The organism is Citrobacter sp. MGH100 (assembly GCF_001034465.1).
Lineage (GTDB): Bacteria > Pseudomonadota > Gammaproteobacteria > Enterobacterales > Enterobacteriaceae > Citrobacter > Citrobacter youngae.
Genome location: NZ_KQ089801.1, coordinates 1198686 through 1255419 on the forward strand (window position 1 = coordinate 1198686; position 56734 = coordinate 1255419).

A 56734-nucleotide genomic window follows, 5' to 3' on the forward strand; every position below is an offset into this window, starting at 1 on the left:
ACTGCTTGTCGCGCATTTTAGCGGGATGACCACGCTCAGTAACCTGGTAAAAAAGAGCACCGGATTTGGCCCCTTTGACGCCTTTGAGTTTATTCGCGACACCCTGAGCGTGCGTCTCGGCGGTCTCGGGCTACAAATCATGCTGATAGGTGGCTTTGCCACCTATATGTCGGCCATTGGCGCAAGTCAGGTGCTGGTGCGCGTCACATCCCGCCCCTTGCAACGTCTGAACTCCCCTTACCTGCTGCTAGGGCTGGCCTTGCTGCTGGGCCAATTTCTGTCGCTATTTATCAGTAGCGCCACCGGACTGGGTCTGCTATTGATGGCAACGCTTTACCCCCTGCTGACCCGTCTTGGCTGCAGCCGCGCCGCCGTTGCTGCAGTTATCGCCAGTACCTGTGCCGTTGAATTTGGCCCGGGTTCCGGGAACTCAGTTCTCGCCGCTAAAACGGCGGGTATCGAGGTAGTTAACTATTTTGTTCAGGATCAGTTACCGATCGTTGTCCCCGTTATTCTGTTCATCGCCCTGCTGCATATTGTTGTACAACGCTTTTTCGATCGCCGGGAGAGCGATGACAATACCGCGCAGCAAATGCAGACATTAACCTCAACCGAAGAAGCTGAAGCGCCGGTTGCCTGGCTATTCCTGCCGATGTTACCGCTGGTGTTGATGCTGGTGTGCAGTGATTTAGTATTCAGCTCACTCAAAATTACGCTCGATACCGCCGTACTGATAAGCCTGGCCATTACCCTGATTTGCGAATATTGCCGCCATCGTAAAGCTCGCGACGTGATGGCTGGCGTACAAAAAGTCTTCGACAGCATGGGCAGTGTGTTTGCCACGGTAGTCACGCTGATTATCGCCGGTGAAGTCTTCTCCGCCGGTCTGAAAGCGATTGGTGCGGTTGATGCGCTGCTGTCACTCTCAGGAGAATTTGGCCTCAGCGCAGCTTCCATAATCTTGCTGATGACGCTAATCACCTTTGCGATTTCAGCGTTGATGGGCTCCGGAAATGCAGCATTTTTCTCCTTCGCCCCGATGGTGCCGGATATCAGCCGCCATATCGGCAGCGACGTGGCGGTTATGATGCTACCGATTCAGATCTCAGCGGGCATTGGACGGACATTGTCGCCTATTGCCGGCGTGATTATCGCCATCGCCGGGATCGCAGGTGTATCACCGGTGGATATCGTTAAACGCACCGCAATTCCGATGCTGGGAGGATGGCTGCTGATGATTGCGCTGACATTCGCCCGATCCGGACACTTGTTGGCGGTTCTCCCGTGGCTGAGCGTCCTCGTGCTATTGATGGTCGGTGGCTACTTCTGGCAGCGCCGACGTAAACAGCCGCTTGCCGTACAGTAAAAAAAAGCCGGAGTCTCAGACTCCGGCTCTCACTTTCTTCGGGATTACGCCGCTTTCACAGCATCGGCAATACGGTGGGCGAATTCAGTCACCTGCGCTTCGTCTTCACCTTCAACCATCACACGGATTAATGGCTCAGTGCCCGACTTACGCAGCAGTACGCGTCCACGGTTACCCAGTGCCGCTTCAACCTCTGCCATCACCGCTTTCACGCTTTCGTGTTCCAGCGGATCGCCGCTGCCTGCGGTGTAACGTACGTTAACCAGCAGTTGCGGGAACATTTTCATGCCGCTGCACAGATCGTGCAGACTCATATGGTTACGCACCATCGCTGCCAGTACCTGCAGACCCGCCACAATACCGTCACCGGTAGTGGTTTTGTCCAGCAGGATCACATGACCTGAGTTTTCCGCGCCGATACGCCAGCCTTTTTCCTGCATTTTTTCCAGCACATAGCGGTCGCCAACTTTCGCACGGGCAAACGGAATACCCAGTTGTTTCAGCGCCAGCTCGAGGCCCATGTTGCTCATCAGAGTACCCACCGCGCCGCCGCGCAGTTGCCCCTGGCGCAGCGCTTCACGAGCGATGATGTACATGATCTGGTCGCCGTCGACTTTATTACCTTCGTGATCAACCATAATGACGCGGTCGCCATCGCCGTCCAGCGCAATACCCAGATCGGCTTTTTCCGCGATTACGCGAGCCTGCAGCGCACGAACATCGGTCGCGCCGACTTCTTCATTGATGTTCACGCCGTTCGGTTCACAGCCAATCGCAATGACGTTAGCACCCAGCTCGCGCAGTACATTTGGCGCAATGTGGTACGTTGCGCCGTTAGCGCAGTCCACCACAATTTTAAGCTCGTTCAGGCTCAGTTCATTCGGGAATGTGCCTTTGCAGAACTCAATATAACGACCGGCAGCATCGACAATACGACTGGCTTTACCCAGTTCGGCCGAATCCACGCAGGTGATTGCTTTTTCCATCTCCGCTTCAATTGCTTCTTCAACTGCATCCGGCAGTTTGGTCCCGTCGATGGAGAAGAATTTAATCCCGTTGTCATAAAATGGGTTGTGAGAAGCGGAGATAACAATCCCGGCTTCAGCACGGAAAGCACGCGTCAGATAAGCAACGGCAGGTGTTGGCATGGGGCCGGTGAAAGAAGCTGACAACCCCGCGGCAGCCAGGCCCGCTTCCAGCGCAGATTCCAGCATATAGCCGGAAATACGCGTATCTTTACCGATAATGATTTTTCGTGAACCATGACGTGCCAGCACTTTTCCTGCCGCCCAGCCCAGCTTGAGCACAAAGTCAGGAGTGATTGGAGCGTCGCCTACACGACCACGAATCCCATCGGTGCCAAAATATTTACGATTACTCATAGCGTTTGTTTTCCTTTGCAGACAATGTGGCTTCCACCACACGCATCGCTTCTACGGTTTCTTTGACGTCATGGACACGAATAATCTGCGCTCCCTGCATTGCGGCAATGACCGCGCATGCAAGGCTGCCGCTCAAACGCTCAGATGGACCCACATTGAGCAATTGGCCAACCATTGATTTTCGTGACATCCCTACCAGCAGCGGCAGATTAAAATGATGAAATTCCGCCAGACGAGCCAGCAATGTGTAGTTGTGAGTAAGATTTTTACCGAATCCGAATCCTGGGTCGAGTAGCAATTTATCTTTTGTGATTCCGGCCCGTTCACAACGTGCTATTTGCTCAACAAAGTAACGATTTACCTCAGCAAATACATCCTCATACTTCGGTGCTTCCTGCATAGTTTTCGGCTGCCCCTGCATATGCATCAGGCAAACCGGCAATCCAGTTTCTGCCGCAGCTTCCAGCGCGCCCGGCTCCGAGAGTGAGCGAATGTCATTAATGATATGTGCGCCCACTCTGGCGCACTCACGAATGACCTCTGGTTTTGAGGTATCTACCGAAATCCACACTTCAAAACGTTGAGCAATTGCCTCCACCACCGGGATCACTCGCTGCAGTTCTTCTTCCACGCTAACATCCGCCGCTCCCGGTCGCGTAGACTCACCACCCACATCAATGATAGTCGCCCCTGCGTTAATCATCAGATTTGCGTGTTTTACCGCCTCAACCAGAGAGTTGTGCGCCCCGCCATCAGAAAAAGAGTCTGGTGTGACGTTTAAAATCCCCATGACGTGGGGATGGCTGAGATCCAGCGAAGATCCCTGAGCAAAGAGTTTCATAGTGTTATCCCTGGTATATACCCATCGTCTTTCAAGCTGCACCTGCGTTAGCTTTCCTCGCTCACCCCAGTCACGTACTGATGTACGCTCCAGGGGATTCCCTGCGTCGCCGCCTTGATGCAACTCGAAATTCATTGGGTATAAGTTGATAAATAAAAAAACCCCGGAGCAAGCCCCAGGGTTTTCAATTAAAACATGGTCATCAGATGACGATAACTTATTTGTCGCCTAACTGCTCTGACATGTTGCCCGGGTTCGGCGTACGCGGCTCTTCAGCCGGACGCGGTGCACTCGGGGTGCCATTGTTGCCAGAGTTGTTAGATGAACCAGACTCTTCCCAACCCGCTGGCGGGCGCACATCGCGGCGAGCCATCAGATCATCAATCTGCGGTGCATCGATGGTCTCATATTTCATGAGCGCATCTTTCATCGAGTGCAGAATGTCCAGGTTATCGTTCAGCAGACGGCGAGCACGGTCATAGTTGCGCTCAATCAGTGATTTCACTTCCTGATCGATAATACGCGCGGTTTCATCGGACATATGTTTTGCTTTCGCAACAGAACGACCGAGGAACACTTCGCCTTCTTCTTCCGCGTACAGCAACGGCCCCAGTTTGTCAGAGAAGCCCCACTGAGTGACCATGTTACGCGCCAGGTTCGTCGCGACTTTAATGTCGTTGGACGCACCGGTAGAAACATGTTCAGCACCGTAGATGATCTCTTCCGCCAGGCGACCGCCGTACAGCGTGGAGATCTGACTTTCCAGTTTCTGACGGCTGGCGCTAATTGCGTCGCCTTCAGGCAGGAAGAAGGTGACACCCAGCGCACGACCGCGCGGAATAATCGTCACTTTGTGCACCGGATCGTGCTCCGGCACCAGGCGACCGATGATTGCATGGCCAGCTTCGTGATACGCGGTAGATTCTTTCTGCGCTTCCGTCATCACCATGGAGCGACGTTCCGCACCCATCATGATTTTGTCTTTCGCTTTCTCGAACTCAACCATCGATACAACACGCTTGTTACCACGCGCTGCAAACAGTGCCGCTTCGTTCACCAGGTTCGCAAGGTCCGCACCGGAGAAACCAGGCGTACCACGAGCAATGATTGCCGCATCGATATCCGGAGACAGCGGTACGCGACGCATATGCACTTTCAGAATCTGTTCACGACCGCGAACGTCTGGCAGCCCCACCACAACCTGACGGTCAAAACGGCCTGGGCGCAGCAGCGCAGGGTCAAGAACATCCGGACGGTTAGTTGCCGCGATAACGATAATACCTTCGTTACCTTCGAAGCCGTCCATCTCAACCAGCATCTGGTTCAGCGTCTGTTCACGTTCATCGTGACCGCCACCCAGACCAGCGCCACGCTGGCGACCTACGGCGTCGATTTCATCGATGAAGATGATACACGGTGCCGCTTTCTTGGCTTGTTCGAACATGTCACGCACACGAGATGCGCCCACACCAACGAACATTTCCACGAAATCAGAACCGGAAATTGTGAAGAATGGAACCTTCGCTTCACCCGCGATGGCTTTTGCCAGCAGGGTTTTACCTGTACCCGGAGGACCAACCATCAGGACGCCTTTCGGGATCTTACCGCCCAGCTTCTGGAAACGGCTCGGTTCGCGCAGGTATTCAACCAGTTCAGCGACCTCTTCTTTCGCTTCGTCACAACCCGCGACATCAGCAAAAGTGGTTTTGATCTGATCTTCGGTCAACATGCGCGCTTTGCTCTTACCGAACGACATGGCACCTTTGCCACCACCGCCCTGCATTTGACGCATAAAGAAGATCCAGACACCAATCAGCAGCAGCATTGGGAACCAGGAAATGAAGATAGAAGCCAGCAGGCTCGGCTCTTCAGGCGGCTCACCAACAACCTTGACGTTTTTGGTCAGCAGGTTATCAAGCAGCTTCGGATCGTTAACCGGAATGTAGGTCGTGTAACGGTTACTATCTTTCTTGGTAACGTTAATCTCACGTCCGTTGATACGCGCTTCACGAACCTGGTCCTGATTGACCTCTTGCAGGAAGGTAGAGTAATCAACCTTACGGCCATTAGACTCGCTGGGCCCAAAGCTCTGGAATACTGACATCAGCACAACGGCAATGACCAGCCAGAGTATTAGGTTTTTCGCCATGTCACTCAAGGGATTAACCTCATATTACAACTGTGTTAAAAACAGCGTCAGGATACTCTATATCCAGTGTCTTTCAAACTTTCGTTTGAAATCTACCGGTTATGGTTTACGCCCGGTCGCTACAATGTACACTTCACGCGAACGGGCGCGAGAAGAGTCCGGCTTACGAACTTTGACCTTCGTAAACAGGGAGCGAATCTCTCTTAGATACTCATCGAAGCCTTCGCCCTGGAACACCTTCACTACAAAACTACCACCTGGCGCTAATACATCACGAGCCATTCCAAGTGCCAGTTCAACCAGATACATGGCCCGGGGAATATCCACCGCCGGTGTTCCACACATATTTGGCGCCATATCAGACATGACAACTTGTACTTTACTGTCACCTACACGCTCAAGTAACGCTTTCAGGACTAATTCATCACGAAAGTCGCCCTGAAGGAAGTCCACACCAACGATTGGATCCATAGGTAAAAGATCGCAAGCGATAATGCGGCCGCTGTTTCCGATCTGCGTAACCGCATATTGCGACCAGCCACCGGGTGCAGCGCCGAGGTCAACAATCGTCATCCCCGGTTTAAAAATTTTGTCACTTTGCTGTATTTCATCAAGTTTAAACCAGGCACGGGAACGTAACCCCTTTTTCTGTGCCTGTTGAACATATTTATCGCTAAAGTGTTCCTGAAGCCAGCGACTCGAGCTGGCAGAACGCTTTTTACCTGTCATTTCACTTTCCCATCGGGCAGTTCATCGTAACCAATGGTGTAAATATCTACACAGCTATTTGGCGATATATGGGAGATGGCGGTAGAATGACCCGTTTTCAATCCCAACGTAAGCAAAAATATACGATGAATCTGAGTACTAAACAAAAACAGCACCTGAAAGGTCTGGCACATCCGCTCAAGCCTGTAGTTATGCTTGGCAATAATGGTTTGACCGAAGGGGTACTGGCCGAGATTGAACAAGCGTTAGAGCACCATGAGCTTATCAAGGTGAAAATCGCCTCGGAAGATCGCGATACTAAAACCTTGATCGTGGAAGCTATCGTACGCGAAACCGGCGCCTGCAATGTACAGGTCATCGGCAAAACGCTGGTACTGTATCGCCCGACTAAAGAACGTAAAATCTCGCTGCCACGCTAAGAATATCCCAAAGTTGAACACGAAGTTTGTGTAAAACGCGGGAATTTCCGCTAGCAGGAGAGCAAAATGCCACGCTCTCTTCGTTGATAAAAGGCCGCTATGCGGCCTTTTTCCTTTCTTTACAATACATCAACATCTTGAGTATTGGGAAATTCTTACAGGTATTCGACCTTCGTCACTTCATACTCAACTTCGCCGCCCGGCGTTTTGATAACCACCACGTCATCCTGCTCTTTACCAATCAGGCCACGAGCAATAGGTGAGTTCACCGAAATCAGGTTTTGTTTAAAATCGGCCTCATCATCGCCCACAATGCGCCAGGTCTGCTCTTCATCGTTATCAAGATTCAGAACGGTAACCGTCGCACCGAACACAACGCGGCCGTTATTTGGCATTTTAGTGACGTCAATAACCTGCGCGTTAGACAGTTTGGCTTCGATATCTTTAATGCGACCCTCGCAGAATCCCTGCTGTTCACGCGCCGCGTGATACTCTGCGTTCTCTTTCAGGTCACCGTGTTCACGCGCTTCCGCGATCGCGGCAATAATTTCAGGGCGACGCACAGATTTAAGAAAATCCAGTTCTTCGCGCAGTTTTTCAGCACCACGTAAGGTCATCGGGATAGCTTGCATTTGTTATACCTCTTGAACATTCCTGTAGGGGGTGGTTGTCCTCACCCCGGCTGCTAAGCCCACCCTGGCATACGCCATGCCAGAGTCAGAAGCAAAAAAATACCGACCCGGGGCACGAGGTCCCAGGTCAGCTACAATTCTCCATTTGATGTTCATTTTACCCTGGAGTTCCCTATGGGTCATCGTTTACTTTTTGGGGCGTTGCGCCGTAGTATGACGGCCTGTTTCCAGGTTGTTAGCGCGAGATTATGCGATTTTCCAGATTTACTATTGGATTGACTGCCAGTATAGCGTTCAGCGTTCAGGCTGCGAACGTCGACGAGTATATCAATCAGCTCCCTGCCGGGGCCAACCTCGCCCTTATGGTACAGAAGGTTGGCGCTCCTGCTCCTGCTATTGATTTTCATAGCCAGCAGATGGCTCTCCCCGCCAGTACCCAGAAAGTGATCACCGCGCTGGCGGCATTGATTCAGCTCGGGCCGGACTTTCGTTTTACCACCACGCTTGAGACGAAAGGCAACGTGGAAGGCGGAGTATTAAAAGGTGACTTAGTAGCGCGATTTGGTGCCGATCCGACGTTAAAACGTCAGGATATCCGCAATATGGTGGCAACCCTGAAAAAATCAGGCGTGACGCAAATTGCCGGAAATGTCCTGATCGACACCTCTATTTTCGCCAGTCATGATAAAGCCCCTGGCTGGCCCTGGAACGACATGACGCAGTGTTTTAGCGCACCGCCCGCAGCAGCCATTGTCGATCGTAACTGTTTCTCTGTTTCACTCTACAGCGCGCAAAAACCTAACGATCTCGCGTTTATCCGCGTGGCATCTTATTACCCGGTCACCATGTTCAGCCAGGTGCGTACTCTCGCCCGAGGTTCTGCGGAAGCGCAATATTGTGAACTGGATGTGGTTCCCGGCGATCTCAACCGCTTTACATTGACCGGATGCCTGCCCCAACGAGCCGATCCGCTGCCGCTGGCGTTCGCCATTCAGGACGGCGCCAGCTATGCCGGGGCGATTATCAAAGATGAGCTAAAACAAGCAGGGATCACTTACAGCGGTACTCTGCTGCGCCAGACGCAGGTCAACGAACCGGGAACCGTAGTCGCCAGCAAACAATCAGCACCGTTGCATGATCTGCTTAAGATTATGCTGAAAAAATCAGACAACATGATTGCCGACACCGTTTTTCGCATGATTGGCCATGCGCGATTTAACGTACCGGGCACCTGGCGGGCAGGTTCAGATGCCGTACGTCAGATCCTGCGTCAGCAGGCGGGCGTCGATATTGGCAACACGATTATTGCCGACGGCTCTGGTCTCTCTCGCCATAACCTGATTGCCCCGGCGACCATGATGCAGGTGCTGCAATACATCGCGCAGCATGACAATGAGCTGAACTTTATCACCATGCTACCGCTGGCTGGCCACGATGGCTCCCTGCAATACCGTGCGGGTCTGCATCAGGCTGGTGTTGATGGTAAGGTTTCAGCGAAAACAGGCTCACTTCAAGGGGTGTACAACCTCGCGGGGTTCATCACCACCGCCAGCGGGCAACGCATGGCGTTCGTGCAGTATCTGTCTGGCTATGCGGTAGAGCCTGCAGACCAGCGCAACCGCCGTATTCCACTGGTGCGCTTCGAGAGTCGGCTGTACAAAGATATATATCAAAATAACTGAGTATTTTTGCCGGATGGCGGCGCAAACGCGCCTTATCCGGCCTACAGCGCGTCCTGGAAACAAAAACCCCGGCAACATGGCCGGGGTTTTTATTGGGATTAACGCTTGTAAATGAACTCAACGCCTTCTTCGTCGTCTTCGTCCCAATCATCATCCCAGTCATCTTCCGCTTCGTCTTCGACTTCAGCGAGCTGCTGGCGGTGATAATCATCCCACATGAACTCAACTTTCTCCGGCTGTTTCGCTTCTTCAGCCTGAACAATCGGGTTCTCAATGATAAAGGTCATCACATCCCAGCAAAGATCCTTCACACCCAGCTGGCTGGCGGCAGAGATCAGGTAATATTTACCTTCCCAGCCCAGCGCTTCAGCGATGGCTTTCGCTTTTTCTTCCGCTTCAGCTTTGTCCATCAAATCAATTTTGTTGAACACTAACCAGCGTGGTTTAGACGCCAGATCCTGACTGTATTTTTCCAGTTCGCCAATAATGATACGGGCGTTTTCTACCGGATCGGAACCGTCAATCGGATCGATATCAATGAGGTGCAGCAACACGCGGCAACGCTCCAGGTGCTTCAGGAAGCGGATACCAAGACCAGCGCCTTCAGCCGCGCCTTCAATCAGACCCGGGATATCAGCAACCACGAAGCTCTTCTCGTTGTCCATACGCACAACGCCGAGGCTCGGTACCAGCGTGGTGAACGGATAATCCGCCACTTTCGGTTTCGCCGCAGACACTGCACGGATAAACGTCGATTTACCGGCGTTTGGCATACCCAGCATACCCACGTCTGCCAGCAGCATCAGCTCCAGCATCAGGTCACGCTTATCGCCAGGTGTACCCATCGTTTTCTGACGCGGGGTACGGTTGACCGACGATTTAAAACGGGTGTTACCCAGACCGTGCCAGCCGCCTTTAGCGACCATCAGACGCTGACCGTGTTTGGTCATGTCGCCCATAGTTTCGCCCGTGCCCTGATCGATAACACGCGTACCGACAGGCACTTTAATCGTGACATCTTTACCACGCTTACCGGTGCAATCACGGCTTGCGCCATTCTGACCACGTTCCGCACGGAATGATTTTTCAAAACGGTAATCGATCAGCGTGTTCAGGTTTTCGTCGGCTTCCAGCCAGACGTCACCGCCATCACCACCGTCACCACCGTCCGGACCGCCTTTTGGGATGTATTTTTCGCGGCGGAAGCTGACACAACCGTTACCGCCATCGCCTGCAACGACCAGAATCGATGCTTCATCAACAAACTTCATTTTACTCTCCGTAAATCATTCGCCTGAGCGGGGTTGCGAAACCACCGTTTCATGCTTACGTAAACCGCCCCAAATTCGATGACCAATGGCGGAATACATCGCGCCCGCAACCACGATAAACGCACCGAGATAACCTAAAAGGTTTAGCATCGGTCTGGCGAAGAAATCGGGCCAGGCCAGTGATAATAAATCTGAAAATAACAACGTAAACAGCGGCGTGAGCGTAATTATGGCGCTCACCTGCGCCGCCTGCCAGCGAGCCATTGCTTCCGCAAGGGCACCGTATCCTACCAGCGTATTCAGGCCGCAGAACACGAGGCATGCCAGCTGCCAGTCGCTGAGTTGCGCTATTACACCGGGTTTAGCCAGCGGCAACAACGCTATCGTACATAAAGTGTACAGTAAAAACAGGATCTGCGGTGATGCCAGCCGGCGCAATAACACCTTTTGCGCGACCCCATAACACACCCAAACCGTCGCGGCACCGACACCAAAGATCACGCCCCAGGTGTAATCGGTCAGCCGGGTAAAAATTTCGATCAGACTGGTATTAAAAAACAACACCAATCCGCTCAGAAGCATAATAGCGCCAATAATCTGCGTGCCGCGCATCTTCTCCTTCAGGATAAAGACGCTGGCGATCATCATGCCAACCGGTGACAATTGACCGATAACCTGCGAAGCCGTTGGGCTTAAATATTGCAAGGATGAACTAAACAGAATGAAGTTACCGAACAGCCCACCGGTAGCGATAGCCAGCAGTACCAGCCAACGCGCTTTGCGAAAAATACGCAATGGAGGGAGCTTTTTTTTAACCGCAAGAATAGCGCCAAGGCCAATACTTGCCATTAAAAAACGGTAAAACACCACGGTAGGAGGCTCCATCACCTCCAGCACTTGCTTCATTGCTATTGGCAAGGCCCCCCAACATACTGCCGTTGTGAGTGCTAACAGAATACCAATGCCTGCCTGCTGCTTCATGCCGTATTCCCTGCAAGGGCTCGTTTCCGGGTTGTCACGCGCGACGAGCGTATTTACCGGCCGTCGAATGTAAAAAGCCCCGCAACGTGTTGCGGGGCTTTTATCCGTTACCGGGACGCGAAAAACTTATTCAGCAACGATGCTGATGAATTTACGGTTTTTCGGGCCTTTCACTTCAAATTTCACTTTACCGTCTGCTTTAGCAAACAGAGTGTGGTCTTTGCCGCAACCAACGTTGGAGCCAGCGTGGAATTTAGTACCACGTTGACGAACGATGATGCTACCAGCCAGAACTGTTTCACCGCCGAAGCGTTTTACGCCCAGACGTTTAGCTTCTGAATCGCGACCGTTACGAGTCGAGCCGCCAGCCTTTTTATGTGCCATTTAATCTGCTCCCCTTAACTTAAGCGCTGATGCCAGTGATTTTCACATCAGTGAACCACTGACGATGGCCCTGCTGCTTACGGTAGTGTTTACGACGACGAAACTTAACAATTTTAACTTTCTCGCCACGACCGTGAGCAACGACTTCAGCTTTGATAACGCCGCCATCAACGAAAGGAACGCCGATTTTGACTTCTTCACCGTTTGCGATCATCAGAACTTCAGCGAACTCAACAGATTCGCCAGTTGCGATGTCCAGCTTTTCCAGGCGAACGGTCTGACCTTCGCTTACTCGGTGTTGTTTACCACCACTTTGGAAAACCGCGTACATAAAAAACTCCGCTTCCGCGCACACCTTTTTGATGATTCAGAGTGCGCTATAAATATTCACAATAGGGCGCGAATATTACGCAAAACGCGAGCCTTTGACAAGTGCTACCGTCAATACATGAAGAAAAAAAACACAACGTGTACCGTAACGTTTATCTGCGGCGTTTTTTCAGTACAATCAGCATATATTTCTAACCCTAAACCCGACGTTACCTTCTCAAATAGTGAGGTAATCGGGGCGAGAAGCCCGGCTTTTGCGATGAATTTAGAAAAAATCAATGAGTTAACCGCGCAAGATATGGCGGGGGTCAATGCGACAATCCTTGAACAGCTCAATTCCGACGTCCAGTTGATCAATCAATTGGGGTACTACATCGTGAGCGGCGGCGGAAAACGCATTCGTCCAATGATCGCTGTACTCGCGGCGCGCGCTGTTGGTTATCAGGAAAATGCCCACGTCACGATCGCTGCCTTAATCGAGTTTATCCACACCGCGACCCTGCTTCATGACGATGTAGTGGATGAATCCGATATGCGCCGTGGGAAAGCCACGGCGAATGCAGCCTTTGGTAATGCGGCCAGCGTTCTGGTCGGCGATTTTATCTATACCCGCGCCTTTCAGATGATGACCAGCCTCGGTTCGCTGAAAGTGCTGGAAGTGATGTCTAAAGCGGTCAACGTTATTGCTGAAGGCGAAGTCCTGCAGTTAATGAACGTCAATGACCCGGATATCACCGAAGAAAACTATATGCGTGTTATCTACAGCAAGACGGCTCGTCTGTTTGAAGCCGCGGCCCAATGTTCAGGTATCCTTGCAGGTTGTAGCGATGAGCAAGAGAAAGGCCTGCAGGATTATGGCCGTTACCTTGGCACCGCTTTCCAGCTTATCGACGATTTACTGGATTACAGCGCAGATGGCGAGCAGTTGGGTAAAAACGTCGGGGATGACCTCAACGAAGGTAAACCTACGCTACCGCTACTGCATGCGATGCGTCACGGCACTCCTGAGCAGGCGCAAATGATTCGCCAGGCGATTGAGCAAGGTAATGGTCGCCACCTTCTGGAGCCGGTTCTGGAAGCCATGAACGCTTGCGGATCACTGGAATGGACCCGTCAACGTGCAGAAGAAGAAGCCGATAAAGCCATCGCGGCGCTTCAGGTACTTCCAGATACTCCGTGGAAAGAAGCCCTGATTGGCCTGGCGCATATCGCCGTACAGCGCGACCGTTAATTTCCCTCGTCTCGCTTCCCAGCATCCCGTGCAACACACGGGATATTCTTATAAGCTCTAAAAAAATCACAAAAATAATCAAACAACATGTATGACCTTGGCATATTCTGAATATGCAAGCACTTTACGAGAACATTTTAGAACATTCGTTCTCGAGGCGTATAGTAACTCCACAGGCTGATTGTGAAACCGTAACTGGTTAACCAAAGGAGATGTGGAACTATGGAAAGCAAATTCATTGACTGGCATCCGGCTGACATCATCGCGGGGCTACGTAAGAAAGGCACGTCAATGGCCGCTGAGTCACGTAAGAATGGCTTGAGTTCATCAACGCTGGCAAATGCGTTAACCCGGCCATGGCCGAAAGGTGAATTGATTATCGCGAGAGCACTGGGAACAGACCCGTGGGTAATTTGGCCGTCACGCTACCATGACACCAGGACGCATGAATTCATCGACAGAACGCGGATGATGAGAGTACGGAAAGAAAAAAAGCGTCTTGAGTAGTGGTGAAACAGCAACCCCCGGATCAACGATCCTGGGGGTTACAACACGCGTAGGCGATTACTCGCCTTTAATGCGCTCTATGTTTGCGCCCAGCGCACGCAATTTATCCTCGATGCGCTCATAGCCGCGATCGATGTGATAAATGCGGTCAACAACCGTTGTGCCTTCAGCGATACATCCCGCTAACACCAAACTTGCTGACGCGCGCAGATCGGTCGCCATTACCTGTGCACCGGAGAGCGTTTCAACCCCGTGACAAATCACAGTATTGCTTTCGATTTCCGCGTGAGCCCCCATACGGCTCAGTTCAGGCACGTGCATAAAGCGGTTCTCAAACACGGTTTCCGTAATGAAGCCTGTCCCTTCGGCCACCAGGTTCAACAGCGTGAACTGGGCCTGCATGTCGGTCGGGAAAGCCGGATGTGGCGCAGTGCGCACATTAACCGCTTTAGGGCGTTTGCCGTGCATGTCGAGGCTAATCCAGTCTTCACCGACTTCGATATCCGCACCGGCATCACGCAGCTTCGCCAGAACAGCATCCAGTGTGTCTGGTTGCGCATTACGGCAGATAATTTTGCCGCGAGAAATCGCCGCCGCCACCAGGAACGTCCCGGTTTCAATACGATCAGGCAGAACGCGATACACCCCGCCGCCGAGGCGTTCAACGCCTTCAATGGTGATACGGTCGGTACCCTGCCCTGTGATCTTCGCACCCAGCGCAATCAGGAAATTCGCGGTATCAACAATTTCCGGCTCACGTGCGGCGTTTTCGATGATGGTCGTGCCTTCGGCAAGCGTTGCCGCGCACATGATAGTGACCGTCGCACCGACGCTTACTTTGTCCATCACGATGTGCGCGCCTTTCAGGCGGCCATCAACGGACGCCTTCACATAGCCTTCTTCCAGCTTGATGGTGGCACCTAACTGCTCCAGACCGGTAATGTGCAGGTCAACCGGGCGCGCGCCGATAGTACAGCCGCCCGGCAGAGAAACCTGACCCTGACCAAAACGCGCAACCAGCGGCCCCAATGCCCAGATAGACGCACGCATGGTTTTCACCAGATCGTACGGTGCACAGAAGACGTTAACGTCACGCGCATCAATGTGCACAGACCCATTACGCTCTACTTTCGCCCCCAACTGGCTCAGCAGTTTCATGGAGGTATCTACGTCCTTCAGTTTTGGGACGTTTTGAATTTCTACAGGTTCTTCAGCCAGCAGCGCCGCAAACAGGATCGGCAGTGCGGCATTTTTAGCGCCTGAAATTGTGACTTCGCCCTGGAGCTTGGTTGGCCCCTGAACACGGAATTTATCCATTATTCTGTTCTCTGTTAAGAATTCATCTTCGCTACCGGCATATCACCCGTAGCTCAAAAACCGTTAAGTTTGCGATCGCGCGCCCATTCCGCTGGGGTAAACGCTTTAATCGACACAGCATGAATGCGGTTATCCGCAATATACTCCATCAATGGGCCATAGACCGATTGCTGCTTCTTTACCCGGCTCATGCCGTCAAACATCTCACCCACGGCAATAACCTGAAAGTGACTGCCGTCACCAGAAACGTGGACTTCCTGGAGGGAGAGTGCGTTCATCAGCACGCTCTGAATTTCATTATTTTCCATGGGCTCTTCATTCGTCAGATAGTGAAAACAGCCCAACATCTTAGAGCAAAGTGGCGCTGTCATAAATAAGCAAAAAGCCTCGCTGATAAATCAGACAAGGCTTTGGCGGTAGATCCCCTTCAGGGGTTTTGCCGGATGGCGGCACAAGGCCTTATCCGGCCTACAAAAATTAACGCGGAAGGACGTCGTCAGGCAAATTGTAAAGCTGTGCCAGGGTGTAAACCTTATCGTTAACCCCGGTAAGCGAAACGCGATTCCCCTGTTGCTTGCCCTGGTCAACCAGATGCAACAGCAATGCCAGACCACCGGTATCAACCCGGGAAACCTGGCTCAGATCGATGCAGGTGACCCCTTTCATCGCCTCAATACGTGCATCCCATAACGGATTTAACACGTCCTGATCCAGCTCTCCCGCAAGCCTAAGCTTGTCACCTTCACGCGTCCAGGTGAGTGACTGCGTCATTATTTCTTCTCTTCCAGGGTGATTTTCTGCTGAGAGATAGATTTCAGCTGTGCGGTCAGGCCATCAATACCTTTCGTGCGCAGCAGGTCGCTCCACTCATTTTGCTTGGTGGTGATCATACTTACGCCTTCGGCGATCATGTCATACGCCTGCCAGTTACCGGTCTGAGAATTTTTACGCCACTGGAAATCCAGACGCACCGGCGGACGTCCGTTTGGATCGATGATGGTTACGCGGATAGGCACAATCGTCGCATCACCCAGCGGCTGTTCCGGCGCGATCTGATAGGTCTGACCGTGGTACATTGCCAGCGCCTGACCGTAAGCCTGCTTCAGGTATTCGCGAAACGCGGCGAAATAAGCGTCACGCTGCGCAGGCGTAGCTTCTTTGTAGTAGCGCCCTAATACCAGCGCCCCCGCATATTTTACTTGCACATACGGCAGCAGCTCCTGATCGACAACCTGACGCAGATAGTCCGGGTTGGAACGAATTTTAGGTTGCTCGTTTTTCAGACGATCGAAAGTTTTCTGCGCCGCCTCATTCATCAGTTTATACGGGTTAGTCTGGTCCGCTGCGGTTGCCACGCTAAGTGGGGCAATGACCAGCATAGCCACCATCATCAATCGTTTAAACATACGTCGATTCTCCTGAGATTATTTCGTTGCGCCCGCAGGCGTAGTGGCTTCATTATTGCCTTCAGTTGCGGCTGGCGCATCGCCAGAATTCTTATTGTCATCACCTTTACTGTTGCTGTTGTAGAGGAATTGACCAATCATATCTTCCAGCACCATCGCGGATTTCGTGTCCTGAATCGTACTGCCATCTTTGAGGATAGACGTTCCCAGCTCAGGATCTTCAAAACCCACGTTTAATGCCAGATACTGCTCACCCAGCAGACCAGAGGTGCGGATGCTCAGCGAGCTGGTGTCCGGGATATGGTTAAAGCGCGATTCGATGTCCAGCGTTACGCGTGGCAGGTAAGTTTTGGGATCTAACGAGATATCCGAAACTCGCCCCACAACAACCCCCCCAATCCGCACGGGAGAGCGCTCTCTCAGGCCGCCGATATTATCAAAGGTCGCATAAACCGTGTAGGTTGGTTCAGTACGCATGGAGGTCACATTAGCCGCTTTCAGGCAGACAAATAGCGCCGCCAGCAGCGCAACCAGCAGGAATACCCCAACCCAAATTTCATTTTTTTTCGTTTGCATGAACTCAATTCCCAAACATCAGTGCGGTCAGCACAAAATCCAGCCCCAGAACGGCAAGAGAGGCGTGCACAACGGTGCGTGTCGTAGCCCGGCTAATTCCGGCGGAGGTCGGAATCGCATCATAACCATTGAACAATGCAATCCAGGTGACCGTAATGGCGAACACCACGCTCTTAATCAAACAGTTGACCAGATCCAGACGCCAGTCGACGGCATTTTGCATAGCCGACCAGAAAAAGCCGGCATCAATACCTTTCCAGCTTACGCCAACCAGTGAACCACCCCAGATCCCCACGGCGACAAAAATAATCGTCAGCAGCGGCAATGAAATGACACCCGCCCAAAAACGCGGAGAGACCACTCGACGCAGAGGATCAACCGCCATCATTTCCAGGCTGGAAAGCTGTTCGGTTGCCCGCATCAGGCCGATTTCCGCGGTTAACGCCGATCCGGCTCGCCCGGCGAACAGCAGCGCCGCAACAACCGGCCCCAGTTCTCGCAGCAAGGACAGCGCCACCAGCATACCGAGACTGGTTTCTGCGCTGTAGGTTGTCAGGACCAGGTATCCCTGCAATCCCAGCACCATCCCGATGAACACGCCAGAAACGATAATGATCAGCATCGACAGGACACCGACATTATAGAGCTGGCGGATCAGCAGCGGCGCATGTTTGCGAAACTCCGGCTTGCCGACTACCGCATTGAACAACATTAATCCGGCTCGCCCGAACGTCCTGAGGGTTTTTATTCCCCGATGTCCGAGTGATGCCAGCGCATTTAACAACATGGGTGGCTTAACTCCCTGTTTTGAGTAAATCGGTGTGGTAGTCGCCCGCTGGGTAGCGGAACGGAACCGGCCCATCGGCAATACCATCGAGGAACTGACGCACGCGCGGATCGGCATTTTCTTGTAGTGCCTGAGCACTACCGTAGGCCACTATCTTTTTGTCCGCCATAATATAGGCGTAATCCGCAATACTCAGTACCTCTGGCACATCATGAGAGACCACCACGCAGGTGACGCCCAGCGCGTTGTTCAGTTCTGAAATCAGCTTCACCAGCACACCCATGGTGATAGGATCCTGACCGACGAACGGTTCATCAAACATAATGAGATCTGGCTCCAGCGCAATGGCGCGTGCTAATGCCGCACGTCGCGCCATCCCCCCGGATAATTCAGAAGGCATGAGTTTTGCCGCACCACGCAGGCCGACAGCTTCCAGTTTCATCATCACCGTGCTCTTGAGCAACGCCTTGGGCAGCGTCGTATGCTCACGCAGTGGATAAGCGACGTTGTCAAACACGTTCATGTCGGTAAACAGCGCCCCGGACTGAAACAGCATACTCATGCGCTTACGCACGGTGTACAAACGTGAACGAGACATGGCTGGGACGTTTTCGCCGTCAAACAGGATTTCGCCCTTATCTGGCGGGATCTGCCCGCCAATCAGACGTAACAGCGTCGTTTTGCCGATGCCTGATGGCCCCATGATCGCCGTCACCTTACCGCGCGGCACCGTCAGGGAAATATTATCAAAGATGCAGCGGTCACCTCGGGAAAAGCTGACATCGCGCATATCGACTAGATTCGCCACAGACTGACCCATTGATTCATCCTTTACTATTGCCTCGTTGATCGAAGAGTTGGCGCTCAATTTAGCCCTGAACTCGACATATTTACAGATTATTGCCTGTCCTGGTTAGCGAAAGCTGGCATTTGTTTTACTTTTTAGCCGCATAAAGTCAAAATTAAGAATTCGTTACGGCTTCCAGAAGATCCTTCAAGTGGACCGGCGAGTATACCTGAAGAAAGGACTTTAGATGCTTTTAGCGACGGCACTGTTAATAATTGGTTTACTTCTGGTGGTCTACGGTGCCGACCGTCTGGTATTTGCTGCATCTATTTTATGCCGCACCTTCGGTATCCCCCCCATCATTATTGGAATGACGGTCGTCAGCATCGGCACATCCCTACCTGAGATTATTGTCTCTGTTGCGGCATCAATGAATGGGCAGCTCGATTTAGCCGTCGGTACCGCCATCGGCTCCAACATCACCAATATTCTTCTTATTTTAGGCCTGTCAGCACTCATTCATCCTTTTACCGTGCATTCCGATGTTCTGCGTCGTGAATTACCGTTAATGTTGCTGGTAAGCATTTTGGCCGCGTCCGTTCTGTATGACGGGCAGTTAAGCCGCAGTGATGGCCTCTTTCTTCTGCTTCTGGCCGTGCTATGGCTGCTATTCATTGTTAAAATCGCCCGTCTGGCAGAACGCCAGGGCAATGACAGCCTGACTCGGGAGCAAGTTGCGGAACTGCCTCGCGAAGGCGGATTGCCTGTCGCATTTTTATGGCTGGGGATAGCGCTGATCATTATGCCAATGGCAACGCGTATGGTGGTTGATAACGCCACTGTACTGGCAAATTACTTTGCCATGAGCGAGCTTACTATCGGTTTGACGGTCGTCGCCATTGGTACCAGCCTGCCAGAACTGGCAACCGCCATTGCAGGTTTGCGTAAAGGTGAAAGCGATATTGCCGTCGGTAACATCATCGGCGCTAACATTTTTAATATTGTTATCGTTCTTGGGTTACCTGCACTGATTACACCGGGCGAGGTCAACCCGATGGCCTTCGTCCGGGACTACAGCGTCATGCTGCTGGTGAGCGTTATTTTTGCATTACTCTGCTGGCGACGTCCGCGCCAGATTGGTCGTGGCGCAGGGGCGCTTCTGACCAGCGGTTTTATCATATGGCTGGCGATGCTGTATTGGTTATCGCCACTTCTCGTTGGATAACTGGAAACGCATTATGTCGCACTTAGAGTTGCAACCGGGTTTTGACTTTCAGCAAGCAGGCAAGGAAGTCCTGACAATTGAACGTGAAGGCCTGGCGGAGCTTGATCAGTACATCAACCAGAACTTTACCCTCGCCTGTGAAAAGATTTTCAGTTGCCCGGGCAAAGTCGTGGTGATGGGAATGGGAAAATCAGGGCATATCGGGCGCAAAATGGCCGCTACGTTTGCCAGTACCGGCACGCCCTCATTTTTTGTGCATCCTGGCGAAGCCGCACATGGCGATCTGGGTATGGTGTCACCGCAGGACGTCGTGATTGCCATTTCTAACTCCGGTGAATCTAATGAGATTGCAGCGTTAATTCCGGTGTTAAAACGCCTGCATGTCCCCCTTATCTGCATGACGGGTCGTCCGGAAAGCAGTATGGCGCGTGCAGCAGATGTGCATCTGTGTGTTAAAGTGCCCAAAGAAGCCTGCCCATTAGGTCTGGCACCGACCAGCAGCACGACCGCAACGCTGGTGATGGGCGATGCGCTTGCCGTTGCGTTACTAAAAGCACGCGGCTTCACCGCAGAAGATTTTGCGTTATCTCATCCTGGTGGCGCATTGGGGCGTAAGCTTTTGTTGCGCGTTAACGATATTATGCATACGGGAGACGAAATCCCGCATGTGACCAAAAGCGCCAGCCTGCGTGACGCCTTACTGGAGATCACGCGGAAAAACCTCGGCATGACCGTCATTTGCGATGACGCGATGAAGATTGACGGCATCTTTACGGATGGCGATTTACGTCGTGTCTTCGATATGGGCGTTGATGTACGCCAGTTAGGTATTGCGGATGTGATGACCCCTGGGGGCATTCGCGTGCGTCCAGGGATTCTTGCCGTTGATGCCCTGAACTTAATGCAGTCCCGCCATATCACCTCGGTAATGGTTGCTGATGGCGACCAGTTACTGGGTGTGTTACATATGCATGATCTGCTGCGTGCAGGTGTAGTGTAAGAAACTCAAGGATAAAGAAAATGAGTAAAGCAGGTGCGTCGCTTGCGACCTGTTATGGACCCGTCAGCACTGACGTCATCACCAGAGCAGAAAACATCCGTCTGCTGATCCTTGATGTGGATGGCGTACTGTCTGATGGTCTGATTTATATGGGCAACAACGGTGAAGAGCTGAAGGCGTTTAACGTCCGCGATGGCTACGGAATTCGCTGCGCGCTCACTTCCGGCATTGAGGTTGCCATTATTACCGGACGAAAGGCTAAACTTGTAGAAGATCGCTGTGCCACATTAGGGATCACACATCTGTATCAGGGGCAGTCGGACAAACTGGTTGCCTTTGGCGATCTGCTTAGCAAACTGGCGATCGCGCCTGAGAATGTGGCGTATGTTGGCGATGATCTGATCGACTGGCCGGTGATGGCAAAAGTGGGATTAAGCGTAGCGGTAGCGGATGCTCATCCGTTGCTGATCCCGCGGGCCGATTACGTCACCCGTATCGACGGGGGACGCGGCGCAGTGCGCGAAGTCTGCGACTTATTACTGCTGGCGCAGGGCAAACTGGATGAGGCCAAAGGGCAATCGATATGAGCAAAACCAGACGTTGGGTTATCATTCTACTGTCGCTGGCTGTCCTTGTGATGATTGGTATTAACCTGGCAGACAAAGACGACACCGCTCAGGTTGTCGTTAATAACAACGAGCCAACCTATAAGAGCGAGCATACCGACACCGTCGTGTACAGCCCTGAGGGCGCGCTGAGCTATCATTTGATCGCGCAACACGTTGAATATTATTCAGATCAAGCAGTTTCGTGGTTCACTCAACCGGTGTTAACCACGTTTGATAAGGACAAAGTACCGACCTGGTCAATCAAGGCCGATAAAGCCAAATTGACCAACGATCGGATGCTGTACCTGTATGGCCATGTTGAGGTTAACGCGCTGGTGCCTGACTCTCAACTACGCAGAATTACTACCGATAACGCGCAGATCAACCTTGTGACGCAAGATGTCACTTCCGATGATCTGGTCACGTTGTATGGAACAACATTTAACTCCAGCGGACTGAAGATGCGCGGCAACTTACGCAGCAAGAACGCCGAGCTGATTGAAAAGGTTAGAACCTCATATGAAATCCAAAACAAACAAACTCAGCCTTAATCTTGTGCTTGCCAGCTCACTTCTGGCCGCCAGCATTCCGGCATTCGCCGTCACTGGCGATACCGAGCAGCCGATCCACATTGAATCGGACCAGCAGTCTCTGGATATGCAGGGCAACGTGGTGACGTTTACCGGCAATGTCATCGTGACTCAGGGCACGATCAAAATTAATGCCGATAAGGTCGTCGTCACGCGTCCGGGCGGTGAAGACGGTAAAGAAGTGATTGACGGTTATGGCAATCCGGCGACCTTTTACCAGATGCAGGACAATGGTAAACCGGTTAAAGGCCGCGCCTCACAGATGCACTATGAGCTGGCAAAAGATTTCGTCGTCCTTACCGGTAAGGCTTATCTGGAACAACTCGATAGCAACATCACGGGCGATAAGATCACCTATCTGGTAAAAGAACAGAAAATGCAGGCCTTCAGTGAGAAAGGCAAACGCGTCACCACCGTTCTGGTTCCGTCGCAATTGCAGGACAAAAACAAGACCAAGGCTCCGGCAGAGAAAAAAGGTAACTGATTCGTTATGGCAACATTAACTGCAAAGAATCTTGCAAAAGCCTACAAAGGCCGTCGTGTGGTGGAAGATGTCAGCCTGACCGTCAACTCCGGGGAGATCGTCGGTCTGCTCGGCCCTAACGGTGCGGGCAAAACAACAACCTTTTACATGGTTGTCGGCATTGTCCCGCGCGATGCGGGCAACATTATCATTGATGACGAAGATATCAGTCTGTTACCCCTGCATGCGCGCGCGCGTCGCGGCATCGGCTACTTACCGCAGGAAGCCTCTATTTTTCGTCGCCTGAGCGTATTTGATAACCTGATGGCGGTACTGCAAATTCGTGACGATCTTTCCAGCGAGCAGCGTGAAGATCGCGCCAATGAGCTGATGGAAGAATTCCATATCGAACATCTGCGTGACAGCCTTGGACAGGCACTCTCCGGTGGGGAACGCCGCCGTGTGGAGATCGCCCGCGCACTGGCCGCTAATCCTAAATTTATCCTGTTGGATGAACCCTTTGCCGGTGTTGACCCAATTTCCGTCATTGATATCAAACGTATTATTGAACACCTGCGCGACAGCGGGCTTGGCGTGCTGATTACCGACCATAACGTGCGCGAAACGCTGGCTGTTTGTGAGCGCGCCTACATTGTGAGCCAGGGACACCTGATTGCACACGGTACGCCGACAGAAATCCTGCAGGACGAGCACGTTAAACGCGTATACCTTGGGGAAGACTTCAGACTCTGATAGGGTAGTAGACTTCACGTCACCGCAGGAGACAACAACTCTGAACATGAAGCAAGGTTTGCAACTCAGGCTTAGCCAACAACTGGCGATGACGCCTCAGCTACAACAGGCTATCCGTCTGTTGCAGTTGTCCACGCTGGAACTTCAGCAAGAACTTCAGCAAGCGCTGGAAAGTAACCCACTGCTCGAGCAAACCGATCTTCACGACGAAATTGATACCCAGGAAAAGCAGGATAGCGAATCCCTCGATACGGCTGACGCACTCGAACAAAAAGAGATGCCAGAAGAGCTGCCGCTGGATGCCAGTTGGGATGAGATTTACACCGCAGGGACGCCGTCTGGCACCAGCGGGGATTACATTGACGACGAACTGCCTGTGTATCAGGGTGAAACCACGCAATCGCTGCAAGATTACCTGATGTGGCAGGTGGAACTGACCCCATTCTCAGATACCGATCGTGCTATTGCCACGTCAATTGTGGATGCAGTCGACGAAACGGGCTATCTCACCGTCACGCTGGACGACATTCTCGACAGCATGGGCGATGACGACATCGGTATCGATGAAATCGAAGCCGTGCTTAAACGCGTTCAGCGTTTTGATCCCGTGGGCGTAGCGGCAAAAGATCTCCGCGACTGCTTACTGATCCAACTTTCACAGTTTGATAAAGTCACGCCGTGGCTGGAAGAAGCACGCCTGATCATCAGCGATCACCTTGATCTGCTCGCCAACCACGACTTCCGCACCCTGATGCGCGTAACCCGACTGAAAGAAGATGTGCTGAAAGAAGCCGTCAATCTTATCCAGTCGCTTGACCCAAGACCTGGACAATCTATCCAGACCGGTGAACCAGAGTACGTCATCCCGGATGTGCTGGTGCGTAAGCACAACGATCGCTGGGTAGTCGAACTCAACAGTGACAGCATTCCGCGTTTACAGATCAACCAACACTACGCCGCCCTGTGCAATAACGCGCGCAATGATGCTGACAGCCAGTTCATTCGTAGCAACCTTCAGGATGCAAAATGGCTGATTAAAAGTCTGGAAAGCCGCAATGACACGCTATTGCGCGTTAGCCGCTGTATCGTTGAGCAACAGCAAGCCTTCTTTGAGCAAGGCGAAGAGTATATGAAACCGATGGTTCTGGCCGATATCGCCCAGGCCGTCGAGATGCATGAATCGACCATTTCCCGAGTGACCACGCAAAAGTATCTGCACAGTCCGCGCGGCATTTTTGAATTGAAGTATTTCTTCTCCAGTCACGTTAACACTGAAGGTGGAGGCGAAGCCTCTTCTACAGCTATCCGCGCATTGGTGAAGAAATTAATTGCTGCGGAAAACCCCGCGAAACCGCTGAGTGACAGCAAGTTAACCTCTATGCTGTCAGAACAAGGTATCATGGTGGCACGCCGCACCGTTGCGAAGTACCGAGAGTCTTTATCCATTCCGCCGTCTAACCAGCGCAAACAGCTGGTTTGACCCAACCGATAAGGAAGACACTATGCAGCTCAACATCACTGGAAATAACGTCGAAATCACTGAGGCCCTGCGCGACTTTGTCACCACAAAGTTCGCCAAGCTTGAGCAATATTTCGACCGGATTAATCAGGTCTATATTGTGTTGAAAGTGGAGAAGGTCACACACATCTCGGATGCAACACTGCATGTGAACGGTGGCGAAATTCATGCCAGCGCGGAAGGTCAGGATATGTACGCCGCCATTGACGGTTTAATTGATAAACTGGCTCGGCAGTTAACAAAACATAAAGATAAACTGAAACAGCACTAACTTGTCCGGGCAGTTAGCGGGTGCAGGACGGCCTGTTGTGCAGCACAACGGGCCATTTGTACAGTTAGCGCTTAGGTGAAATTATGACAAATAACGATACGACTCTACAACTGAGCAATGTTCTTAACCAGGAATGTACGCGCGCGGCCGTTCACTGCCAAAGCAAGAAACGCGCACTGGAAATCATCAGTGAACTGGCGGCCAAACAACTCAGCTTGCCTCCTCAGGTGGTATTTGAAGCCATTCTGACGCGCGAAAAAATGGGCAGTACCGGTATTGGCAATGGTATTGCCATTCCGCATGGAAAGCTGGAAGAAGACACCCTGCGTGCAGTTGGTGTATTTGTTCAACTTGAAACGCCAATCGCGTTCGATGCCATTGATAATCAACCCGTCGATCTGCTTTTCGCCCTGCTGGTCCCGGCGGACCAAACCAAGACGCATTTGCATACGTTGTCACTGGTTGCCAAACGCCTGGCAGATAAAACCATCTGTCGTCGCCTGCGCGCCGCACAGAGTGACCAGGAGTTGTATCAAATCATCACTGACACCGAAGGTGGACAGGATGAAGCATAACAACCCAATGGCATCCTTTTCTGTCGTTGTGAGGAGAAACAGTACATGGTACTGATGATCGTCAGCGGTCGTTCTGGGTCAGGTAAGTCTGTCGCCCTGCGTGCGCTGGAAGATATGGGTTTTTACTGCGTGGATAACCTTCCCGTCGTGTTGTTGCCCGAACTGGCTCGAACCCTCGCCGATCGCCAGATATCTGCGGCTGTCAGCATTGATGTGCGCAATATGCCCGAATCCCCGGAGATTTTTGAGCAGGCCATGAGTAACCTGCCTGAAGGCTTCTCACCGCAACTGCTGTTTCTTGATGCCGACCGTAACACGCTGATTCGCCGCTACAGCGATACGCGCCGTTTACACCCGCTGTCCAGCAAGAACTTGTCTCTGGAAAGCGCTATCGATAAAGAAAGCGATTTACTGGAGCCGTTGCGTTCACGCGCTGACCTGATCGTAGACACCTCTGAGATGTCCGTGCACGAACTGGCGGAAATGTTACGTACCCGACTGCTGGGCAAACGTGAACGTGAATTAACGATGGTATTTGAGTCCTTTGGCTTTAAACACGGAATCCCTATTGATGCGGATTACGTCTTTGATGTCCGTTTCCTGCCTAACCCGCACTGGGATCCAAAGCTACGTCCGATGACCGGTCTGGACAGGCCCGTCGCGGCCTTCCTCGATAGACACACAGAAGTACACAATTTTATCTACCAGACTCGCAGCTATCTTGAGCTATGGTTACCCATGCTGGAGACCAACAACCGCAGCTACCTCACTGTAGCCATCGGCTGTACCGGCGGGAAACACCGTTCGGTGTATATTGCAGAGCAACTGGCAGACTACTTCCGCTCACGCGGTAAAAACGTGCAGTCACGCCATCGTACGTTGGAAAAACGCAAATCATGACCGTGAAGCAAACTGTTGAAATCACGAATAAGCTGGGCATGCATGCCCGGCCGGCAATGAAACTGTTTGAGCTAATGCAGGGTTTTGAAGCAGAAGTTCTGCTGCGTAATGATGAAGGGACGGAAGCCGAGGCAAACAGTGTTATCGCTCTGCTGATGCTGGATTCCGCCAAAGGACGCCAGATAGAAGTTGAAGCCACGGGTCCGCAGGAGGTTGAGGCTCTGGCAGCCGTGATTGCGCTGTTTAATTCGGGGTTTGATGAAGATTAGGGCAGCATCGACTAATACAGCTTATTTTCACGCATAAACGACTCGCCGCCCAGCTGGCGCATTTGGCGCATGATCCACGCCTGACGACTGCGTACATAGCCGGAAGGTGCACTCGCCTTAAAACGTAACGGATTGGGCAGCACCGCCGCCAGCAATGCCGCTTCAGACGGGCTAAGACGGCTGGCGGGTTTATGGAAATAGCGCTGTGATGCAGCCTCTACACCGAATACTCCATCGCCAAACTCCGCAATATTCAAATAAACCGTCAGGATTCGTTTCTTGCTCCAGACGGTTTCTATCCCCAGCGTTAACCCGGCCTCGAGCCCTTTGCGCACCCAGCTACGCCCATCCCACAAAAAGAGGTTTTTTGCCGTTTGTTGCGATAACGTCGAAGCGCCCCGAATACGGTTTTCATTACGTTCGTTATGCGCCAGCGCTTTCTCTATCGCTGAGACATCAAATCCCCAGTGATCGGGAAATTTCTGGTCCTCAGCGGCAATGACCGCCAGCCCCATCCACGGTGATATCTCATCCATACTGACCCAGTCAGAATGCGCCACATAGCCGAAATTACCCTGTATCCAGGCACCAAGCTGCCGCTCAATCATGACCGCTGAGAAAGGAACGGGCATCACGCTGAAGAGCGCTATACCCCCGCCCCAAAACACGGCGAGGACAATAACCGCCCGCAGAAGCAGACGTCGCAGAAAGGCGGTAGCCCCTTTTCTCATTCAGCCAGTACCAGAACACGCGAGACCAGTTTGTCGATCCCACTCGCCGCCTGAGCGATATCCTGCGCCAGCATGTAAGCAGGCGTGGTGACAACTTTATTATCTTCATCAACCACAATGTCATCGACCGGGCAAGGCACATGTTCAGCGCCCATCTCTTCCAGTACTTCCGCTGTATCGATGTCAGTGCCAATGGTCAGACGCAGCGGGAAGTCAAAAATCTTAGGTAACATAGCAGGAGCAATACACATGAATCCAAGAGGTTTACCGGCCTGATGCAGCGCCTTCGCCAGAGCAGCTAAGTCGCTATCAATCCGACACTCACTGCCCTGGCTGGCAAAATTGCTCAGATTTTTTGCTGCGCCAAACCCGCCAGGCACAATTAGCGCATCCAGCTCCGTTGCGACCGCCTGGGCCAGGGGACGAATATCACCACGCGTAATACGCGCAGCTTCAATCAGGACATTGCGCGTTTCCGGCATCGGCTCGCCCGTCAGATGATTAATCACATCCGCCTGCTGTTTATCTGGGGCAAAGCAGATAGCTTGAGCGCCATTGCGGGCAATAGCCAGCAGCGTGAGTACGGCTTCGTGAATTTCTGCACCGTCATACACGCCACATCCGCTGAGCACTACGCCAACTTTTTTCATCGTGATACTCCTTTCGCAACTGACTGAAGCATATTAATAATTCTGATTAGAATGCCACGCTTCACACATTTAACTGATTCATGTAACAAATTATTTAAGATTTGCTATCTTAACTGCGTGCGGCCTGAAAATTAGGGCTGCGCCCTTGTAAACAATGATAATAATTTACGGCGCAGCCACGATTTCCCTGGTGTTGGCGCAGTATTCGCGCACCCCGGTCAAGCCGGGGTCATTTTTTTTCCACGCTCGCAACCCAGGCTCTTAACACCGCCACGTCGTGCTGCCACTCCTGCTTCATCTCTTCAATCCATTCAGCCACGTTATCTTCCCAAGCAGGAAGGTCGGGTGATTGAATTTGCTGACCCAACTGTTGCAGGTGGCGCAGCCCCACTGAACCTGCTGCGCCTTTAATTTTATGACCTTCCTCAACCACGCCTTTTTTATCACGGGCAGTCAGATTAGACTCCAGCACACTCAAATATCCTGGCATCATTTTCTCAAACACCGCCAGACCGTCGGTGATCAGCTTCGGCCCGACCAGTTCGAGGTATTGTTCCAACATGGGAATATCTAACAGCGCTTGCGATTTACTGCTTTCTTCAGACGTCACAGTGCTCTCCTCTTCGTTTCGGGTATCCCAGTATTTTTTGATCATGGCGGTTAACGCCGGAACTGACAGCGGCTTACTCAGCACGTCGTCCATTCCTGCATCCAGATATTCTTTTTTATCTTTCAGTACGTTGGCGGTGAGAGCCACCAGCGGCGGCAGATCTTCACGGGCGTATTTTTGCGTCAGTTCGCGTGAGATATCCAGACCGGTCATATCCGGTAGCTGAATATCCAGCAGCACCAGGTCATATTCACCCGGTTTGAACATGTCCAGCGCGGCTTTCCCGGTCATGGCGACATCCACGCTGTTGCCCAGCTTTTCCAGCACCGAACGCGCAACAATAACGTTCAGTTCAATGTCTTCCACCAGCAGCACATTCAGGGCTGGTAACGGCATTTCATCGTCTTCAAAAGCATCTTCAATTTCTTCTGCCACGGCAGGAGCATGCACGGTTAGCGTAAAGATGGAGCCTTTTCCGGCCTGGCTGGAAACCGTAATATCACCGCCCATGTTTTTCGCCAGACGCTTCGAGACGGCCAGTCCAATCCCGGTTCCCGTTGCCGGTTTACCACCATGGCTGTCCTTCACCTGATAGTACATGGCGAAAATTTTATCCTGCTCATCCTGTGGAATACCGATCCCGGAATCCTCCACCTCAAAATGCAGTATGTCTCCCTCGTCATAGCGCGCCCGTACGGTCACCTGCCCCTGCTGAGTAAACTTCACGGCGTTGCTGATCAGATTCCACAGAATCTGGCGCAAACGCGTTCCGTCGGTGATGACCTTATGTGGCAGCGGTAGCGTCGGCTCAAGCACAAAGCGCAATCCTTTTTGTTGCGCCTGCAGGCCGGAGAGGTTTTCCAGATCCGCCATAAAACTGGTGAAATCAACAGGCTGGTTATCGAGCTGGACTTTACGCCGCTCCATCTTATCCATGTCAATAATATCGTTGAAAATATTCCCCAGCGTCACGGCGGAAACATGGATAGTTTTGAGATATTTTTCCTGCTCAGCGGTTAAATCTGTATCCAACAGGATCCGGCTTAAGCCGACAATGCCGTTAAGCGGAGTGCGCAGCTCGTGGCTGATGGTGGAAATGAAAGTGGTCTTATCACGGCTGGCGCGCTCAAGCGCGTCCTGATAACGCTTCCGCTCGGTAATATCGCGCCCAAAGCCCATCAGGCCATGTCGCTTACCTACGCGGTCATAGTAAGGCACTTTACGAATTTCAAAGCAGGCTTTGCGCCCATCCGGGTAGTCCAGCCACTGTTCATAGGTGAGCGAGACGTTATGACGGAATACCTTCTCGTCGGTTTCAATCACCTTTTCAGCCGCCTCTGGCGAATACACATCAGCCGGCTTTAGATTCACCAGTTGCTTTTCGCTCTTACCGGTCAGCAGCTCCATAGCACGGTTACAGCCGGAAAATTCTTTATCTTCATTGCGATAAAAAACCAGGTCCGGTGAAGCATCAAGGAAAGAACGTAAAAATGAAGATTGTTGCTCGAGCTGGATCTGCGCTTCTTCGCGCTCTTTGATTTCAACCTTCAGTTGTTCGAACGTTTCCTGGCGCTCCGCTTCGGCTTTTTCGCGCTCGACAATTTCCTGGTTGAGCTGGGCAATATTATCTTTCAACTGCACATTGAGCTTGAGATCGCGCTCGCGCATCTCTTCCAGCTTTTGTACCAGTCGTGACAAGCGTTGCCGGGACTCTTCCAGTTGCTCCACCACCACAGAAAGGAAGTAGACGGCCCAGGGGGTAATTAACAGGCCAAAAAAGATAGAACGGATGACATCAATGCTTTCTACCTGGCCATGCAGCACCATGGTGACAGCCATCTGCACCACAATTGCCAACACAACCAAAGCCAGCGCCAACAGCAGCGAAAAGCGCACCAGACCTAACTTCATCATCAGGTCGACATAGTATTGCGCCAGCATACGAATTTGCTTCATAGAGGGTTCCTTCACGACAACTTGGCACAATAATACTCAATTCTCAGCGTGACGTTGAAGATTGTGCAAGAAATGCGGGGGTTATCGGTGAAATGACTGGGTAGGCGGTAGGCCGGATAAGGCATAGCCGCCATCCGGCAATGTGCGCCGGGCCACCTGATGGCGCGCAGCTTTCAGGCCTACATGACTACGGAGGGTTAGATCCCCGGCTGCACCCACGGCGTACCCAGCGCCGAGCCTTGCACGCCGTGCTCATTAAGATACTTATCCAGTTCAACCATCCCGGTCCAGCGGTTTTCACACCATAGCGGTGCCAGCAGCGTTGGGCGACGCGCGCTGGCAGAAATGCGATGATAAATCACCTCTGGCGGCGTATGGCGGATCATCTCCCCGGCGGTAACCGTATAATCGTCCAGTTCAATTCCATTCAGCCGCCCGGCTTCCCAGGCTTTCGCCATCGTACTGCCTTTCACAATATGCAGCGGATGCAGCTTAATACCGTCGACACCCGTCTCCACCACACGTTCCATGGTTTGCAGACATTCTGCCTGCCCTTCTCCCGGCAAACCGACAATCAGGTGCGAACACACTTTCAGCCCGCGTTCACGCGCCAGTTGGGTCGTTCGCTGATAACAGGCAAAATCATGCCCACGATTAATGCGATGCAGCGTCTTGTCATGGGCCGTTTGCAAGCCCAGTTCCAGCCACACTTCGTAGCCCTGATCCTTGTACTCGCATAGCAGATCGAGCACGGCACCCGGCACACAGTCAGGGCGCGTGCCAACGCATAACCCGACGATGCTGGCCTGACTAACCGCCTGTTGGTACATCGAACGCAGCACCTGTACTTCCGCAAAGGTGCTGGTATAAGCCTGAAAATAGGCCAGATAGCGCTTCGCGCGATTCACTAATTGCGCCTGATGCTCAAGCTGTTCAGCGATAGAATGATGCTGCTGCGCTTCGTCAGCAAAGGAGGCGACATTACAGAAGGTACATCCGCCACGTCCGATGGTACCATCGCGATTTGGGCAGCTAAAGCCGCCGTGCAGCGTGAGCTTATGAACCTTTTGCCCATAACGGCGAGAAAGATCCCCACCAAACATATTGACTAATTTCTGTAACTGCATAATCTGGTAGACCGCGCCTTGAAAAGAGGCCAAAGCCTGCCATTTTTTGCCCCAGTCGGCGATGACCTGGATCAATCGCCCTGGCGAGCCTTTATTTATTGCATAACAAATCAAAATAATTGAAATTTCATTCACTCTAAATCTAATTACTTTTCCTTATATTCAGCGGTTTTTTTTATCTTCTTATACTCTCAGCGCAAAAACAGTATCTTTAAGACGCCGGAACTCTAAAAACCAGCATAAAATGCCAGTTATCTCGATAAATAAAGGGAGGACGAGGGATATCAGGCCTTTCTGACAGTGAGACAGATCACACTTCCAGGGGTATACCCTCAGGTTAAATCAATGTAAAAAATCCTTTTATTTCAACATTTTCATAAAGTTAATCGCCCTATAGCACATTTTTGCATAAATAAGATTGCCATTTGACCTGTGTGTGGATTCCCGATAACTTGGAAATCCGCTGGAAGCTTTCTGGATGAGCAGTCTGCTCATCATATTTATGCAGTAATTGAGATTCCCTCTGAAGCAAGTCCTCAAACTTGTTTGACCTATGCGAAAAGGATAAAGAGGGCGAATGCGAGGTGAGCGTATGAAACGCAAACCCCGTCGCCATGCTCTTGGTGTGCCCGTGCGCAAACGGTATCGGAGAGGTGTCCCGCAGAGCCTGGGGAGGTTCACTGATATGTTGTACGATAAATCCCTTGAGAAGGATAACTGTGGTTTCGGCCTGATCGCCCACATAGAAGGCGAACCTAGCCACAAGGTAGTGCGTACCGCCATACACGCACTGGCACGTATGCAGCACCGTGGCGCAATTCTTGCCGATGGCAAAACCGGCGATGGTTGCGGCTTGCTGTTACAAAAACCTGACCGCTTTTTCCGCATTGTTGCGCAAGAGCGCGGCTGGCGTTTAGCTAAAAACTACGCCGTCGGCATGATCTTTTTAAATAAAGACCCTGAACTGGCGGCAGCATCTCGTCGCATTGTTGAAGAAGAATTACAGCAGGAGACCCTGTCGATCGTAGGCTGGCGCGACGTGCCAACCAACGAAGGTGTTCTCGGTGAAATAGCCCTTTCCTCCCTGCCTCGTATCGAGCAAATTTTTGTTAACGCCCCTGCGGGCTGGCGTCCGCGTGATATGGAGCGTCGCCTGTTCATCGCGCGTCGTCGTATCGAAAAACGCCTCCTGCAAGACAAAGACTTCTACGTCTGTAGCTTGTCGAATCTGGTCAATATCTATAAAGGTCTGTGTATGCCGGCAGATCTGCCGCGCTTCTACCTGGACCTGGCAGACCTGCGTCTGGAATCGGCCATCTGCCTGTTCCACCAGCGCTTCTCCACCAACACCGTGCCGCGCTGGCCGCTGGCGCAGCCGTTCCGCTATCTGGCGCACAACGGTGAAATCAACACCATCACGGGCAACCGCCAGTGGGCGCGCGCCCGTACCTATAAGTTCCAGACCCCGCTGATCCCGGATCTGCACGACGCCGCGCCATTTGTTAACGAAACCGGCTCAGACTCCAGTTCGATGGATAACATGCTGGAACTGCTGCTGGCAGGCGGGATGGACATCATCCGTGCCATGCGCTTACTGGTTCCACCGGCATGGCAGAACAATCCGGATATGGACCCGGAGCTGCGCGCGTTCTTTGACTTTAACTCCATGCACATGGAACCGTGGGACGGCCCGGCGGGCATCGTGATGTCCGACGGTCGCTTCGCCGCCTGTAACCTCGACCGTAACGGCCTGCGTCCGGCACGCTACGTCATCACCAAAGACAAGCTGATTACCTGCGCCTCTGAAGTCGGGATCTGGGATTATCAGCCGGATGAAGTGGTAGAGAAAGGCCGCGTCGGCCCTGGCGAGCTGATGGTTATCGATACCCGCAGCGGGCGCATTCTGCACTCGGCCGAAACCGATGATGACCTGAAAAGCCGTCACCCGTACAAAGAGTGGATGGAGAAAAACGTCCGCCGTCTGGTGCCGTTCGAAGACCTGGCTGACGATCAGGTCGGCAGCCGTGAACTGGACGATGACACCCTCGCCAGCTACCAAAAACAATTTAACTACAGCGCTGAAGAGCTGGATTCCGTGATCCGCGTGCTCGGCGAAAATGGCCAGGAAGCGGTCGGTTCAATGGGTGATGATACCCCGTTTGCCGTGCTCTCCAGCCAGCCGCGCATCATCTATGACTACTTCCGCCAGCAGTTCGCGCAGGTCACCAACCCGCCGATCGACCCGCTGCGTGAAGCGCACGTCATGTCGCTGGCCACCAGCATCGGTCGTGAGATGAACGTCTTCTGCGAAGCGGAAGGTCAGGCACACCGCCTGAGCTTTAAATCGCCGATCCTGCTGTACTCCGATTTCACCCAGCTCACCACCATGAAAGAGGAGCATTATCGCGCTGACCGCCTGGATATCACCTTCGACGCGACCGAAACTACGCTCGAAGAGACCGTCAAAGCATTGTGCGATAAGGCGGAACAGATGGTGCGCAACGGCACGGTACTGCTGGTACTCTCTGATCGCAACATCGCCAAAAACCGTCTGCCGGTTCCGGCGCCGATGGCCGTGGGCGCAGTGCAAACGCGTCTGGTAGAACAAAGCCTGCGCTGCGACGCCAACATCATCGTTGAAACCGCCAGTGCCCGCGATCCGCACCATTTTGCCGTCCTGCTCGGCTTTGGCGCGACGGCCATTTATCCGTATCTCGCGTATGAAACATTGGGACGTCTGATCGACACCCAGGCGATTGCCAAAGATTACCGCACCGTGATGCTGAACTACCGTAACGGCATCAACAAAGGCCTGTACAAAATCATGTCCAAAATGGGCATCTCGACCATTGCCTCTTACCGCTGCTCGAAGCTGTTTGAAGCCGTTGGTCTGCACGATGATGTCGTGGCGTTGTGCTTCCAGGGCGTGGTTAGCCGCATCAGCGGCGCAGGATTTACCGACTTCCAGCAGGATCTGCTGAACCTCTCCAAACATGCATGGCTGGCGCGTAAGCCCATCAGCCAGGGCGGTCTGCTGAAGTACGTCCATGGCGGCGAATACCACGCCTACAACCCGGACGTGGTGCGCACGCTACAACAGGCGGTGCAAAGCGGCGAGTACAGCGACTATCAGGAATACGCCAAGCTGGTCAACGAGCGCCCGGCAGCCACGCTGCGCGATCTGCTGGCGATTATGCCTGGTGATGAAGCCGTCAGCATTGACGAGGTAGAACCCGCAACCGAACTGTTTAAACGTTTTGATACTGCGGCCATGTCTATCGGCGCATTAAGCCCGGAAGCACACGAAGCGCTGGCCGAAGCGATGAACAGCATCGGCGGTAACTCGAACTCCGGCGAAGGCGGCGAAGACCCGGCGCGCTACGGCACCAACAAAGTGTCGCGGATTAAGCAGGTGGCTTCTGGTCGCTTTGGCGTAACCCCGGCGTATCTGGTGAACGCCGACGTGATTCAGATTAAAGTCGCTCAGGGTGCGAAGCCGGGTGAAGGCGGCCAGTTACCGGGCGACAAAGTCACTCCGTACATCGCCAAACTGCGCTATTCGGTACCGGGCGTGACGCTGATCTCCCCGCCGCCGCACCACGATATCTACTCTATCGAGGATTTAGCGCAGCTGATTTTCGACCTCAAACAGGTCAACCCGAAGGCGATGATCTCGGTGAAACTGGTTTCCGAACCGGGAGTCGGCACGATCGCCACCGGCGTGGCGAAAGCCTATGCGGATCTGATCACCATCGCCGGCTACGACGGCGGCACCGGTGCAAGTCCGCTCTCCTCCGTGAAATATGCGGGCTGCCCGTGGGAACTCGGCCTGGTGGAAACCCAGCAGGCGCTGGTGGCTAACGGTCTGCGTCACAAAATTCGTCTGCAGGTCGATGGCGGTTTGAAAACTGGCGTCGATATCATTAAAGCAGCGATTCTGGGTGCAGAGAGCTTCGGTTTCGGTACCGGCCCAATGGTCGCGCTGGGCTGTAAATATCTGCGTATTTGCCACCTGAACAACTGCGCAACCGGTGTTGCAACTCAGGATGAGAAACTGCGTAAGAACCACTATCACGGCCTGCCGTTCAAAGTGACCAACTACTTTGAATTTATCGCTCGTGAAGTTCGCGAGCTGATGGCACAGCTGGGCGTTACCCGCCTGGTGGATCTGATTGGTCGCACCGACCTGCTCAAAGAGCTGGAAGGGTTTACCGCCAAGCAGCAAAAGCTGGAGCTGTCTCGTCTGCTGGAAACCGCCGAACCGCATCCTGGTAAAGCGCTGCATTGCACCGAGAACAACCCGCCGTTTGATAATGGCGTGCTGAACGCCCAGCTGTTGCAGCAGGCGAAGCCGTTCGTCGACGAGCGCCAGAGCAAAACCTTCTGGTTCGATATCCGCAACACTGACCGTTCCGTCGGCGCATCGCTGTCGGGCTATATCGCTCAGACGCATGGCGATCAGGGGCTGGCTTCTGACCCGATTAAAGCGCATTTCAGCGGTACCGCAGGCCAGAGTTTTGGCGTGTGGAACGCGGGCGGCGTGGAGCTGTATCTGACCGGCGATGCCAACGACTATGTCGGTAAAGGCATGGCGGGCGGTCTGCTGGCGGTACGTCCTCCGGTTGGCTCAGCTTTCCGTAGCCATGAGGCGAGCATCATCGGTAACACCTGCCTGTATGGCGCCACCGGTGGTCGCCTGTTTGCTGCGGGTCGTGCGGGTGAGCGCTTTGCGGTGCGTAACTCCGGCGCAATCACCGTGGTTGAAGGAATTGGCGACAACGGCTGTGAATACATGACCGGCGGCATCGTCTGTATTCTCGGCAAAACCGGCGTTAACTTCGGTGCGGGCATGACCGGCGGATTCGCCTACGTGCTCGACGAAGACGGTGAATTCCGCAAACGCGTGAACCCGGAACTGGTCGAAGTGCTGAGCGTGGACTCTTTGGCTATCCACGAAGAGCACCTGCGCGGTCTGATTACCGAGCACGTACAGCATACCGGATCTTCACACGGCGAAGAGATCCTGGCGAACTGGCCAGCATTCTCGGCGAAATTCGCGCTGGTAAAACCAAAGTCCAGTGATGTGAAAGCACTGTTGGGTCACCGTAGTCGTAGCGCAGCAGAGCTGCGTGTGCAGGCGCAGTAAGGGGTAGCAGCAATGAGTCAGAACGTATACCAATTTATCGACCTGCAGCGTGTTGATCCGCCGAAGAAGCCGCTGAAGATCCGTAAGATCGAGTTTATCGAAATTTACGAGCCGTTTTCCGAAGGTCAGGCCAAAGCACAGGCAGATCGCTGCCTGTCCTGCGGTAACCCGTACTGCGAGTGGAAGTGCCCGGTGCATAACTACATCCCGAACTGGCTGAAGTTGGCGAATGAGGGACGTATTTTTGAAGCGGCAGAGCTTTCGCACCAGACCAACACCCTGCCGGAAGTCTGTGGCCGTGTATGCCCGCAGGACAGGCTGTGTGAAGGATCCTGTACGCTGAACGATGAGTTTGGCGCGGTAACTATCGGCAACATCGAGCGCTATATCAACGATAAAGCATTCGAGATGGGCTGGCGTCCGGATATGACCGGCGTTCGCCAGACGGACAAGCGCGTGGCGATTATCGGCGCGGGTCCGGCGGGCCTGGCCTGTGCTGATGTGCTGACCCGTAACGGCGTAAAGGCGGTGGTATTTGACCGTCACCCGGAAATCGGCGGCTTGCTGACCTTCGGTATCCCAGCCTTCAAGCTGGAAAAAGAGGTCATGACCCGTCGCCGTGAAATCTTCACCGGCATGGGCATTGAGTTCAAACTCAACGTGGAAGTGGGCCGTGACGTACAGCTCGACGACCTGCTGAAAGATTACGACGCCGTGTTCCTTGGCGTAGGAACCTATCAGTCAATGCGCGGCGGGCTGGAAAACGAAGACGCTGAGGGCGTGTTTGATGCCCTGCCGTTCCTGATTGCTAATACCAAGCAATTGATGGGTTTTGGCGAAAGCAGCGACGAGCCATACATCAGCATGGAAGGCAAACGCGTCGTCGTGCTCGGCGGTGGCGATACCGCGATGGACTGCGTGCGCACTTCGGTTCGCCAGAATGCTGCACACGTCATTTGCGCCTATCGTCGCGACGAAGAGAACATGCCGGGTTCGAAACGCGAAGTGAAAAACGCGCGTGAAGAAGGCGTCGAGTTCCAGTTCAACGTCCAGCCTTTAGGTGTGGAAGTGAATGCCAACGGGAAAGTGTGCGGCGTGAAAATGGCGCGCACTGAAATGGGCGAACCGGATGCTAAGGGACGTCGCCGTGCGGAGATCGTCGCGGGTTCCGAGCACGTTGTTCCGGCTGATGCGGTGGTCCTGGCGTTTGGTTTCCGCCCGCACAGCATGGAATGGTTGAAAGAGCACAGCGTCGAACTGGATTCACAGGGCCGCATCATTGCCCCGGAACGTAGCGACAACGCTTTCCAGACCAGCAACCCGAAAATCTTCGCCGGTGGCGACATCGTGCGCGGTTCGGATCTGGTGGTCACCGCGATTGCCGAAGGTCGTAAAGCGGCAGACGGGATCCTAAATTACCTGGAAGTGTAATACTTCTGGCTCCCCTGACGCTGATGGATGGGGAGCCAATATTCCTCCACTAAATACATGCGGAATCATTTTTCGAAAGCCGCTCACAAATACAGCTGTATATTCAGTACATTGAAATTCCGCAGACAGTGTCTGCAGAATCTTACCATTTGGCGTAACTGACTTAATCTTTTCCACTACCCTGGTCGGCGTTTGTCCGCTTCTTATCGGTTAAAAATGTCGAGCCCAAAAATCAACGTAATCATCAACACCATAAATAATAACCATGTAAAGATTATACGTAATCGTTTGCTTTATTCTGAGAACTGTATATGATGCGGCGGATTTTTTGGGCAAAATTCAAGGAGGCGTTGTGTCGCAGGACAACAATTATAGCCAGGGCCCCGTCCCTCTGGCAGCGCGGAAAGGCGTGATACCACTGACGTTTGTGATGTTGGGGTTAACATTCTTTTCAGCCAGTATGTGGACCGGAGGCACACTCGGTACCGGTCTTTCCTATAATGATTTCTTCCTGGCAGTTCTCTTCGGTAATCTTCTCCTCGGTATTTACACTGCATTTCTCGGTTATATTGGCGCAAAAACAGGTCTCTCTACCCACCTCCTCGCACGTTACTCATTTGGCATAAAAGGTTCATGGCTTCCCTCAATGCTACTAGGCGGCACACAGGTGGGCTGGTTTGGCGTCGGCGTGGCAATGTTCGCCATCCCGGTGGGTAAAGCGACGGGAATTGACGTCAACATCCTGATTGCAGTTTCCGGTCTGCTGATGACCATGACCATCTTCTTTGGTATCTCGGCACTCACCATTTTGTCCATCATCGCCGTCCCCGCCATCGTCGTTCTTGGCAGCTACTCCGTCTGGCTGGCGGTGAGTGATGTCGGCGGTTTAGACCATTTAAAAGCGATAGTGCCGCAGACACCGCTGAATTTTTCCACAGCACTGGCGCTGGTCGTCGGATCGTTTGTCAGCGCAGGAACATTAACCGCCGACTTCGTTCGCTTTGGTCGCAACGCCAAAGGCGCAGTGCTGATCGCCATGGTGGCGTTTTTCCTTGGCAACTCCTTGATGTTCATCTTCGGCGCGGCTGGTGCCGCCGCGGTAGGACAGGCGGATATCTCTGACGTGATGATTGCCCAGGGGCTGCTGCTGCCCGCGATCATCGTTCTCGGCCTGAATATCTGGACAACCAATGACAACGCGCTGTACGCCTCCGGTCTGGGATTTGCCAATATTACCGGCCTTTCCAGCCGTACGCTGTCGGTGGCTAACGGTATTATCGGCACATTGTGCGCGCTGTGGCTTTACAATAACTTTGTCGGCTGGCTGACCTTTCTGTCGGCAGCAATTCCCCCCATTGGCGGGGTGATCATCGCCGACTATCTGCTGAACCATCGCCGCTATGCCGACTTCAGCAAAGCGCAATTTATTTCCGTAAACTGGATAGCGATCCTGTCCGTTGCATTGGGCATCGCCGCCGGTCACTATATTCCCGGTATTGTGCCCGTCAACGCCGTACTTGGCGGCGTATTCAGCTATATCCTGCTGAACCCACTTTTCAATCGCAGCCTTGCTAAATCCCCGGAGGTCAGCCATGCAGAATAACACCATCACTCTAACTCAAACCCGTCTGCAGGGGCGTGAAGGATTGTGGCAAATCACGATTGAAAACGGGCGTTTTAGCCGTATTGATCCCCAGGAAACAGCATCTGCGCCACAGGGCAAGGTGCTTGATGCTGAAGGCGGGCTGGCCATTCCACCGTTCGTTGAGCCACATATCCATCTGGACACCACGCAAACTGCAGGGGAGCCCAGTTGGAACCAATCGGGTACGTTGTTTGAAGGTATTGAGCGCTGGGCCGAACGCAAGGCGATGCTCACCCACGAAGACGTGAAGACCCGCGCCATGCAGACTCTCAAGTGGCAGATGGCCAACGGCATCCAGTATGTCCGAACTCACGTAGACGTTTCCGATCCTACGCTGACGGCGCTGAAAGCCATGCTGGAAGTGAAGCAAGAAGTGGCACCGTGGGTGGAGCTGCAGATTGTGGCGTTCCCACAGGAAGGTATTCTTTCTTATCCCAACGGCGAAGCGCTGCTAGAAGAAGCTGTGCGTTTGGGTGCCGACGTCATTGGCGCAATTCCTCACTTTGAATTCACGCGTGAATATGGCGTCGAATCGCTGCACAAAACTTTCGCCCTGGCACAGAAGTATGACCGACTTATCGATGTGCACTGTGACGAGATTGATGATGAGCAATCGCGCTTTGTTGAAACCGTCGCGGCGCTGGCACATCGCGATGGCATGGGATCGCGCGTGACAGCCAGCCACACCACAGCGATGCATTCCTACAACGGCGCATATGCTTCCCGCCTTTTCCGTCTGTTAAAAATGTCAGGTATTAACTTCGTCGCGAATCCGCTAGTGAATATTCACCTGCAAGGACGTTTTGACACCTATCCTAAGCGCCGTGGCATCACCCGCGTCAAGGAGATGCTGGAAGCGGACATCAATGTTTGCTTTGGGCATGATGACGTCTTCGACCCGTGGTATCCGCTGGGCACCGCCAATATGCTGCAGGTACTGCATATGGGATTACATGTGTGTCAGCTGATGGGATACGGACAGATTAACGATGGGCTGAACCTGATCACTACCCACAGTGCGAAAACCCTGCACCTGCAGGATTATGGTCTGAACGTGGGGAACGCCGGAAATCTGGTAATTTTAGCGGCAGAAAATGGGTTTGATGCGGTTCGTCGCCAGACGCCTGCACGTTATTCCATTCGTCACGGGCGAGTCATTGCTGAAACGGTGCCAAGCCAGACCACGCTGCATCTGGCACAACCGGAAGCGGTGACGTTTAAGCGCTAGGTTGTTCTATCCAGTGTCGGATGGCACAAGCCTTGCCATCCGACACGGTCTGTCAGACGTGTAATAAGCTGGCGCGCACCTTAATCACCACCTTTTTAATGTCCATCGGGGCTTGCACCACACAGCCCGGTTTATGCGGCTCGCCCGGCATAAAAATCGCAAATCTTCCCGGCTTCAGTACGATCGCCTGCTCATCGGCAATCTCGCTGCACAGCTGATAGTCATCCTCAACATGCATCTCATCGCACTGGCGAGCAGAATCGGTCATCCCGAACAGAATGCGTTCTTCGCCGGACAACAGCACCTGAATATCAATGTACTGCTGATGCAGTTCCGCTTTCTTTTGCTCTGGGCTCTGCGTCGCAAACTGCATGACATTCATAAAAATAGTATCGCCTTGCAACGCGTAGCGCCCTGGTGTCTTCTCCTGAGGATTCGCCGCAATGGCAAGCGTTAATGCCTGCTGCAATACCGGATGCAATCCAGCAGAAAGCTGAGACTGTAAATCCCCTGACATCATCATCATCATTCTCCCTGGGCCAACAGCGCGGCCCCCAGTAGTCCAGCGTCATGACGGTAATGTGCCGCCAGTAATTTCACGTGATAAGTCGCGGGTTCCTGTGCCAGCCAGTCTTTCACCTGCGCCAGATAACCTTCAGCCAACCCGACGCTTCCGCCAATAACAACGCACTGGCAGTCGGTTGTCGCCTTCACATCGGCAATCAGACGTGCCAACGTGCATGCCGATCGCTGGATCAATTGACACGCCTGTTCATCCCCTTGTCTGGCCCGGCTAAAAATAGTTTTTGCATCACATCCAGCAAGTGAGCCTTCGGCTGCCGCTGCAATCCCACGGCCGGAAGCGATAGCCTCCACGCACCCCACTCGTCCACAACCACATTGCGGACCATACGGGTCCGCCAGTGTATGACCTACATGCCCCACCAGCCCCCCGGCTCCGGTTAACAACTTTCCGTTGCTAACCACGCCGCCACCAACACCGGTCGATACAGTAATAAACGCCATATCGTGGTATTTCCCGCCAAGTGCATGATATTCAGCCCACGCAGCGGCCTGTGCGTCATTCACCGCCAACGTCGGTAGACCGGTGAATGACTCCAGCGTTTGCACCAGCGGGAAATGCATCAATCCCCCCAGATTTAATGGATTCAGTGCCAGGAGCGCGCCCTCACGGATGATGCCGGTTGAGGCAATCGCCACGCGCTGAGCCTGTGCCAGCAACGGCTCAATCAGCGCTTCCAGAGCAGCTCGCAGCGCTTGTGGTGTTTTGCTGGCGGGTGTCGGAAGTTCGTGACGGTCACGCATTTGCAGGCGACCATCAACCAGTGCAGCGGCCAGTTTAGTACCACCGATATCAATCGCCAGGGTGGTCATAGCGCGGCCTTTTTCATCGCCGTGGTGTACCACTGGCAAATGTGTTCCAGTCGGGTAATAGCAGAACCCACTGTCACCGCCCAGGCCCCGTGGCGCATGGCTTCAGCTGCTTGTGCTGGCGTGTTATAACGTCCTTCGGCAATCACCCGACACCCGGCATCACGTAACGCTTTCACCAGCGCCAGATCAGGCTCATCTGGTGTTTCTGGTGTCGTATAACCCGACAGCGTCGTACCAATAATTTCCGCGCCGAGTTGCTGGCAGGCCAGGCCGTCTTCCAGCGACGAACAGTCGGCCATGGCCAGACAGTGATGTTGATGAATTCGTGCCAACAGTGCGGCGACGGGAACAGGACGCACGCGGTCTGTACCATCAATCGCTATAATGTCAGCTCCCGCCTGCGCCAACGCATCGACATCATCTAAAAATGCAGTGATGCGTACAGGGGAGTCAGCAAGATCGCGTTTCAGAATACCTATAATTGGCAGCGAAACGACCGCCCGGGTCGCCTGCAGGTTTTCCACGCCTTCAATACGCAGCGCCACCGCACCAGCCTGCTCGGCTGCCAGCGCCATGGCGGCGACAATTTCAGGTTTATCCAGCGGGCTGTCAGGAACGGGCTGGCAGGAGACAATCAGTCCGCCATCAGCGGCAATCTTTTTATCCAGTAGCTCAAGTAACGACATACATCTTCCCTTTCGAATCTTGCCCGGCTCAACGCCGGGCAAGCGGATTAACTTTTTGATTTCACCATGGTGCTTTTATCGCCGCCAAACGGCACGGCTCCACTAAACGGTTTACCATCAATGGCATCATGTGTACGTAGTGCTTCAGGCCGCAGCCAGCGCTGTACACGAGACGGCATATCAAGGCCAATCAACAGGATCACCACAAATGTCAGGCCGAAAGAGAGCGATCCCAGCGCTGTGCCCAGATCCAGACGTTGTGCAATCAGCGCCCCGATGATCGGTGCCAGTGCCCCACCAAGTGCCCCTACGTTGTAGGTGAACCCCAGGCCCGCGGCACGTTGGTCGGTATCGAAATAACCACCAATAAGTTTTGGTAAGATCCCGGAGATCCCCTGCCCAAGCATTTGCTGGAAAAACAGTAGCAAACCCAGAACCCAGACGTTGGCCCCGCCAATCGCAAACACAGGGATAATCAGCAACTGCGAGGCCAGCAGACTGCACACATAAGCCTTGCGGGTACCCAGCCAGTCGCCAAGGAAACCACCGACGCAGCAGCCAACCGCCGCACCAAAGCCACTAAAGAACAGGACCCTGGCAACCGTTGAAGGGTCATACATCAGTTCAGTTTTCAAATACGTTGGCAGCAGCGCCTGAATCGGCCACGAGTAGAGAAATGCGAACAGCACGACAACCATCAGCATCACACCCGTCGGCCAACGTTTACCGCTGCTTTGCACCATAAAGCTAATGAAAATAAACGCACATATCAGGCCGAGGACCGCCACGATAGCCGCATTTTGCAGGTCGCCAGCAAAGCAGAACCACAGCGCAGTCGCCGCAACGATGGTCATCAAAATATTGATTACCCGATGTTCACCCCGATAGAGAATGTCCACCATAGTGCGTACTGGCGCTTTACCTGCGTGTTTTTCTTTCCAGTCCTCTGCCTCCGGAATATTTTTACGCAGCCAGAGGGCAAAGATAATCGGCAGAATGCCGATGAAGAACAGCGCACGCCATCCCCAGACCGGAACCACCAGGCTATAAACCTGCGCAGCGATCACCGCGCCGACCGAGAAACCAGAAATCAGGAAGCCGCTGGCTTTATTTCGCAGGTGTTTAGGCCAGCTTTCAATAACGTAGGTGGCGCTGGAGCCGTACTCACCTGCCATTCCCATACCGATAACCAGGCGGGCGATAAACATGGTGGTGTAGCCTGGCGCGAAGCCACAGGCCAGCGTCCCCACTGAGAACAGAATGATGCTGGTGACCATCGCCAGGCGACGTCCGTAACGGTCACCCATCGCCCCCAGCATTAACCCGCCAAACCAGCGGGAGATAAAGGCGGCGGAGATCAAACTGGCCGCCTGCACCGTCGTCAGTCCGAATTCGCCTTGTACTTCCGTCAGTACAAGGGCGATTAATACAAAATCAAAACCATCAAGCAGATACCCCAGCCAGGCGGCGGAAAATGCCCGCCATTGTGCCCGATTGAGATGGCGATACCACGGGATGCTCTGGGTAGAAGTACTCATTTTACTCTCCCGACGATCTTTGTTGTTGAGCCGGATGGCGGCTTTGCCTTTTCCGGCCTACGGTCGAAAAATCCAGGCCGGGCAAGCGAAGCGCCCCCGGCGACCCGCGGTTACGATTTTTCCGCCAGCAGTTGGTTCGCCAGGGCTTTCAGTTCTGGCAAATATTGTTCATCTACGGGAGCGAACGGTTTACGGCACAGTGGTACAGAAACCACATCCATATAGTGCAGTACCGTTTTCAGACCGCGGAATACGCCAACCTTGATGAGCAGATCGATAACCTCATTGCACTCGGTTTGCAGCTTTTGTGCAGCCCGGATATCGCCTTCTTTGAGCGCTTTCACAATTCCCTGATAACGCCATCCCATGATGTTGTAAGTACTGCCAATCCCACCATCCGCACCGGCCAGCAACCCAGAAGCGAAGATCTCGTCATAGCCGTTGTAAAGCACCAGATCGGGGTGAGCGCGGCGGATCTGTTCCATTTGATAGAGATCGCCTGAGGTTTGCTTCAGCGCGCCAACGCCCGGCAACGTCACCAGCGTGTTGATCTGATCCAGCGTCAGTTTTACGCCGCTCAGTGCCGGGATGTTATAGACCACCATCGGTAAGCCATCGGCGGAATCAATAATTGCGCGGTAGTGATCGCAGTGCTCTTCAAAGCTGAACGGATAGTAAAACGGCGTAACGGCCGAAACCGCATCAAATCCGTAGCGATGCGCAGCGCTCGCCAGCTGCTGGCTCTCTTCAGTGCTCACCGTGCCAACGTGGGCAATTAAGGTCACTTTACCTTTCGCTTCTTCAGCAACAACTTCCAGCACCTGCTCTCTTTCAGCGCGGTTCTGGACAAAGGCCTCACCCGTTGAGCCACCGACATAGAGCCCATCAACGCCCTGCCCAATGTTGAAACGCACCAGACGGCGCAAGCTCTCGGTGTCCAGTTTCTGCTGGTTATCGAATGGAGTTAATAACGCTGGCATTACGCCTTTTAAATTTCTTGCCATAACGACCTCTGAAGATGATTAGTGTTGTCTGACTGCATACCTTTATACCTGTTATACCAGATCAAATAAGCAGCAATACAATACAGAACGCTTATAGTGCGATCTGCTTCACTAAAAGATCGTCAGGATCGCGATTACTTACGCAATTTTTTACTTTTGCTGAAGGCGTGCCAGGTTGCGGAAACGCTATTGAGATGTTCTTGCAGTGCGCGGTCTGCTTCTTCAGGATCGCGCTGGCGAATCGCGTCGACAATAGCGATATGCTGCTGATAACTCACGTTATTGTGCTCATACAATTCTTGATCGGCGACGGCCGGACGGGCAGCTATTAACCAGTCTAACAGCGCAACATGGATCGCCATAAAGATGGGGTTGCCCGGGATCTCTGCCAGCACACGGTGGAAGTCAACATCTGAACGGATGAAGAGCGCATTGTCTTCCAGCGACTGACTGTTGATCTCCAGCGCTTTCGCCAGCCTGTCGATTTGCTCGTCAGTGGCATGCTCTGCGGCATAACGCACCAGGCTGGACTCAAAGAACAATCGCAGCTGCTCAAAATGGGAAATACCACCAGGATGTGAGAGGAAATCTTTCGCCATGCCGGACAGTTCGCTGATAATCGTATCGGCCGAAGGACGTGAAACGCGGGCGCGCTCACCGTTGTTAATTTGCACCAGACCTTTACGCTTTAACGCCGCCAGCGCTTCTCGTACAGAAGGACGGCCAACATTGAAAAAAGCCATCAGTTCTCGCTCTGACGGCAACTGTTCCCCTTCGCCAAATTCCCGACGGCGAATCATCTGTTCAAGTTCTTCCTCAACCATTTCAGACAGTTTTTTACGCGCCAGCGGGCGGCTGCGTAAGCTACGGCCAATGGTGGATGGAGAGTCTTCAGCTTGCGAATCAAATGCGTTCATAGGGTCCATTCAGCTAAGTCGTGGTGACAAATAACAGCGAGTTCATCGTAACACAGGATCGAAAGCAGGGTGAAATGGTGGTCTGTGGGGGATATGCTCATACCGATGATATATAAAATTCATATATTTAAATATGAATGATTGAGCGGACAGTTTTTTATTACCATGGGATAAAACTAACTTTATGAAATCTGCGAATATCATCTTTAAAATAAATCATAAGCCACTATTTTAAAACAAAAAATAACCAAACCTCGATTATAAAAACACGATATCCACTCCAAAACACATGCCAGAAAAAATATAACATCCGCATTTAAAACAGCGTTATTACCGGATTTATCTTCTTCTCTGGCATGGAGTGAAAAAATGTTCGGCATTATTATCTCTGTCATCGTTTTATTAACGATGGGTTACCTGATCCTCAAAAACTACAAACCACAGGTAGTACTGGCAGCAGCCGGGATCTTCCTGATGATCTGCGGCGTCTGGTTGGGGTACGGCGCACTGGTCGCCAGCGACAAAAGCAGCGGTTATCTGCTGGTCGATATTTATAATGAAATTCTTCGTATGCTCTCAAACCGGGCGGCCGGACTGGGGTTATCCATCATGGCGGTGGGCGGTTATGCCCGCTATATGGACAGAATGGGAGCCAGCCGGGCAATGGTCAGCCTGTTGAGCCGCCCACTTAAGCACATCCACTCACCCTATATTGTGCTTGCCGCGACGTATGTAATTGGTCAAATCATGGCACAGTTCATCACCAGTGCTTCCGGATTGGGCATGCTGCTGATGGTTACGCTCTTCCCAACGCTGGTCAGCCTGGGCGTGAGCCGTTTATCCGCGGTAGCGGTCATTGCCACTTCGATGTCGATTGAATGGGGCATTCTGGAAACTAACTCAATTTTCGCCGCACAGGTTGCGGGGATGAAAATAGCCACTTATTTCTTCCACTACCAACTTCCTGTCGCATCCTGCGTCATCATCGCCGTCGCCATCGCACACTTCTTCGTTCAACGCCGGTTTGATCAAAAAACACAACCAGACAGCACAGGCTTCAATGAACAAAAGACGCTGGAAGATGTGCCGCCACTCTATTACGCCATTTTACCGGTGATGCCGCTGCTCCTGATGTTGGGCTCGCTGTTGCTGGCGCATATGGGATTAATGCAGGCAGAGTTGAATCTGGTGGTGGTGATGCTAATGAGTTTGTCGCTGACCATGTTTGTGGAGTTTTTTCATAAACATAATCTGCGTGAGACTATGGATGATGTGCAGGCGTTTTTTGACGGCATGGGAACACAGTTTGCCAACGTCGTCACACTGGTGGTGGCCGGTGAGATCTTTGCCAAGGGTTTAACCACTATCGGCACCGTCGATGCGGTGATTAAAGGTGCGGAACACTCCGGGCTTGGCGGTATCGGTGTGATGATCATTATGGCCGTGGTTATCGCCGCCTGCGCAATTGTAATGGGATCCGGGAATGCACCGTTTATGTCATTCGCCAGTCTGATCCCGGATATTGCTGCGGGGCTGCATATTCCTGCGGTTGTGATGATTATGCCGATGCACTTCGCCACCACGCTGGCACGTGCGGTTTCACCGATTACCGCTGTGATTGTCGTGACATCGGGTATTGCTGGCGTGTCGCCTTTTGAGGTAGTAAAACGGACAGCCATCCCAATGGCGATAGGATTTGTGGTCAATATGATTGCCACTATCGCGCTGTTTTATTGATATCTGACGCAGAATGCAAAACAGGCCCGCAAGGGCCTGTTTGATTATTTCACTACGCGTAGCGCCGGACGCCCACCGCGAGGAGGCGGCGGTGTGTCGTCAGGATCGTCATCGTGATTATCCGGTTTATCGCCATCAATCACCGACATCACCGTTTCGTTTTCGCTCTCAGGCGCGACATCGTCATCATTGAGGCTGTCGACATCTTCGTCATAGGCCGCTTCAGGTTCAAACATCGTTCCTGCGCCGTTTTCACGGGCATAGATCGCGAGTACCGCCGCCAGTGGTACGGAAACGTTGCGCGGCACGCCGCCAAAGCGCGCGTTAAAGCGCACTTCGTCGTTTGCCAGTTCCAGATTGCCCACGGCACGCGGCGCAATATTCAAAACAATTTGCCCGTCACGTGCATATTCCATCGGAACCTGCACGTCCTGGAGCGTCACATCCACCACCAGGTGCGGCGTGAGCTGGTTGTCTAGCAACCACTCATAGAATGCGCGCAGCAGATACGGACGGCGTGGCGTTAACTGTGGCAAATCCATACAGGTTAACCCCGGCCCAGACGCATTTCACGTTCAGGCTCAGTCAGAGAAGCCAGGAAAGAGTCACGTTCAAAGACGCGGGTCATATACCCTTTCAGTTCTTTCGAACCTGCACCGTTGAATTCAATACCCAGCTGCGGTAAACGCCACAGCAGCGGCGCCAGGTAGCAATCGACCAGGCTGAACTCATCGCTCAGGAAATACGGTTTTTGACCAAAGACTGGGGCAATTGCCAGCAACTCTTCACGCAGACGTTTACGTGCAACATCGGCTTCAGATGCGGAACCGTTCACGATGACGTTCATCAGCGTGTACCAGTCTTTTTCAATACGCTGCATGTACAGGCGGCTCTCACCACGCGCAACCGGGTAAACCGGCATCAGCGGAGGATGCGGGAAACGCTCATCCAGGTATTCCATAATGATGCGAGATTCCCACAGGGTCAGCTCACGATCCACCAGTGTCGGTACGCTCTGATTCGGGTTGAGGTCGATCAGATCCTGCGGTGGATTGTCCTTCTCCACGTGCTCAATCTCGAAACTAACACCTTTCTCAGCCAGCACAATGCGGACCTGATGGCTATAGATGTCAGTAGGACCAGAAAACAGCGTCATTACCGAACGTTTGTTGGCAGCGACAGCCATGAAAACCTCCAGGTATATTCAGAATTTTTACTGCTACCAGCCACTATGTGACCAGCCAGAAGTGATGTCACCCAGATTCGGGAAAGCCATTACTGTTCAAAATACAAACAAAAAATGAGCGATACCGGACATTTGGGCAGAAAATTGGATGATAGTTTACCAGATTTTGTGACCTTTGTGGTGAGTCGATTCTGGAAATGGGGAAAAAGAGGTGGCAATCAGCGAATTACCGTGGTTCTACGCGGAGAAAATAACCATAAAAAAACCCGCCGAAGCGGGTTTTTTCGCAAATTGTCGTCTGCCGGAGCAGAGTACAATTAACGTTTGGAGAACTGAGGACGACGACGTGCTTTACGCAGACCGACTTTCTTACGTTCAACCTGACGAGCATCACGGGTAACGAAGCCAGCTTTACGCAGTTCGCCACGCAGGGACTCGTCGTACTCCATCAGAGCGCGGGTGATACCGTGACGGATCGCACCAGCCTGACCAGAGATACCACCACCTTTAACAGTGATGTACAGATCCAGTTTCTCAACCATGTCGACCAGTTCCAGCGGCTGACGAACTACCATGCGGGCAGTTTCACGACCGAAGTACTGTTCCAGAGAACGTTGGTTGATTACGATTTTACCGCTACCCGGTTTGATGAAAACGCGAGCTGCGGAACTTTTGCGGCGACCAGTGCCGTAGTATTGATTTTCAGCCATTGCCTATAATCCCGATTAGATGTCAAGAACTTGCGGTTGCTGTGCCGCGTGGTTGTGCTCGTTGCCAGCGTAAACTTTCAGTTTACGGAACATAGCACGACCCAGCGGGCCTTTTGGCAGCATGCCTTTAACCGCGATTTCAAGCACACGCTCAGGACGGCGAGCAATCATCTCTTCAAAGGTCGCTTGTTTGATACCACCGATGTGGCCGGTGTGGTGATAGTACACTTTGTCAGTACGCTTGTTGCCGGTTACAGCAACTTTGTCAGCGTTCAGAACGATGATGTAATCACCGGTATCTACGTGCGGAGTGTATTCCGCTTTGTGCTTACCGCGCAGGCGCAGAGCCAGTTCGGAAGCCAGACGGCCCAGAGTTTTACCGGTCGCGTCAACAACATACCAGTCGCGTTTTACGGTTTCTGGTTTAGCTGTAAAAGTTTTCATTAAAAGCTTACCCAAATAAATAAGTTACACGTTGGTGAACACCCAAACGTTTTGTCAGTTGAGGTTCACACGACATTGTCCAGCAAACCTACCCCTTCGAATAGCCTATGCCGGCGCATAGAAAGTTTTGGGAAAAAAACTCTCTCGTAACGTGGGGTCGCAAGATTATAGAGAAGTCAGGGTCAAAGATCGACCCCTTTATGTGATTTGCGGCAGGTTTAACCAGCTAAATGTTCCCGCTTCAGATACTCCTCGCTTTGCATCTCCTGCAAACGCGACAAACAACGCTGGAATTCAAACTTCAGGCGCTCGCCCTGGTAGATTTCATATAAAGGCGCTGCGGCGCTGACCACCAGCTTAACGTGGCGTTCGTAGAACTCATCCACCAGCGCGATAAAGCGTCGTGCCTCACTCTCCATCAGCGTCGTCATGACCGGTACATCAGACAGCAGCACCGTGTGGAACAGGCGCGACAAGGCGATGTAATCGTGCTGACTGCGAGCATCGACGCACAACGTAGTGAACGATACCGCCAGCGTCTGGTTCTCAACGGCCAGCGTCTGCATCGGGCGGTGGTTAATCTCCAGCGTCGGCGCGTGATCACCTTTCGCGCCCGCCAAGGCCAGCCAGAGCTTATCCATCTGCCGCTGCGTTTCATCATTAAGCGGGGACAGCCATAAGTGTGCCTGAGTTAACGTACGTAACCGGTAGTCAACGCCGGCGTCCACGTTCATGATGTCGCAATACTGTTTAATGGCTTCGATAGCGGGAAGGAAGCGCGTACGTTGCAAACCGTTACGATACAGTTCATCTGGCGGAATATTGGAGGTCGCGACCAGCGTAATGCCACGGGCAAACAGCGCCTTCATCAGACCGCCGAGCAGCATGGCATCGGTGATGTCAGAAACAAAAAACTCGTCAAAGCACAGCACGTCCGTTTCGGCCTTAAAACGGTCGGCAATGATTTCCAGCGGATCGCTCTGCCCCTGCAGGGCGGTAAGCTCTTCATGGACGCGCAGCATAAAACGGTGAAAGTGCAAACGCTGTTTACGTCCGCCCGGCAGGCTATGGTAGAACAGATCCATCAGCCAGGTTTTTCCACGCCCTACGCCCCCCCACATATACAGACCACGCACCGGCGTGTTTTCCTTCGGCTCACGCTTACCCAGCAATTTACCAAAGCGGGCCATCAGTCCACTCTCCTGCGCCGCTGGAGGTGTAATCGTCGTGAGCTCCTGGTAAATCGTTTCCAGTCGATTCACCGCTTCTTGTTGTACGTTGTCGGGTTGATGGCTGCCGTCGTTAAGGGCCTGCAGGTATCGCGATGTCGGGGAAAGGCTTTGCATGATGTTATTGTTATTCCTTGAGAATCGATGTGCCGTCGCTCACGGTTGACGAAAAAAAGGCCGTTCTACATTACGTGATATAAACACGGGATTCCACTTCTACGGGATTAGCGGTTATAGTGGCATAATCAGGCGCAGGCATGGAGCCTAAAGCCAACACCCTACGGAAACAAAAGACAACGGGAGATGTTCATGACCTGGGAATATGCGCTAATTGGGTTAGTCGTCGGTATCATTATTGGTGCTGTAGCCATGCGTTTTGGTAATCGTAAATTACGCCAACAGCAGGCATTACAGTATGAACTGGAAAAGAACAAAGCTGAACTGGAAGAGTACCGCGAAGAGCTGGTGAGCCACTTTGCCCGCAGCGCTGAATTGCTGGATAACATGGCGGACGATTATCGTCAGATCTACCAGCATATGGCGAAAAGCTCCAGCAACCTGCTGCCGGGCATGTCAGCGGAAAACAACCCATTCCGCAATCGTCTGGCTGAGTCTGAAGCGGGTAACGATCAGGCGCCGGTTCAGATGCCGCGTGACTATTCCGAAGGGGCTTCCGGCCTGCTGCGTAGTGGCGCAAAGCGCGACTAACTGCACATCGTTAAGAAATTTATGGGGCGCAGCAATTGCGCCCTCTGCTTCTCTTCCCGTCCCAGCTATTATTTAGTCGTTAGCCTCATTGTGACCAAACCGAAAATTCAATAACATCAAACTGTTTTGAATCATCTTCCGTTTACTCAAGGTACGAGAGCAGGATCCATGAAAAAACAAACCCAGCTGTTGAGTGCATTAGCGTTAAGTGTCGGGTTAACTCTCTCGGCGCCATTCCAGGCCGTTGCGTCGATTCCCGGCCAGGTCCCCGGACAGGCAGCGCTTCCCAGCCTCGCCCCGATGCTGGAAAAAGTGTTACCAGCCGTGGTTAGCGTGAGAGTCGAAGGTACCGCCACTCAGGGGCAGAAAGTCCCGGAAGAGTTCAAAAAGTTTTTTGGTGATGAACTGCCCGATCAACCTTCCCAACCTTTTGAAGGGTTAGGTTCCGGGGTCATTATTGACGCTGCCAAAGGCTATGTTCTGACCAACAACCACGTTATTAATCAGGCACAGAAAATTAGCGTTCAGCTGAACGATGGCCGCGAGTTCGACGCTAAGCTTATCGGCAGCGACGATCAGAGCGACATCGCTCTGCTGCAAATTCAACATCCCAGCAACCTGACGCAAATTGCCATTGCCGACTCCGACAAACTCCGCGTGGGTGATTTCGCGGTAGCCGTGGGTAACCCGTTTGGTTTGGGGCAAACTGCCACCTCCGGCATCGTATCGGCTTTGGGTCGTAGCGGGTTGAACCTGGAAGGTCTGGAAAACTTTATTCAGACCGATGCGTCTATTAACCGCGGTAACTCTGGCGGTGCGTTGCTCAACCTCAACGGTGAGCTGATTGGTATCAACACCGCCATTCTGGCGCCTGGCGGCGGCAGCATTGGGATCGGCTTTGCTATCCCCAGTAACATGGCGCGTACGCTGGCGCAGCAGTTAATGCAGTTTGGCGAAATCAAACGCGGCCTGCTGGGTATTAAAGGTACTGAAATGACCGCTGACATCGCTAAAGCATTCAAACTGGATGTACAACGTGGCGCGTTTGTCAGCGAAGTTCTGCCTAACTCAGGTTCCGCAAAAGCGGGCGTGAAATCCGGTGATGTTATTACCAGTCTTAACGGCAAACCGCTCAGTAGTTTCGCCGAACTGCGTTCACGTATTGCGACAACCGAACCGGGGACCAAAGTCAAACTGGGCCTGCTGCGTAACGGTAAACCATTGGAAGTTGAAGTGACGCTGGATACCAGTACATCATCTTCCGCCAGTGCGGAAATGATTGCACCGGCGTTGCAAGGGGCCACGCTCAGCGACGGGCAGCTAAAAGACGGTGCCAAAGGTATTCGAATTGATAACGTTGAAAAAAGTAGCCCAGCCGCACAGGCCGGCCTGCATAAAGATGACGTCATCATCGCCGTTAACCGCGATCGGGTGAACTCGATTGCCGAAATGCGTAAAGTGCTGGAAACGAAACCGTCAATCATTGCTCTGCAGGTCGTTCGTGGAAACGAGAGTATTTACCTGCTTTTGCGTTAACCTGGACAACCGGACATCAGCCCCCCGTGTGATGTCCGGTAAACTCGTGATATGCTGCTGCCGTTCCCTTTTTTAATGACGCCGCCATCATGTTTGTGAAGCTTTTACGTTCGGTCGCGATTGGTTTAATCGTCGGCGCCATTCTGCTGGCCGCGATGCCCTCTCTGCGCAAAATTAATACGCTTACCGCACCACAGTTCGACAGCACAGATGAAACACCTGCCAGCTATAACCCGGCAGTTCGCCGTGCTGCGCCTGCCGTGGTCAACGTGTACAACCGCAGTATGAACAGCACGACGCATAACCAGCTTGAGATCCGCACGCTCGGTTCAGGCGTGATCATGGATCAGCGCGGCTATATCATTACCAACAAGCACGTCATTAATGATGCCGACCAAATCATCGTCGCATTGCAGGATGGGCGTGTCTTTGAAGCGCTGCTTGTTGGCTCCGATACCTTAACCGACCTTGCGGTGCTGAAAATCAACGCAGCAGGCGGGTTGCCGACGATCCCGATTAATAACAAACGTGTACCGCATATTGGTGATGTCGTGCTTGCCATTGGTAACCCGTACAACCTTGGGCAAACCATCACTCAGGGGATCATCAGCGCAACGGGGCGTATTGGCCTGAACCCAACGGGCCGGCAAAACTTCCTGCAAACGGATGCCTCCATTAACCATGGTAACTCTGGCGGTGCGCTGGTTAACTCTCTGGGTGAGTTGATGGGGATTAACACACTGTCGTTTGATAAAAGCAATGATGGTGAAACGCCGGAAGGGATTGGCTTTGCCATTCCGTTTCAGTTGGCGACGAAAATCATGGATAAGCTGATCCGCGACGGGCGCGTTATTCGTGGCTACATCGGCATCAGCGGCCGCGAAATTGCACCGCTGCACGCCCAGGGCGGCGGGATGGATCAAATTCAGGGGATTGTGGTTAACGAAGTGGCACCGGATGGCCCGGCGGCCCAGGCCGGAATTCAGGTCAACGACCTCATCATTTCGGTAAATAATAAACCGGCAGTATCAGCGCTGGAGACCATGGATCAGGTCGCTGAGATTCGCCCCGGTTCGGTTATCTCCGTGGTCGTGATGCGCGATGACAAGCAGTTGACGCTGCAGGTCACGATTCAGGAATATCCGGCGACGAACTAACGCGGATATAAAAAAACCGGAAATCATCCGGTTTTTTTAACATTTCGATGGGCTTGTAGGCCGGATAAGGTGTTTACACCGCATCCGGCATCTGTATGCCTGATGGCGACGCAAAACGTCTTATCAGGCCTACCGAAAAGAGTTATTTAACGAACTCTTCGCCCAGCGTGATATCTTTCTTCAGCGTATCCAGCATGCCTTCCAGCGAGCTTTGTTCGAACGCGCTCAGTTTACCGATGGACTGACGTTCTTCTACGCCATTTTTGCCCAGCAGCAGCGGCTGAGAGAAGAAGCGAGCATACTGGCCATCGCCTTCAACGTAAGCACATTCCACCACACCTTTTTCGCCGCTCAGCGCGCGAACCAGTGACAGACCGAAACGTGCTGCAGCCTGACCCATAGACAGGGTTGCAGACCCGCCACCGGCTTTTGCTTCCACAACTTCAGTACCCGCGTTCTGGATACGTTTGGTCAGGTCAGCCGCTTCTTGTTCAGTGAAGCTTACACCAGGAATTTGTGACAGCAGCGGCAGAATGGTCACACCAGAGTGTCCACCGATAACCGGGACTTCAACGTCGCCAGGCTGCTTGCCTTTCAGTTCCGCCACAAAGGTGTTGGAGCGGATGATGTCCAGCGTAGTTACGCCAAACAGTTTGTTCTTATCGTATACGCCTGCTTTTTTCAGCACTTCAGCAGCGATAGCAACGGTCGTGTTCACTGGGTTAGTGATGATACCGATACACGCTTTCGGGCAAGTTGTAGCAACCTGCTGCACCAGATTCTTCACGATGCCAGCATTCACGTTAAACAGGTCAGAACGGTCCATACCTGGTTTACGTGCAACACCCGCAGAAATCAGCACCACGTCAGCACCTTCCAGTGCAGGGGTCGCATCTTCACCGCTGAAGCCTTTGATTTTCACAGCAGTAGGGATATGGCTCAAATCAACGGCCACACCAGGCGTTACTGGAGCGATGTCGTACAGGGAGAGTTCTGAACCTGAAGGCAGTTGG

Annotated in this window: 56 protein-coding genes and 1 pseudogene (2 of these 57 only partly in view); 25 read left to right on the top strand and 32 right to left on the bottom strand. The window is 52.9% G+C overall.

Translation table 11 applies throughout. From position 1 onward, the window contains the following. A protein-coding gene (dcuC, locus tag SK32_RS17335) for a C4-dicarboxylate transporter DcuC (RefSeq protein WP_048213408.1) crosses the window boundary here: on the top strand, nt 1-1366 show its 3' portion. It extends 101 nt beyond the left edge of the window; 1366 of the gene's 1467 nt are visible here — the last part of the coding sequence; its start codon lies beyond the left edge, outside the window; its stop codon occupies nt 1364-1366. Between the two features lie 44 nt (nt 1367-1410). Here dcuC (SK32_RS17335) and glmM read toward each other — a convergent pair whose 3' ends face one another. The 4 genes from glmM to rlmE all read right to left on the bottom strand — a co-directional run bounded on the left by glmM (nt 1411) and on the right by rlmE (nt 6467). After that, the gene (gene glmM, locus SK32_RS17340; RefSeq protein WP_048213409.1) at nt 1411-2748 is read right to left on the bottom strand and encodes a phosphoglucosamine mutase; all 1338 of its coding nucleotides are present in this window, start codon (nt 2746-2748) and stop codon (nt 1411-1413) included. Further along, complete coding sequence (gene folP / locus SK32_RS17345; RefSeq protein ID WP_048213410.1) at nt 2741-3589, bottom strand: dihydropteroate synthase; 849 nt, start codon at nt 3587-3589, stop codon at nt 2741-2743. Before folP ends, glmM begins: the two co-directional genes overlap by 8 nt. A gap of 217 nt (nt 3590-3806) precedes the next feature. Beyond that, nucleotides 3807-5738, bottom strand: a complete 1932-nt coding sequence (gene ftsH / locus SK32_RS17350; protein WP_048213411.1) for an ATP-dependent zinc metalloprotease FtsH — start codon at nt 5736-5738, stop codon at nt 3807-3809. Between the two features lie 99 nt (nt 5739-5837). Continuing rightward, nucleotides 5838-6467: a 23S rRNA (uridine(2552)-2'-O)-methyltransferase RlmE gene (gene rlmE, locus SK32_RS17355; RefSeq protein ID WP_004106110.1), complete on the bottom strand. Its 630-nt coding sequence runs from the start codon at nt 6465-6467 to the stop codon at nt 5838-5840. 125 nt (nt 6468-6592) lie between these two features. Here rlmE and yhbY point away from each other — a divergent pair, with 125 nt between their 5' ends. Continuing rightward, on the top strand, nt 6593-6886 hold the full coding sequence (gene yhbY / locus SK32_RS17360) for a ribosome assembly RNA-binding protein YhbY (protein WP_003025016.1): 294 nt from the start codon (nt 6593-6595) through the stop codon (nt 6884-6886). A gap of 155 nt (nt 6887-7041) precedes the next feature. Here yhbY and greA read toward each other — a convergent pair whose 3' ends face one another. Further along, a complete protein-coding gene (gene greA, locus SK32_RS17365) occupies nt 7042-7518 on the bottom strand; it encodes a transcription elongation factor GreA (RefSeq protein WP_003025019.1) in 477 nt (158 codons plus the stop codon). Between the two features lie 248 nt (nt 7519-7766). Here greA and dacB point away from each other — a divergent pair, with 248 nt between their 5' ends. After that, complete coding sequence (gene dacB, locus SK32_RS17370; RefSeq protein WP_048213412.1) at nt 7767-9200, top strand: serine-type D-Ala-D-Ala carboxypeptidase; 1434 nt, start codon at nt 7767-7769, stop codon at nt 9198-9200. 98 nt (nt 9201-9298) lie between these two features. Here dacB and cgtA read toward each other — a convergent pair whose 3' ends face one another. From cgtA to rplU, 4 genes are all read right to left on the bottom strand, one after another. Continuing rightward, nucleotides 9299-10471: an Obg family GTPase CgtA gene (cgtA, locus tag SK32_RS17375; protein ID WP_003828732.1), complete on the bottom strand. Its 1173-nt coding sequence runs from the start codon at nt 10469-10471 to the stop codon at nt 9299-9301. A 15-nt stretch (nt 10472-10486) separates the two neighbouring features. After that, nucleotides 10487-11452 carry a DMT family transporter gene (locus SK32_RS17380; protein WP_048213413.1) on the bottom strand — a complete coding sequence of 322 codons (966 nt, stop codon included), beginning with the start codon at nt 11450-11452 and terminating at the stop codon, nt 10487-10489. A 126-nt stretch (nt 11453-11578) separates the two neighbouring features. Further along, a complete protein-coding gene (rpmA, locus tag SK32_RS17385; protein ID WP_003025030.1) occupies nt 11579-11836 on the bottom strand; it encodes a 50S ribosomal protein L27 in 258 nt (85 codons plus the stop codon). Between the two features lie 19 nt (nt 11837-11855). Further along, on the bottom strand, nt 11856-12167 hold the full coding sequence (gene rplU / locus SK32_RS17390) for a 50S ribosomal protein L21 (protein ID WP_003025032.1): 312 nt from the start codon (nt 12165-12167) through the stop codon (nt 11856-11858). 258 nt (nt 12168-12425) lie between these two features. On the opposite strand from rplU, the gene ispB reads away from it, so the two are divergent. Both ispB and sfsB read left to right on the top strand, forming a co-directional pair. Then, complete coding sequence (gene ispB, locus SK32_RS17395) at nt 12426-13397, top strand: octaprenyl diphosphate synthase (RefSeq protein ID WP_048213414.1); 972 nt, start codon at nt 12426-12428, stop codon at nt 13395-13397. A gap of 222 nt (nt 13398-13619) precedes the next feature. Beyond that, nucleotides 13620-13904 carry a DNA-binding transcriptional regulator SfsB gene (gene sfsB / locus SK32_RS17400; protein ID WP_048213415.1) on the top strand — a complete coding sequence of 95 codons (285 nt, stop codon included), beginning with the start codon at nt 13620-13622 and terminating at the stop codon, nt 13902-13904. Between the two features lie 57 nt (nt 13905-13961). On the opposite strand, the gene murA is transcribed toward sfsB, so the two are convergent. From murA to mlaF, 7 genes are all read right to left on the bottom strand, one after another. Beyond that, nucleotides 13962-15221 (bottom strand): UDP-N-acetylglucosamine 1-carboxyvinyltransferase, encoded by a 1260-nt coding sequence (gene murA / locus SK32_RS17405; RefSeq protein WP_048213416.1) that lies wholly within the window; start codon nt 15219-15221, stop codon nt 13962-13964. A gap of 53 nt (nt 15222-15274) precedes the next feature. After that, nucleotides 15275-15529: a BolA family iron metabolism protein IbaG gene (ibaG, locus tag SK32_RS17410; RefSeq protein WP_005121314.1), complete on the bottom strand. Its 255-nt coding sequence runs from the start codon at nt 15527-15529 to the stop codon at nt 15275-15277. A 169-nt stretch (nt 15530-15698) separates the two neighbouring features. Further along, nucleotides 15699-15992 carry a lipid asymmetry maintenance protein MlaB gene (mlaB, locus tag SK32_RS17415; protein WP_048213417.1) on the bottom strand — a complete coding sequence of 98 codons (294 nt, stop codon included), beginning with the start codon at nt 15990-15992 and terminating at the stop codon, nt 15699-15701. Beyond that, entirely contained in the window at nt 15992-16627 is a 636-nt protein-coding gene (mlaC, locus tag SK32_RS17420; protein WP_048213418.1) for a phospholipid-binding protein MlaC, read from the bottom strand. Before mlaC ends, mlaB begins: the two co-directional genes overlap by 1 nt. Nucleotides 16628-16645: 18 nt before the next feature. Continuing rightward, entirely contained in the window at nt 16646-17203 is a 558-nt protein-coding gene (mlaD, locus tag SK32_RS17425) for an outer membrane lipid asymmetry maintenance protein MlaD (protein WP_048213507.1), read from the bottom strand. A gap of 4 nt (nt 17204-17207) precedes the next feature. Then, nucleotides 17208-17990, bottom strand: a complete 783-nt coding sequence (gene mlaE / locus SK32_RS17430) for a lipid asymmetry maintenance ABC transporter permease subunit MlaE (RefSeq protein WP_048213419.1) — start codon at nt 17988-17990, stop codon at nt 17208-17210. A 7-nt stretch (nt 17991-17997) separates the two neighbouring features. Continuing rightward, nucleotides 17998-18810, bottom strand: coding sequence for a phospholipid ABC transporter ATP-binding protein MlaF (gene mlaF / locus SK32_RS17435; protein WP_048213420.1), 813 nt, complete (start codon nt 18808-18810; stop codon nt 17998-18000). Nucleotides 18811-19024: 214 nt separating this feature from the next. On the opposite strand from mlaF, the gene SK32_RS17440 reads away from it, so the two are divergent. From SK32_RS17440 to npr, 11 genes are all read left to right on the top strand, one after another. Continuing rightward, nucleotides 19025-20002, top strand: coding sequence for a calcium/sodium antiporter (locus SK32_RS17440; protein ID WP_048213421.1), 978 nt, complete (start codon nt 19025-19027; stop codon nt 20000-20002). 13 nt (nt 20003-20015) lie between these two features. Continuing rightward, entirely contained in the window at nt 20016-21002 is a 987-nt protein-coding gene (kdsD, locus tag SK32_RS17445; protein WP_048213422.1) for an arabinose-5-phosphate isomerase KdsD, read from the top strand. 20 nt (nt 21003-21022) lie between these two features. Then, nucleotides 21023-21589 (top strand): 3-deoxy-manno-octulosonate-8-phosphatase KdsC, encoded by a 567-nt coding sequence (gene kdsC / locus SK32_RS17450; protein WP_005121322.1) that lies wholly within the window; start codon nt 21023-21025, stop codon nt 21587-21589. Then, nucleotides 21586-22161, top strand: a complete 576-nt coding sequence (gene lptC / locus SK32_RS17455; protein WP_048213423.1) for an LPS export ABC transporter periplasmic protein LptC — start codon at nt 21586-21588, stop codon at nt 22159-22161. Before kdsC ends, lptC begins: the two co-directional genes overlap by 4 nt. Further along, nucleotides 22130-22684, top strand: a complete 555-nt coding sequence (gene lptA / locus SK32_RS17460) for a lipopolysaccharide ABC transporter substrate-binding protein LptA (protein ID WP_048213424.1) — start codon at nt 22130-22132, stop codon at nt 22682-22684. Before lptC ends, lptA begins: the two co-directional genes overlap by 32 nt. Nucleotides 22685-22690: 6 nt before the next feature. Next, entirely contained in the window at nt 22691-23416 is a 726-nt protein-coding gene (gene lptB / locus SK32_RS17465) for an LPS export ABC transporter ATP-binding protein (RefSeq protein WP_048213425.1), read from the top strand. Nucleotides 23417-23462: 46 nt separating this feature from the next. Further along, nucleotides 23463-24896 (top strand): RNA polymerase factor sigma-54, encoded by a 1434-nt coding sequence (rpoN, locus tag SK32_RS17470; protein ID WP_048213426.1) that lies wholly within the window; start codon nt 23463-23465, stop codon nt 24894-24896. 22 nt (nt 24897-24918) lie between these two features. Continuing rightward, nucleotides 24919-25206, top strand: a complete 288-nt coding sequence (hpf, locus tag SK32_RS17475; protein WP_005121327.1) for a ribosome hibernation promoting factor — start codon at nt 24919-24921, stop codon at nt 25204-25206. Nucleotides 25207-25289: 83 nt separating this feature from the next. Next, on the top strand, nt 25290-25781 hold the full coding sequence (gene ptsN / locus SK32_RS17480; RefSeq protein ID WP_048213427.1) for a PTS IIA-like nitrogen regulatory protein PtsN: 492 nt from the start codon (nt 25290-25292) through the stop codon (nt 25779-25781). Between the two features lie 45 nt (nt 25782-25826). Next, nucleotides 25827-26681 (top strand): RNase adapter RapZ, encoded by an 855-nt coding sequence (rapZ, locus tag SK32_RS17485; RefSeq protein ID WP_048213428.1) that lies wholly within the window; start codon nt 25827-25829, stop codon nt 26679-26681. Then, nucleotides 26678-26950 carry a PTS phosphocarrier protein NPr gene (gene npr / locus SK32_RS17490; RefSeq protein WP_003828770.1) on the top strand — a complete coding sequence of 91 codons (273 nt, stop codon included), beginning with the start codon at nt 26678-26680 and terminating at the stop codon, nt 26948-26950. Before rapZ ends, npr begins: the two co-directional genes overlap by 4 nt. Nucleotides 26951-26961: 11 nt before the next feature. Here the strand turns inward: npr and mtgA are convergent, their stop codons facing one another. The 4 genes from mtgA to SK32_RS17510 all read right to left on the bottom strand — a co-directional run bounded on the left by mtgA (nt 26962) and on the right by SK32_RS17510 (nt 32024). Continuing rightward, nucleotides 26962-27681 (bottom strand): monofunctional biosynthetic peptidoglycan transglycosylase, encoded by a 720-nt coding sequence (gene mtgA / locus SK32_RS17495; RefSeq protein WP_048213429.1) that lies wholly within the window; start codon nt 27679-27681, stop codon nt 26962-26964. Then, a complete protein-coding gene (elbB, locus tag SK32_RS17500) occupies nt 27678-28331 on the bottom strand; it encodes an isoprenoid biosynthesis glyoxalase ElbB (protein WP_048213430.1) in 654 nt (217 codons plus the stop codon). Before elbB ends, mtgA begins: the two co-directional genes overlap by 4 nt. Nucleotides 28332-28560: 229 nt before the next feature. Further along, nucleotides 28561-30897: an aerobic respiration two-component sensor histidine kinase ArcB gene (arcB, locus tag SK32_RS17505; RefSeq protein WP_048213431.1), complete on the bottom strand. Its 2337-nt coding sequence runs from the start codon at nt 30895-30897 to the stop codon at nt 28561-28563. Nucleotides 30898-31094: 197 nt separating this feature from the next. Beyond that, nucleotides 31095-32024 (bottom strand): tRNA modification radical SAM protein MnmL/YtqA, encoded by a 930-nt coding sequence (locus SK32_RS17510; RefSeq protein ID WP_101741917.1) that lies wholly within the window; start codon nt 32022-32024, stop codon nt 31095-31097. A 685-nt stretch (nt 32025-32709) separates the two neighbouring features. On the opposite strand from SK32_RS17510, the gene gltB reads away from it, so the two are divergent. From gltB to SK32_RS17530, 5 genes and pseudogenes are all read left to right on the top strand, one after another. Beyond that, on the top strand, nt 32710-37170 hold the full coding sequence (gene gltB / locus SK32_RS17515) for a glutamate synthase large subunit (RefSeq protein ID WP_137378882.1): 4461 nt from the start codon (nt 32710-32712) through the stop codon (nt 37168-37170). A gap of 12 nt (nt 37171-37182) precedes the next feature. Further along, nucleotides 37183-38601, top strand: coding sequence for a glutamate synthase small subunit (locus SK32_RS17520; protein ID WP_048213434.1), 1419 nt, complete (start codon nt 37183-37185; stop codon nt 38599-38601). 95 nt (nt 38602-38696) lie between these two features. Continuing rightward, nucleotides 38697-38831 (top strand): annotated as a pseudogene (locus SK32_RS26755) (DUF1016 domain-containing protein); the annotation flags it as partial. Between the two features lie 122 nt (nt 38832-38953). Further along, nucleotides 38954-40204 carry a cytosine permease gene (codB, locus tag SK32_RS17525; protein ID WP_048213435.1) on the top strand — a complete coding sequence of 417 codons (1251 nt, stop codon included), beginning with the start codon at nt 38954-38956 and terminating at the stop codon, nt 40202-40204. Continuing rightward, entirely contained in the window at nt 40194-41474 is a 1281-nt protein-coding gene (locus SK32_RS17530; protein ID WP_048213436.1) for a cytosine deaminase, read from the top strand. The genes codB and SK32_RS17530 overlap by 11 nt, the downstream gene beginning before the upstream one ends. A 52-nt stretch (nt 41475-41526) precedes the next feature. On the opposite strand, the gene nanQ is transcribed toward SK32_RS17530, so the two are convergent. The 6 genes from nanQ to nanR form a co-directional block, all read right to left on the bottom strand. Continuing rightward, on the bottom strand, nt 41527-41994 hold the full coding sequence (gene nanQ, locus SK32_RS17535; RefSeq protein WP_048213508.1) for an N-acetylneuraminate anomerase: 468 nt from the start codon (nt 41992-41994) through the stop codon (nt 41527-41529). A gap of 5 nt (nt 41995-41999) precedes the next feature. Beyond that, the gene (gene nanK, locus SK32_RS17540) at nt 42000-42869 is read right to left on the bottom strand and encodes an N-acetylmannosamine kinase (protein WP_048213437.1); all 870 of its coding nucleotides are present in this window, start codon (nt 42867-42869) and stop codon (nt 42000-42002) included. Continuing rightward, entirely contained in the window at nt 42866-43555 is a 690-nt protein-coding gene (locus SK32_RS17545; RefSeq protein WP_048213438.1) for an N-acetylmannosamine-6-phosphate 2-epimerase, read from the bottom strand. The genes nanK and SK32_RS17545 overlap by 4 nt, the downstream gene beginning before the upstream one ends. A 47-nt stretch (nt 43556-43602) precedes the next feature. Beyond that, a complete protein-coding gene (gene nanT / locus SK32_RS17550; protein ID WP_048213439.1) occupies nt 43603-45093 on the bottom strand; it encodes a sialic acid transporter NanT in 1491 nt (496 codons plus the stop codon). Nucleotides 45094-45203: 110 nt separating this feature from the next. After that, entirely contained in the window at nt 45204-46097 is an 894-nt protein-coding gene (gene nanA, locus SK32_RS17555; RefSeq protein ID WP_048213440.1) for an N-acetylneuraminate lyase, read from the bottom strand. 134 nt (nt 46098-46231) lie between these two features. Continuing rightward, nucleotides 46232-47023, bottom strand: coding sequence for a transcriptional regulator NanR (gene nanR, locus SK32_RS17560; protein WP_048213441.1), 792 nt, complete (start codon nt 47021-47023; stop codon nt 46232-46234). A gap of 360 nt (nt 47024-47383) precedes the next feature. On the opposite strand from nanR, the gene dcuC (SK32_RS17565) reads away from it, so the two are divergent. After that, nucleotides 47384-48751: an anaerobic C4-dicarboxylate transporter DcuC gene (gene dcuC, locus SK32_RS17565; protein WP_048213442.1), complete on the top strand. Its 1368-nt coding sequence runs from the start codon at nt 47384-47386 to the stop codon at nt 48749-48751. A gap of 44 nt (nt 48752-48795) precedes the next feature. Here the strand turns inward: dcuC (SK32_RS17565) and sspB are convergent, their stop codons facing one another. The 5 genes from sspB to zapE all read right to left on the bottom strand — a co-directional run bounded on the left by sspB (nt 48796) and on the right by zapE (nt 52437). Further along, nucleotides 48796-49293, bottom strand: coding sequence for a ClpXP protease specificity-enhancing factor (gene sspB / locus SK32_RS17570; protein ID WP_048213443.1), 498 nt, complete (start codon nt 49291-49293; stop codon nt 48796-48798). Nucleotides 49294-49298: 5 nt separating this feature from the next. Continuing rightward, nucleotides 49299-49937 (bottom strand): stringent starvation protein SspA, encoded by a 639-nt coding sequence (gene sspA / locus SK32_RS17575; RefSeq protein ID WP_048213444.1) that lies wholly within the window; start codon nt 49935-49937, stop codon nt 49299-49301. A gap of 317 nt (nt 49938-50254) precedes the next feature. Then, nucleotides 50255-50647: a 30S ribosomal protein S9 gene (gene rpsI, locus SK32_RS17580; protein WP_003025138.1), complete on the bottom strand. Its 393-nt coding sequence runs from the start codon at nt 50645-50647 to the stop codon at nt 50255-50257. 15 nt (nt 50648-50662) lie between these two features. Then, nucleotides 50663-51091: a 50S ribosomal protein L13 gene (rplM, locus tag SK32_RS17585; protein WP_003025141.1), complete on the bottom strand. Its 429-nt coding sequence runs from the start codon at nt 51089-51091 to the stop codon at nt 50663-50665. Nucleotides 51092-51309: 218 nt separating this feature from the next. Continuing rightward, entirely contained in the window at nt 51310-52437 is a 1128-nt protein-coding gene (gene zapE / locus SK32_RS17590) for a cell division protein ZapE (protein WP_048213445.1), read from the bottom strand. 192 nt (nt 52438-52629) lie between these two features. On the opposite strand from zapE, the gene zapG reads away from it, so the two are divergent. From zapG to degS, 3 genes are all read left to right on the top strand, one after another. Beyond that, nucleotides 52630-53028 carry a Z-ring associated protein ZapG gene (zapG, locus tag SK32_RS17595; protein WP_048213446.1) on the top strand — a complete coding sequence of 133 codons (399 nt, stop codon included), beginning with the start codon at nt 52630-52632 and terminating at the stop codon, nt 53026-53028. 168 nt (nt 53029-53196) lie between these two features. Then, the gene (gene degQ, locus SK32_RS17600) at nt 53197-54564 is read left to right on the top strand and encodes a serine endoprotease DegQ (RefSeq protein WP_048213447.1); all 1368 of its coding nucleotides are present in this window, start codon (nt 53197-53199) and stop codon (nt 54562-54564) included. A gap of 89 nt (nt 54565-54653) precedes the next feature. Then, on the top strand, nt 54654-55721 hold the full coding sequence (gene degS, locus SK32_RS17605; protein WP_048213448.1) for an outer membrane-stress sensor serine endopeptidase DegS: 1068 nt from the start codon (nt 54654-54656) through the stop codon (nt 55719-55721). Nucleotides 55722-55863: 142 nt separating this feature from the next. Here the strand turns inward: degS and mdh are convergent, their stop codons facing one another. After that, nucleotides 55864-56734: the 3' portion of a malate dehydrogenase gene (mdh, locus tag SK32_RS17610; protein ID WP_040234161.1), read on the bottom strand. 65 nt of this gene lie beyond the right edge of the window; 871 of the gene's 936 nt are visible here — the last part of the coding sequence; its start codon lies off the right edge, out of view; its stop codon occupies nt 55864-55866.

What these genes read in the sequence shown, in the direction of transcription:
- glmM (WP_048213409.1), bottom strand. Translation starts at nt 2,748, where the DNA reads ATGAGTAATCGTAAATATTTTGGCACCGATGGGATTCGTGGTCGTGTA.
- folP (WP_048213410.1), bottom strand. Translation starts at nt 3,589, where the DNA reads ATGAAACTCTTTGCTCAGGGATCTTCGCTGGATCTCAGCCATCCCCAC.
- ftsH (WP_048213411.1), bottom strand. Translation starts at nt 5,738, where the DNA reads ATGGCGAAAAACCTAATACTCTGGCTGGTCATTGCCGTTGTGCTGATG.
- rlmE (WP_004106110.1), bottom strand. Translation starts at nt 6,467, where the DNA reads ATGACAGGTAAAAAGCGTTCTGCCAGCTCGAGTCGCTGGCTTCAGGAA.
- yhbY (WP_003025016.1), top strand. Translation starts at nt 6,593, where the DNA reads ATGAATCTGAGTACTAAACAAAAACAGCACCTGAAAGGTCTGGCACAT.
- greA (WP_003025019.1), bottom strand. Translation starts at nt 7,518, where the DNA reads ATGCAAGCTATCCCGATGACCTTACGTGGTGCTGAAAAACTGCGCGAA.
- dacB (WP_048213412.1), top strand. Translation starts at nt 7,767, where the DNA reads ATGCGATTTTCCAGATTTACTATTGGATTGACTGCCAGTATAGCGTTC.
- cgtA (WP_003828732.1), bottom strand. Translation starts at nt 10,471, where the DNA reads ATGAAGTTTGTTGATGAAGCATCGATTCTGGTCGTTGCAGGCGATGGC.
- SK32_RS17380 (WP_048213413.1), bottom strand. Translation starts at nt 11,452, where the DNA reads ATGAAGCAGCAGGCAGGCATTGGTATTCTGTTAGCACTCACAACGGCA.
- rpmA (WP_003025030.1), bottom strand. Translation starts at nt 11,836, where the DNA reads ATGGCACATAAAAAGGCTGGCGGCTCGACTCGTAACGGTCGCGATTCA.
- rplU (WP_003025032.1), bottom strand. Translation starts at nt 12,167, where the DNA reads ATGTACGCGGTTTTCCAAAGTGGTGGTAAACAACACCGAGTAAGCGAA.
- ispB (WP_048213414.1), top strand. Translation starts at nt 12,426, where the DNA reads ATGAATTTAGAAAAAATCAATGAGTTAACCGCGCAAGATATGGCGGGG.
- sfsB (WP_048213415.1), top strand. Translation starts at nt 13,620, where the DNA reads ATGGAAAGCAAATTCATTGACTGGCATCCGGCTGACATCATCGCGGGG.
- murA (WP_048213416.1), bottom strand. Translation starts at nt 15,221, where the DNA reads ATGGATAAATTCCGTGTTCAGGGGCCAACCAAGCTCCAGGGCGAAGTC.
- ibaG (WP_005121314.1), bottom strand. Translation starts at nt 15,529, where the DNA reads ATGGAAAATAATGAAATTCAGAGCGTGCTGATGAACGCACTCTCCCTC.
- mlaB (WP_048213417.1), bottom strand. Translation starts at nt 15,992, where the DNA reads ATGACGCAGTCACTCACCTGGACGCGTGAAGGTGACAAGCTTAGGCTT.
- mlaC (WP_048213418.1), bottom strand. Translation starts at nt 16,627, where the DNA reads ATGTTTAAACGATTGATGATGGTGGCTATGCTGGTCATTGCCCCACTT.
- mlaD (WP_048213507.1), bottom strand. Translation starts at nt 17,203, where the DNA reads ATGCAAACGAAAAAAAATGAAATTTGGGTTGGGGTATTCCTGCTGGTT.
- mlaE (WP_048213419.1), bottom strand. Translation starts at nt 17,990, where the DNA reads ATGTTGTTAAATGCGCTGGCATCACTCGGACATCGGGGAATAAAAACC.
- mlaF (WP_048213420.1), bottom strand. Translation starts at nt 18,810, where the DNA reads ATGGGTCAGTCTGTGGCGAATCTAGTCGATATGCGCGATGTCAGCTTT.
- SK32_RS17440 (WP_048213421.1), top strand. Translation starts at nt 19,025, where the DNA reads ATGCTTTTAGCGACGGCACTGTTAATAATTGGTTTACTTCTGGTGGTC.
- kdsD (WP_048213422.1), top strand. Translation starts at nt 20,016, where the DNA reads ATGTCGCACTTAGAGTTGCAACCGGGTTTTGACTTTCAGCAAGCAGGC.
- kdsC (WP_005121322.1), top strand. Translation starts at nt 21,023, where the DNA reads ATGAGTAAAGCAGGTGCGTCGCTTGCGACCTGTTATGGACCCGTCAGC.
- lptC (WP_048213423.1), top strand. Translation starts at nt 21,586, where the DNA reads ATGAGCAAAACCAGACGTTGGGTTATCATTCTACTGTCGCTGGCTGTC.
- lptA (WP_048213424.1), top strand. Translation starts at nt 22,130, where the DNA reads ATGAAATCCAAAACAAACAAACTCAGCCTTAATCTTGTGCTTGCCAGC.
- lptB (WP_048213425.1), top strand. Translation starts at nt 22,691, where the DNA reads ATGGCAACATTAACTGCAAAGAATCTTGCAAAAGCCTACAAAGGCCGT.
- rpoN (WP_048213426.1), top strand. Translation starts at nt 23,463, where the DNA reads ATGAAGCAAGGTTTGCAACTCAGGCTTAGCCAACAACTGGCGATGACG.
- hpf (WP_005121327.1), top strand. Translation starts at nt 24,919, where the DNA reads ATGCAGCTCAACATCACTGGAAATAACGTCGAAATCACTGAGGCCCTG.
- ptsN (WP_048213427.1), top strand. Translation starts at nt 25,290, where the DNA reads ATGACAAATAACGATACGACTCTACAACTGAGCAATGTTCTTAACCAG.
- rapZ (WP_048213428.1), top strand. Translation starts at nt 25,827, where the DNA reads ATGGTACTGATGATCGTCAGCGGTCGTTCTGGGTCAGGTAAGTCTGTC.
- npr (WP_003828770.1), top strand. Translation starts at nt 26,678, where the DNA reads ATGACCGTGAAGCAAACTGTTGAAATCACGAATAAGCTGGGCATGCAT.
- mtgA (WP_048213429.1), bottom strand. Translation starts at nt 27,681, where the DNA reads ATGAGAAAAGGGGCTACCGCCTTTCTGCGACGTCTGCTTCTGCGGGCG.
- elbB (WP_048213430.1), bottom strand. Translation starts at nt 28,331, where the DNA reads ATGAAAAAAGTTGGCGTAGTGCTCAGCGGATGTGGCGTGTATGACGGT.
- arcB (WP_048213431.1), bottom strand. Translation starts at nt 30,897, where the DNA reads ATGAAGCAAATTCGTATGCTGGCGCAATACTATGTCGACCTGATGATG.
- SK32_RS17510 (WP_101741917.1), bottom strand. Translation starts at nt 32,024, where the DNA reads ATGCAGTTACAGAAATTAGTCAATATGTTTGGTGGGGATCTTTCTCGC.
- gltB (WP_137378882.1), top strand. Translation starts at nt 32,710, where the DNA reads ATGTTGTACGATAAATCCCTTGAGAAGGATAACTGTGGTTTCGGCCTG.
- SK32_RS17520 (WP_048213434.1), top strand. Translation starts at nt 37,183, where the DNA reads ATGAGTCAGAACGTATACCAATTTATCGACCTGCAGCGTGTTGATCCG.
- SK32_RS17530 (WP_048213436.1), top strand. Translation starts at nt 40,194, where the DNA reads ATGCAGAATAACACCATCACTCTAACTCAAACCCGTCTGCAGGGGCGT.
- nanQ (WP_048213508.1), bottom strand. Translation starts at nt 41,994, where the DNA reads ATGATGTCAGGGGATTTACAGTCTCAGCTTTCTGCTGGATTGCATCCG.
- nanK (WP_048213437.1), bottom strand. Translation starts at nt 42,869, where the DNA reads ATGACCACCCTGGCGATTGATATCGGTGGTACTAAACTGGCCGCTGCA.
- SK32_RS17545 (WP_048213438.1), bottom strand. Translation starts at nt 43,555, where the DNA reads ATGTCGTTACTTGAGCTACTGGATAAAAAGATTGCCGCTGATGGCGGA.
- nanT (WP_048213439.1), bottom strand. Translation starts at nt 45,093, where the DNA reads ATGAGTACTTCTACCCAGAGCATCCCGTGGTATCGCCATCTCAATCGG.
- nanA (WP_048213440.1), bottom strand. Translation starts at nt 46,097, where the DNA reads ATGGCAAGAAATTTAAAAGGCGTAATGCCAGCGTTATTAACTCCATTC.
- nanR (WP_048213441.1), bottom strand. Translation starts at nt 47,023, where the DNA reads ATGGACCCTATGAACGCATTTGATTCGCAAGCTGAAGACTCTCCATCC.
- dcuC (WP_048213442.1), top strand. Translation starts at nt 47,384, where the DNA reads ATGTTCGGCATTATTATCTCTGTCATCGTTTTATTAACGATGGGTTAC.
- sspB (WP_048213443.1), bottom strand. Translation starts at nt 49,293, where the DNA reads ATGGATTTGCCACAGTTAACGCCACGCCGTCCGTATCTGCTGCGCGCA.
- sspA (WP_048213444.1), bottom strand. Translation starts at nt 49,937, where the DNA reads ATGGCTGTCGCTGCCAACAAACGTTCGGTAATGACGCTGTTTTCTGGT.
- rpsI (WP_003025138.1), bottom strand. Translation starts at nt 50,647, where the DNA reads ATGGCTGAAAATCAATACTACGGCACTGGTCGCCGCAAAAGTTCCGCA.
- rplM (WP_003025141.1), bottom strand. Translation starts at nt 51,091, where the DNA reads ATGAAAACTTTTACAGCTAAACCAGAAACCGTAAAACGCGACTGGTAT.
- zapE (WP_048213445.1), bottom strand. Translation starts at nt 52,437, where the DNA reads ATGCAAAGCCTTTCCCCGACATCGCGATACCTGCAGGCCCTTAACGAC.
- zapG (WP_048213446.1), top strand. Translation starts at nt 52,630, where the DNA reads ATGACCTGGGAATATGCGCTAATTGGGTTAGTCGTCGGTATCATTATT.
- degQ (WP_048213447.1), top strand. Translation starts at nt 53,197, where the DNA reads ATGAAAAAACAAACCCAGCTGTTGAGTGCATTAGCGTTAAGTGTCGGG.
- degS (WP_048213448.1), top strand. Translation starts at nt 54,654, where the DNA reads ATGTTTGTGAAGCTTTTACGTTCGGTCGCGATTGGTTTAATCGTCGGC.